This is a genomic window from Neomesorhizobium albiziae, from assembly GCF_900114255.1.
In the GTDB taxonomy this organism is placed as follows: Bacteria; Pseudomonadota; Alphaproteobacteria; order Rhizobiales; family Rhizobiaceae; genus Neomesorhizobium; species Neomesorhizobium albiziae.
Map to the genome: position 1 here is coordinate 446,920 of NZ_FOSL01000002.1, position 54,756 is coordinate 501,675.

58 protein-coding genes and 1 tRNA gene (2 of these 59 cut by a window edge) are annotated in these 54,756 nt (G+C 63.4%); 19 read left to right on the forward strand and 40 right to left on the reverse strand.

Features of this window, described 5'->3' with window-relative positions; translation table 11 throughout:
- The 3 genes from F3H98_RS05765 to F3H98_RS05775 form a co-directional block, all read right to left on the reverse strand.
- Nucleotides 1-111 carry the 5' portion of a fasciclin domain-containing protein gene (locus F3H98_RS05765; protein WP_149759151.1) on the reverse strand. 447 nt of this gene lie to the left of the window's left edge, so only the first 111 of its 558 coding nucleotides appear in the window; the start codon lies at nt 109-111; its stop codon lies beyond the left edge, outside the window.
- A 196-nt stretch (nt 112-307) separates the two neighbouring features.
- A complete protein-coding gene (locus tag F3H98_RS05770; protein ID WP_149759152.1) occupies nt 308-1,033 on the reverse strand; it encodes an anti-sigma factor in 726 nt (241 codons plus the stop codon).
- Nucleotides 1,030-1,569, reverse strand: coding sequence for a sigma-70 family RNA polymerase sigma factor (locus tag F3H98_RS05775; protein ID WP_149759153.1), 540 nt, complete (start codon nt 1,567-1,569; stop codon nt 1,030-1,032). Before F3H98_RS05775 ends, F3H98_RS05770 begins: the two co-directional genes overlap by 4 nt.
- A 129-nt stretch (nt 1,570-1,698) precedes the next feature.
- Between F3H98_RS05775 and F3H98_RS05780 the strand changes: the two genes are divergently transcribed.
- Nucleotides 1,699-3,195: an amidase gene (locus F3H98_RS05780; RefSeq protein WP_149759154.1), complete on the forward strand. Its 1,497-nt coding sequence runs from the start codon at nt 1,699-1,701 to the stop codon at nt 3,193-3,195.
- A gap of 74 nt (nt 3,196-3,269) precedes the next feature.
- The gene (gene argB / locus F3H98_RS05785) at nt 3,270-4,166 is read left to right on the forward strand and encodes an acetylglutamate kinase (protein ID WP_149759155.1); all 897 of its coding nucleotides are present in this window, start codon (nt 3,270-3,272) and stop codon (nt 4,164-4,166) included.
- A gap of 62 nt (nt 4,167-4,228) precedes the next feature.
- Here argB and F3H98_RS05790 read toward each other — a convergent pair whose 3' ends face one another.
- The 3 genes from F3H98_RS05790 to F3H98_RS05800 all read right to left on the reverse strand — a co-directional run bounded on the left by F3H98_RS05790 (nt 4,229) and on the right by F3H98_RS05800 (nt 7,386).
- Nucleotides 4,229-5,125 (reverse strand): DMT family transporter, encoded by an 897-nt coding sequence (locus F3H98_RS05790; protein WP_149759156.1) that lies wholly within the window; start codon nt 5,123-5,125, stop codon nt 4,229-4,231.
- A 218-nt stretch (nt 5,126-5,343) separates the two neighbouring features.
- A complete protein-coding gene (locus F3H98_RS05795; RefSeq protein WP_149759157.1) occupies nt 5,344-6,294 on the reverse strand; it encodes an MBL fold metallo-hydrolase in 951 nt (316 codons plus the stop codon).
- Nucleotides 6,295-6,327: 33 nt separating this feature from the next.
- Nucleotides 6,328-7,386: an alpha-hydroxy-acid oxidizing protein gene (locus tag F3H98_RS05800; protein ID WP_210249660.1), complete on the reverse strand. Its 1,059-nt coding sequence runs from the start codon at nt 7,384-7,386 to the stop codon at nt 6,328-6,330.
- Between the two features lie 228 nt (nt 7,387-7,614).
- Between F3H98_RS05800 and F3H98_RS05805 the strand changes: the two genes are divergently transcribed.
- Nucleotides 7,615-8,517, forward strand: a complete 903-nt coding sequence (locus tag F3H98_RS05805; RefSeq protein WP_149759159.1) for a LysR family transcriptional regulator — start codon at nt 7,615-7,617, stop codon at nt 8,515-8,517.
- Nucleotides 8,518-8,611: 94 nt separating this feature from the next.
- Here F3H98_RS05805 and F3H98_RS05810 read toward each other — a convergent pair whose 3' ends face one another.
- Nucleotides 8,612-9,352 carry a GGDEF domain-containing protein gene (locus F3H98_RS05810; protein ID WP_149759160.1) on the reverse strand — a complete coding sequence of 247 codons (741 nt, stop codon included), beginning with the start codon at nt 9,350-9,352 and terminating at the stop codon, nt 8,612-8,614.
- 151 nt (nt 9,353-9,503) lie between these two features.
- Here F3H98_RS05810 and F3H98_RS05815 point away from each other — a divergent pair, with 151 nt between their 5' ends.
- Nucleotides 9,504-10,214 (forward strand): pyrimidine 5'-nucleotidase, encoded by a 711-nt coding sequence (locus F3H98_RS05815; protein ID WP_149759161.1) that lies wholly within the window; start codon nt 9,504-9,506, stop codon nt 10,212-10,214.
- 51 nt (nt 10,215-10,265) lie between these two features.
- Here F3H98_RS05815 and F3H98_RS05820 read toward each other — a convergent pair whose 3' ends face one another.
- From F3H98_RS05820 to F3H98_RS05830, 3 genes are all read right to left on the reverse strand, one after another.
- On the reverse strand, nt 10,266-11,240 hold the full coding sequence (locus F3H98_RS05820) for a DUF1775 domain-containing protein (RefSeq protein ID WP_149759162.1): 975 nt from the start codon (nt 11,238-11,240) through the stop codon (nt 10,266-10,268).
- Between the two features lie 60 nt (nt 11,241-11,300).
- The gene (locus F3H98_RS05825) at nt 11,301-11,714 is read right to left on the reverse strand and encodes a hypothetical protein (RefSeq protein ID WP_149759163.1); all 414 of its coding nucleotides are present in this window, start codon (nt 11,712-11,714) and stop codon (nt 11,301-11,303) included.
- Between the two features lie 76 nt (nt 11,715-11,790).
- Nucleotides 11,791-12,630, reverse strand: a complete 840-nt coding sequence (locus tag F3H98_RS05830; protein ID WP_149759164.1) for an LOG family protein — start codon at nt 12,628-12,630, stop codon at nt 11,791-11,793.
- A 149-nt stretch (nt 12,631-12,779) separates the two neighbouring features.
- Between F3H98_RS05830 and dapD the strand changes: the two genes are divergently transcribed.
- Nucleotides 12,780-13,634 (forward strand): 2,3,4,5-tetrahydropyridine-2,6-dicarboxylate N-succinyltransferase, encoded by an 855-nt coding sequence (gene dapD, locus F3H98_RS05835; RefSeq protein ID WP_149759165.1) that lies wholly within the window; start codon nt 12,780-12,782, stop codon nt 13,632-13,634.
- A gap of 84 nt (nt 13,635-13,718) precedes the next feature.
- Nucleotides 13,719-14,141 carry a DUF805 domain-containing protein gene (locus F3H98_RS05840; protein WP_149759166.1) on the forward strand — a complete coding sequence of 141 codons (423 nt, stop codon included), beginning with the start codon at nt 13,719-13,721 and terminating at the stop codon, nt 14,139-14,141.
- Nucleotides 14,142-14,274: 133 nt separating this feature from the next.
- On the opposite strand, the gene F3H98_RS05845 is transcribed toward F3H98_RS05840, so the two are convergent.
- From F3H98_RS05845 to F3H98_RS05855, 3 genes are all read right to left on the reverse strand, one after another.
- Nucleotides 14,275-15,264 carry a BMP family lipoprotein gene (locus tag F3H98_RS05845; RefSeq protein ID WP_149759167.1) on the reverse strand — a complete coding sequence of 330 codons (990 nt, stop codon included), beginning with the start codon at nt 15,262-15,264 and terminating at the stop codon, nt 14,275-14,277.
- Nucleotides 15,265-15,461: 197 nt separating this feature from the next.
- Complete coding sequence (msrA, locus tag F3H98_RS05850; RefSeq protein WP_149759168.1) at nt 15,462-16,127, reverse strand: peptide-methionine (S)-S-oxide reductase MsrA; 666 nt, start codon at nt 16,125-16,127, stop codon at nt 15,462-15,464.
- Between the two features lie 75 nt (nt 16,128-16,202).
- A complete protein-coding gene (locus F3H98_RS05855) occupies nt 16,203-16,577 on the reverse strand; it encodes a hypothetical protein (protein ID WP_425294813.1) in 375 nt (124 codons plus the stop codon).
- A gap of 265 nt (nt 16,578-16,842) precedes the next feature.
- Between F3H98_RS05855 and F3H98_RS05860 the strand changes: the two genes are divergently transcribed.
- The 9 genes from F3H98_RS05860 to phnN all read left to right on the forward strand — a co-directional run bounded on the left by F3H98_RS05860 (nt 16,843) and on the right by phnN (nt 25,293).
- A tRNA-Ser gene (locus F3H98_RS05860) sits at nt 16,843-16,932 on the forward strand.
- A gap of 755 nt (nt 16,933-17,687) precedes the next feature.
- Entirely contained in the window at nt 17,688-18,008 is a 321-nt protein-coding gene (locus F3H98_RS05865; protein WP_149759169.1) for a YMGG-like glycine zipper-containing protein, read from the forward strand.
- A gap of 447 nt (nt 18,009-18,455) precedes the next feature.
- The gene (gene phnC, locus F3H98_RS05870) at nt 18,456-19,298 is read left to right on the forward strand and encodes a phosphonate ABC transporter ATP-binding protein (RefSeq protein ID WP_149759170.1); all 843 of its coding nucleotides are present in this window, start codon (nt 18,456-18,458) and stop codon (nt 19,296-19,298) included.
- Between the two features lie 86 nt (nt 19,299-19,384).
- Nucleotides 19,385-20,296 (forward strand): phosphonate ABC transporter substrate-binding protein, encoded by a 912-nt coding sequence (gene phnD / locus F3H98_RS05875; RefSeq protein WP_149759171.1) that lies wholly within the window; start codon nt 19,385-19,387, stop codon nt 20,294-20,296.
- 69 nt (nt 20,297-20,365) lie between these two features.
- Entirely contained in the window at nt 20,366-21,334 is a 969-nt protein-coding gene (gene phnE, locus F3H98_RS05880; RefSeq protein WP_149759172.1) for a phosphonate ABC transporter, permease protein PhnE, read from the forward strand.
- Nucleotides 21,335-21,338: 4 nt separating this feature from the next.
- Nucleotides 21,339-22,721, forward strand: coding sequence for a phosphonate ABC transporter, permease protein PhnE (gene phnE, locus F3H98_RS05885; protein ID WP_149759173.1), 1,383 nt, complete (start codon nt 21,339-21,341; stop codon nt 22,719-22,721).
- Nucleotides 22,722-22,818: 97 nt separating this feature from the next.
- The gene (locus F3H98_RS05890) at nt 22,819-23,526 is read left to right on the forward strand and encodes a DUF1045 domain-containing protein (protein ID WP_149759174.1); all 708 of its coding nucleotides are present in this window, start codon (nt 22,819-22,821) and stop codon (nt 23,524-23,526) included.
- Nucleotide 23,527: 1 nt separating this feature from the next.
- Nucleotides 23,528-24,664 carry an alpha-D-ribose 1-methylphosphonate 5-triphosphate diphosphatase gene (locus F3H98_RS05895; protein WP_149759175.1) on the forward strand — a complete coding sequence of 379 codons (1,137 nt, stop codon included), beginning with the start codon at nt 23,528-23,530 and terminating at the stop codon, nt 24,662-24,664.
- A complete protein-coding gene (phnN, locus tag F3H98_RS05900; RefSeq protein WP_149759176.1) occupies nt 24,661-25,293 on the forward strand; it encodes a phosphonate metabolism protein/1,5-bisphosphokinase (PRPP-forming) PhnN in 633 nt (210 codons plus the stop codon). The genes F3H98_RS05895 and phnN overlap by 4 nt, the downstream gene beginning before the upstream one ends.
- A gap of 8 nt (nt 25,294-25,301) precedes the next feature.
- On the opposite strand, the gene F3H98_RS05905 is transcribed toward phnN, so the two are convergent.
- The 14 genes from F3H98_RS05905 to F3H98_RS05965 all read right to left on the reverse strand — a co-directional run bounded on the left by F3H98_RS05905 (nt 25,302) and on the right by F3H98_RS05965 (nt 38,578).
- A complete protein-coding gene (locus F3H98_RS05905) occupies nt 25,302-26,393 on the reverse strand; it encodes a DUF1513 domain-containing protein (RefSeq protein WP_425294814.1) in 1,092 nt (363 codons plus the stop codon).
- Between the two features lie 4 nt (nt 26,394-26,397).
- The gene (locus F3H98_RS05910; RefSeq protein WP_149759178.1) at nt 26,398-27,477 is read right to left on the reverse strand and encodes an imelysin family protein; all 1,080 of its coding nucleotides are present in this window, start codon (nt 27,475-27,477) and stop codon (nt 26,398-26,400) included.
- Entirely contained in the window at nt 27,477-28,970 is a 1,494-nt protein-coding gene (locus F3H98_RS05915) for a di-heme oxidoreductase family protein (protein ID WP_425294816.1), read from the reverse strand. The genes F3H98_RS05910 and F3H98_RS05915 overlap by 1 nt, the downstream gene beginning before the upstream one ends.
- A 129-nt stretch (nt 28,971-29,099) precedes the next feature.
- A complete protein-coding gene (gene bfr, locus F3H98_RS05920) occupies nt 29,100-29,591 on the reverse strand; it encodes a bacterioferritin (RefSeq protein ID WP_149759180.1) in 492 nt (163 codons plus the stop codon).
- On the reverse strand, nt 29,557-29,868 hold the full coding sequence (locus F3H98_RS05925; protein ID WP_149759181.1) for a bacterioferritin-associated ferredoxin: 312 nt from the start codon (nt 29,866-29,868) through the stop codon (nt 29,557-29,559). The genes bfr and F3H98_RS05925 overlap by 35 nt, the downstream gene beginning before the upstream one ends.
- A gap of 63 nt (nt 29,869-29,931) precedes the next feature.
- A complete protein-coding gene (locus F3H98_RS05930) occupies nt 29,932-31,233 on the reverse strand; it encodes an imelysin family protein (RefSeq protein WP_149759182.1) in 1,302 nt (433 codons plus the stop codon).
- Between the two features lie 10 nt (nt 31,234-31,243).
- Complete coding sequence (locus F3H98_RS05935; protein WP_188130338.1) at nt 31,244-31,750, reverse strand: hypothetical protein; 507 nt, start codon at nt 31,748-31,750, stop codon at nt 31,244-31,246.
- Complete coding sequence (locus tag F3H98_RS30990) at nt 31,747-31,896, reverse strand: hypothetical protein (RefSeq protein ID WP_188130339.1); 150 nt, start codon at nt 31,894-31,896, stop codon at nt 31,747-31,749. Before F3H98_RS30990 ends, F3H98_RS05935 begins: the two co-directional genes overlap by 4 nt.
- Nucleotides 31,897-32,109: 213 nt before the next feature.
- Nucleotides 32,110-32,562 (reverse strand): Ros/MucR family transcriptional regulator, encoded by a 453-nt coding sequence (locus F3H98_RS05940; RefSeq protein WP_149759183.1) that lies wholly within the window; start codon nt 32,560-32,562, stop codon nt 32,110-32,112.
- 347 nt (nt 32,563-32,909) lie between these two features.
- Complete coding sequence (locus F3H98_RS05945; RefSeq protein ID WP_149759184.1) at nt 32,910-33,944, reverse strand: ABC transporter substrate-binding protein; 1,035 nt, start codon at nt 33,942-33,944, stop codon at nt 32,910-32,912.
- Nucleotides 33,945-33,961: 17 nt separating this feature from the next.
- A complete protein-coding gene (locus F3H98_RS05950; RefSeq protein ID WP_149759185.1) occupies nt 33,962-34,762 on the reverse strand; it encodes an ABC transporter permease in 801 nt (266 codons plus the stop codon).
- Nucleotides 34,755-35,675, reverse strand: a complete 921-nt coding sequence (locus F3H98_RS05955; protein ID WP_149759186.1) for an ABC transporter permease — start codon at nt 35,673-35,675, stop codon at nt 34,755-34,757. Before F3H98_RS05955 ends, F3H98_RS05950 begins: the two co-directional genes overlap by 8 nt.
- 3 nt (nt 35,676-35,678) lie before the next feature.
- Entirely contained in the window at nt 35,679-36,782 is a 1,104-nt protein-coding gene (locus F3H98_RS05960; RefSeq protein ID WP_149759313.1) for an ABC transporter ATP-binding protein, read from the reverse strand.
- A gap of 125 nt (nt 36,783-36,907) precedes the next feature.
- Nucleotides 36,908-38,578 (reverse strand): amidohydrolase, encoded by a 1,671-nt coding sequence (locus tag F3H98_RS05965; protein ID WP_188130340.1) that lies wholly within the window; start codon nt 38,576-38,578, stop codon nt 36,908-36,910.
- Nucleotides 38,579-38,860: 282 nt separating this feature from the next.
- On the opposite strand from F3H98_RS05965, the gene F3H98_RS05970 reads away from it, so the two are divergent.
- Nucleotides 38,861-39,859 (forward strand): Tim44 domain-containing protein, encoded by a 999-nt coding sequence (locus tag F3H98_RS05970; RefSeq protein ID WP_149759188.1) that lies wholly within the window; start codon nt 38,861-38,863, stop codon nt 39,857-39,859.
- A 66-nt stretch (nt 39,860-39,925) separates the two neighbouring features.
- Here the strand turns inward: F3H98_RS05970 and F3H98_RS05975 are convergent, their stop codons facing one another.
- The 7 genes from F3H98_RS05975 to phnG are packed head-to-tail and all read right to left on the reverse strand — an operon-like array spanning nt 39,926 to nt 45,141.
- A complete protein-coding gene (locus tag F3H98_RS05975; RefSeq protein WP_149759189.1) occupies nt 39,926-40,546 on the reverse strand; it encodes a DapH/DapD/GlmU-related protein in 621 nt (206 codons plus the stop codon).
- Nucleotides 40,543-41,250 carry a phosphonate C-P lyase system protein PhnL gene (gene phnL / locus F3H98_RS05980; RefSeq protein ID WP_149759314.1) on the reverse strand — a complete coding sequence of 236 codons (708 nt, stop codon included), beginning with the start codon at nt 41,248-41,250 and terminating at the stop codon, nt 40,543-40,545. Before phnL ends, F3H98_RS05975 begins: the two co-directional genes overlap by 4 nt.
- A 2-nt stretch (nt 41,251-41,252) precedes the next feature.
- Nucleotides 41,253-42,029, reverse strand: coding sequence for a phosphonate C-P lyase system protein PhnK (phnK, locus tag F3H98_RS05985; RefSeq protein WP_149759315.1), 777 nt, complete (start codon nt 42,027-42,029; stop codon nt 41,253-41,255).
- The gene (locus F3H98_RS05990; RefSeq protein WP_149759190.1) at nt 42,029-42,955 is read right to left on the reverse strand and encodes an alpha-D-ribose 1-methylphosphonate 5-phosphate C-P-lyase PhnJ; all 927 of its coding nucleotides are present in this window, start codon (nt 42,953-42,955) and stop codon (nt 42,029-42,031) included. The genes phnK and F3H98_RS05990 overlap by 1 nt, the downstream gene beginning before the upstream one ends.
- Nucleotides 42,952-44,061 carry a carbon-phosphorus lyase complex subunit gene (locus tag F3H98_RS05995; RefSeq protein ID WP_149759191.1) on the reverse strand — a complete coding sequence of 370 codons (1,110 nt, stop codon included), beginning with the start codon at nt 44,059-44,061 and terminating at the stop codon, nt 42,952-42,954. Before F3H98_RS05995 ends, F3H98_RS05990 begins: the two co-directional genes overlap by 4 nt.
- Before the next feature lies 1 nt (nt 44,062).
- On the reverse strand, nt 44,063-44,671 hold the full coding sequence (gene phnH / locus F3H98_RS06000; protein WP_149759192.1) for a phosphonate C-P lyase system protein PhnH: 609 nt from the start codon (nt 44,669-44,671) through the stop codon (nt 44,063-44,065).
- Nucleotides 44,671-45,141 (reverse strand): phosphonate C-P lyase system protein PhnG, encoded by a 471-nt coding sequence (gene phnG, locus F3H98_RS06005; protein WP_149759193.1) that lies wholly within the window; start codon nt 45,139-45,141, stop codon nt 44,671-44,673. Before phnG ends, phnH begins: the two co-directional genes overlap by 1 nt.
- A 107-nt stretch (nt 45,142-45,248) precedes the next feature.
- On the opposite strand from phnG, the gene phnF reads away from it, so the two are divergent.
- Nucleotides 45,249-46,001: a phosphonate metabolism transcriptional regulator PhnF gene (gene phnF / locus F3H98_RS06010; protein ID WP_149759194.1), complete on the forward strand. Its 753-nt coding sequence runs from the start codon at nt 45,249-45,251 to the stop codon at nt 45,999-46,001.
- Nucleotides 46,002-46,004: 3 nt separating this feature from the next.
- On the opposite strand, the gene iolB is transcribed toward phnF, so the two are convergent.
- The 5 genes from iolB to F3H98_RS06035 all read right to left on the reverse strand — a co-directional run bounded on the left by iolB (nt 46,005) and on the right by F3H98_RS06035 (nt 51,906).
- Complete coding sequence (gene iolB / locus F3H98_RS06015; RefSeq protein ID WP_149759195.1) at nt 46,005-46,817, reverse strand: 5-deoxy-glucuronate isomerase; 813 nt, start codon at nt 46,815-46,817, stop codon at nt 46,005-46,007.
- A gap of 4 nt (nt 46,818-46,821) precedes the next feature.
- On the reverse strand, nt 46,822-47,040 hold the full coding sequence (locus F3H98_RS06020) for a DUF3329 domain-containing protein (RefSeq protein WP_149759196.1): 219 nt from the start codon (nt 47,038-47,040) through the stop codon (nt 46,822-46,824).
- Nucleotides 47,037-47,948, reverse strand: a complete 912-nt coding sequence (gene iolE, locus F3H98_RS06025) for a myo-inosose-2 dehydratase (protein WP_149759197.1) — start codon at nt 47,946-47,948, stop codon at nt 47,037-47,039. Before iolE ends, F3H98_RS06020 begins: the two co-directional genes overlap by 4 nt.
- Nucleotides 47,949-48,109: 161 nt before the next feature.
- Complete coding sequence (gene iolD, locus F3H98_RS06030) at nt 48,110-49,960, reverse strand: 3D-(3,5/4)-trihydroxycyclohexane-1,2-dione acylhydrolase (decyclizing) (RefSeq protein ID WP_149759198.1); 1,851 nt, start codon at nt 49,958-49,960, stop codon at nt 48,110-48,112.
- Nucleotides 49,961-49,980: 20 nt separating this feature from the next.
- Nucleotides 49,981-51,906 carry a bifunctional 5-dehydro-2-deoxygluconokinase/5-dehydro-2-deoxyphosphogluconate aldolase gene (locus F3H98_RS06035; protein ID WP_149759199.1) on the reverse strand — a complete coding sequence of 642 codons (1,926 nt, stop codon included), beginning with the start codon at nt 51,904-51,906 and terminating at the stop codon, nt 49,981-49,983.
- A gap of 157 nt (nt 51,907-52,063) precedes the next feature.
- On the opposite strand from F3H98_RS06035, the gene iolG reads away from it, so the two are divergent.
- Together iolG and F3H98_RS06045 are read left to right on the forward strand one after the other, a co-directional pair.
- Nucleotides 52,064-53,053 (forward strand): inositol 2-dehydrogenase, encoded by a 990-nt coding sequence (iolG, locus tag F3H98_RS06040; protein WP_149759200.1) that lies wholly within the window; start codon nt 52,064-52,066, stop codon nt 53,051-53,053.
- Between the two features lie 22 nt (nt 53,054-53,075).
- Nucleotides 53,076-53,903, forward strand: a complete 828-nt coding sequence (locus F3H98_RS06045) for an SDR family oxidoreductase (protein WP_149759201.1) — start codon at nt 53,076-53,078, stop codon at nt 53,901-53,903.
- 133 nt (nt 53,904-54,036) lie between these two features.
- Here F3H98_RS06045 and F3H98_RS06050 read toward each other — a convergent pair whose 3' ends face one another.
- Nucleotides 54,037-54,756 carry the 3' portion of a MurR/RpiR family transcriptional regulator gene (locus F3H98_RS06050; protein ID WP_149759202.1) on the reverse strand. Its footprint extends 114 nt past the window's final position, so 720 of the gene's 834 nt are visible here — the last part of the coding sequence; its start codon lies beyond the right edge, outside the window; the stop codon is at nt 54,037-54,039.

Sequence of the window (54,756 nt, forward strand, 5' to 3'; positions counted from 1 at the left end):
GTCGGCCGGCATTGGCGCACCGCCAACCATCGGGTTTGCCGCGTAGGCAACGGTGGCAAATGCGGAAAGCGCGAGAGCGCCGCCAAGAATGGAAGAAGTGAATTTACGCATAGATCAAACTCCCTTTTGTTTCCCCTTGCGGGACATCGGGAAATACGGATGGGTTTGATCTGAGTTTCTCTCCTCACAGAAAAGTTATCTGTTTCAAAGATTTACTTTAATATTCTGCCTCTAATGCCAACCCGTCACAAGATAAGCTCTATCTCGTGACTTCATACTTCGTATATTTTTCGAAACTTCTCTTTTATCAGAGATTCTTCAAATCACCGGCGGCGACCACCGGCCCGGTGGGTTGTCCGGTCGGCGAACCGCCGACAGGCTCGAGGCTGATCGCCAGCACGGCACCGGAAGCCAGCTTCTCCCGGATCTCGGGCGTGATGACGATATGCGCGGTCGCGCCGGCGGGAATGAGACCCATCGAAACCGGTGGATTCTGGCCCTCGATCATCCACAGTTCGAAGTCGCGGTCGGTCGCGCGTTCGCCTGAAACATGCGACAGCGACACCCGACTGTCGGCGGCGTCGTACATGGCCAGATATTTGACGTCGCTGCCGTCGCCGGCGAGCGAGGCGATCAGGCGCATCTCCGGCTGCTGGACGGGCGGGTTGATGAACGGAATGGCTGCGTAGACGGCAAATGCGGCGATTGCTGCCGCGGCAAGGCCTCGCCAGAAGGCAAGGCTCGCCCACAATCCGCCACCGGCCGCTGCCGAACCGGCGCCAGCCGGGCCCGAGAACAGCTGCCTGTCGATCGCCGGCTTCACTGTCTCCGGCGGCTCGACCGGCTGATAGGCAGCCGCCATCGGCGCCAGATGAACCTCCCACTGGTCGACAAGGCGCGCGAACGCCGCCTCGTTCTCGATCCTGCGGTTCGCGGCCTGTCGCTCGTCAAGGGGCAACACACCGACAACGTACTCGGCGGCGAGAATCTCGTCGCCTCCACGCTCCGGTCCGTTGTCTTCCGCCAGGCTCATCGCTCCAGGCATTCCTTCAACTTCATCAGGCTGCGGCGCAACCAGGTACGCATCGTGTTGAGCGGTACGCTATGGCGCTCCGCCAGTTCCGCGTAGCTCTCGCCTTTGAGGTAGGCGCCGCGCACCGCGGCGGCGCGATCCTGCTCCAGTTCGTCAAGGCAGTTGTAGATTCTTTCGTTCTCGCTACCTGCCACAGCCAATGCTTCAGGGCCGGGCGCCGGGTCAGCTACGTCCAGCGCCGCGTCAATATGGGCAACAGGCTGCCGGCGTGCGCGAACACGATCGATCGCGTGATTGCGTGCAATGGCCACCAGCCAGGAGATCGGACTCAGCTCGGAAACTGCAAACCGGTCGGCCTTCGTCCAAACTTTGACGAAGACCTCTTGCAGTGCTTCTTCAGCTTCTGCCCTGTCATTCAAGACACGAAGGCAGACGCCAAAGAGTTTCGCGCTGGTCTGCCGGTAAAGCAGATCGAAGGCGCCCCGATCTTTCATCGAGACCCGTACGATCAGCTTGGTGATGTCCTGCGGCGTCATTGCGGGCAGACTAGGGCGCTTCGCCACCAATTTGCAACTGGCGAATGGCAATGGCCGGCGTTGCCTGCCTGCGTTGCACGTGCGCGCGGCGCCGGTTAGCCTGCCAAGCACCAGATGGAGGGGAAACGCATGTCGGTCGAAAAGATTTTGTGGCAGGAGGATGCCACCGGTCTCGCCGCTCTGGTGAACAAGGGCGACATCTCGCCTGTCGAACTCGTCGATGCCGCCATCTCGCGTGCGGCAAAGACAGCACACGACATCAACGCCATCGCCGAAAAGCTCTTCGACCAGGCACGCGGCCGCGCCGCCGCAGTCGACCGCAGACTGCCGCTGGCCGGCGTGCCTTTTGCAATCAAGGACCTCGGCATCGCCATGAAGGGCGTGCCCATCCATTCCGGCAGCAAGGTGCCGGTTTCCGTTGCCGATTTCGATTCGGTGCTGACGGATCGCTATCTCGCCGCCGGCCTAGTCCCGATCGCCACCAGCACGACGCCCGAACACGGGCTGCGGCTGGTTACCGAATCCGCCGCCTTCGGCATCACCCGCAACCCGTGGAACACCGGGCATGTCACCGGCGGTTCGTCCGGCGGTGCGGCGGCGCTGGTCGCCGCCGGCGTGGTGCCAGTGGCGCACGCCTCCGACGGCGGCGGCTCGATCCGAGTGCCGGCCGCCTGCAACGGGCTCGTTGGGCTTAAAACCTCGCGCGGGCGCATTCCCATGTCGCCGCTCGCCTCCGAAGGATGGTACGGCTTCGTCGTCAACCATGCGGTGACACGCTCGGTGCGCGATTCGGCCCTGCTGCTCGACCTCACCTATGGCCCTGACAACCTGGCGCCATACGCGGCTCGTCCGCCGCATGGCAGCTTCGCCGCCGCCGCTGCGCGCGATCCAGGCAAACTCAAGCTCGCAGTTTACCGCAAGTCTCCGCTTGGCCTCGACATCTCTGCCGAAACGCTGAAGGCGCTCGACGCCGCGGTCGCCCTGGCGCGTGATGGCGGCCATTCGGTCGAGGAGATCGACCTGCCGTTCATCGGCCGCGGCTTCATGATGGATTTCGTCACGTGTGTAGCCTCGGCTGTCGCCGGCGCGCTGCGTTCCGAGTCCGAGCGTGTCGGGCGTCCGGTCGGCGGCGAGATTGAACGCGCCACGCGCGTTGTCGGACGCTTCGGCGAACTGGTCTCGGGCGGCGCCGTCTACGCCGCACTGGAGCGGCTCTCCGCCACATCGCGCCAGCTCATGACCCATACCGCGGCCTACGATGCGGTGCTGATGCCTGTCCTTGCCCACCCACCGCTGAAGTGCGGCGCCATGGACCCGACCGGCGCCGACGATTTCCTCGAGAACATGCTGGACAAGCTTCACCTCACACCGCTGCTCAAGGTGAAGGCGCTGCTTGGCCAGCTGATGGACAAGAGCCTGTGGTTCACCCACTGGCCGGCTATCCAGAATGTTTCGGGCCAACCTTCCATCGCGCTGCCGGTTCACATCACCGCCGACGGCCTGCCGCTTGGCATTCAGGCAGCCGGCCGCCATGGCGACGAGGAGACGCTGCTCTCGCTCGCCGCCCAGATGGAAAAGCTGTCGGGATGGCGCGAGCGTCGGGCGCCGCTGCAAGTGCCGGCCTGACGGTGCATATCATTTGCCCGTCACACTCTTTGCCGCTAAGTAACCGCCGATTCTTGCCCCTAAAGAGGTCTTCGATGACGACGGACATCGCCGCCACCGCCGAAATGCAGGCCGCCCTGCTCTCCAGGGCGCTGCCCTACATGCAGCGCTACGAGAACAAGACCGTCGTCGTGAAATATGGCGGCCATGCCATGGGCGACGCAGCGCTCGGCCAGGCCTTCGCGCGCGACATCGCGCTACTCAAGCAATCCGGCGTCAACCCCATCGTCGTGCATGGAGGCGGCCCGCAGATCGCCGCGATGCTCGCGAAAATGGGCATCGAATCGCGCTTCGAGGGAGGCCTCAGGGTCACCGACGAGAAGACCGTAGAGATTGTCGAAATGGTGCTCGCGGGTTCCATCAACAAGGAGATCGTCGCGCTGATCAACGCCGAGGGCGAATGGGCCATCGGCCTGTGCGGCAAGGACGGCAACATGGTTTTTGCCGAGAAGGCGCACAAGACCGTCAAGGACCCGGATTCCAACATCGAGCGGGTGCTCGATCTCGGTTTCGTCGGCGAGCCGGTAGAGGTCGACCGGACCCTGCTCGACCTCCTGGCGCGCTCGGAAATGATCCCGGTGCTGGCGCCGGTGGCGCCCGGCCGCGACGGCCACACCTACAACATCAACGCCGACACCTTTGCCGGCGCTATCGCCGGCGCGGTGCAGGCCAAGCGCCTGCTTTTCCTGACCGACGTTCCCGGCGTGCTTGACAAGAACAAGAAGCTGATCGACGAGCTGACGGTCGCCGAAGCCAAGGCGCTGATCGCCGACGGTACGGTTTCGGGAGGCATGATTCCCAAGGTCGAGACCTGCATCGAGGCGATCGAGCGCGGCGTCGAAGGCGTCGTCATTCTCAACGGCAAGACGCCGCACGCGGTGTTGCTCGAGCTGTTCACCGAACACGGCGCCGGCACGCTGATCGTGCCGTAACCTGCCCTGAAATCTCGGCTGCAGGCCTCCGGGCCGTCAGCGATGATTCCTGTTGCCAACCGTCAGTTGACGATCAGCAGGATCAGGATGCCGCCGACAATCAGAATGCAGCCGATGGTTTCCAGCCAGTTGATGCGTTCGCGGAAGAAAAACACCGACGAGGCGAAGGTGAAGATCATCTCGATCTGCGCCAGCGACTTGACGATCGCCGCCTGCTGCAGGGTCATCGCCATGAACCAGCCAAACGAAGCGCAAGCGCCGGCGAAGCCAACCAGCAGCGACGGTTTCCATGCACTGGCGATACGGCCGAACTCGGTACGGTCCTTCCACAGCATCCAGGCACCCATCAAAACGGTCTGGAACACGATGACGAAGGCCAGGGTGACGGCTGCCTGCATCATGAAGTTCGGCCCTCCCAGCGCCAGCGACGCGGCCCTGTAGGCGACGGCCGAGACGCCGAACAATGTGCCGGAAGCAAGCCCGATCAGGGCGGTGCGGGTGCCGACCGAGGTGACCAGCGCACGCCAGCTGAATTCGGTGCGCGCGACCGAGATCAGCATGACGCCGAACATCGAGACGGCGATCGCCGCGATGACGCCGAACGTTACCGTCTCGCCAAGGAACATCAGGCCGAAGAGCGCCGCCTGGGCTGGCTCGGTGCGCGAATAAGCGGTTCCGACCGCGAAGTTGCGGAACGAAAAAAGATGCACCAGAAGGAAGGTCGCCGCGATCTGGCCGACGCCGCCGACAACCGCCCAGACGAAGAACCCGGCATTGAACGACGGCATGCCGTAGCCCACCACCCGGTTGAGGATCCAGACGAAAACCAGCGCCAAGGGAAAGCCGAAACCGAAGCGCACGAAGGTGGCGCCCGTCACTCCCTTGAGATGCTTCTGCATCGCCGACCGCACGTTCTGCAAAAACGCCGCGGCGATGGTGATCGGGATCCAGAGTTCCATGATGATGTCGATGTCCGGCTGAAGCGCCGCGAGCGATGGCGGCGCCGGCCTGGCTTTAAGCCGACCCAACCGGGAAAGGCAATCGTCCGGCCCGAGCTGCCGGCGACAAAAGGAGTGGAATGCCCGGTTTCAACCCGAATGCATTCCGCTCCAAGTGCGATTGAGGCCTATGGGAGGCAGGCCTGTAACCGCGTCTTAGGCAACAGTGGGCATTGAGATCACCAGACGCCGCGGCGATGGTTGCTTACCCAGCGATACATACCCTCGATGTTGGCAAAGCGCATCGCGTCATATCCGAACCACTTCTTCTGCTCGTCGGTGAACTTTACCTTTCGCCACAGTTGATCCCAGCTGTTGCCCGCGCGGACGAGCGCCAGTATCTGGTCGTGCAGGCTGACAAGGTAGTCGCGCAGCGCCTGTTGGTCGGCCTTGGTTGCCGGCTTGTAATGGCCGACGTCAATGTATTCGACGTCTTGCTTCTGCACCCAGTCAAGGGTCTTGACCCAGCCGTCATAGTAGAAGTCGAGGAAGTCCATATAGGGCAGCGTGCCGGATTGGCAGATGTCGGTGCACTGCAGTGCCTTGTACTTCGGAAACAGCACCACGGTCATGCTGTTCGAATGGCTGGGTGCGACGTGGTACAATTCAACTGTTTCGCCGCCGAGCGTGATGGTCATCTTGTCGTCGAACACCTTGTCGGGCACGGCTACGGGAAGCTTTTCGCCGACGATGTCTTCGACCGCGTTGCGCTGCGCCACGACGGTTGCGCCCTCGTCCTGGAGCAGTTGCGAGCCGACGATGTGGTCGAAGTGAGCGTGAGTGTAGACGACATACTTGATGCCGACGTTGAAGCGCGACTTGATCTCGTCGCGCAGCCATCCCGTGGTGCAGGTCATAGCCGGATCGATGACCAGTGCGCCCTCGCTGGTGATGAGCACCAGGCCACTATGCAAGGCGGGAAGTGCGGCGTTGGTATGGCGGTAGAGATTGCCGCTGACCTGGGTCAGTGTGCGCGGCATGTCGGGACAGGCTGCCGCAGTCGGATCGGGCAGAATTTCCCGGTTGGCGTATTGTTCGCGCTGCACGGCTTCTCCGGTGTCGCTTGCTGCGAACGCCATCGATCCTGTGGTGCAAAGCAGCAACCCCGCCAACAATGCTCTGGTACTCATAATTTTTTCCTTTGTTTTCCTTGTTTCAGAGTTTCAGACAAACTGACGCATCACGATATTGCCGCGGCCTATCGCATCCACCTTTTCAACGCCGGCAAGCAGCATGGCAGTCTTCAGTTCCGTGTTGAAAAAATCGAGCACGCTCCTGACCCCGCGCGCACCGCCGACGCCGAGCCCGTAGAGAACGGGGCGGCCGATGGCAACCGCGTCGGCACCGAGCGCCAGAGCGCGGAAAACATCGATTCCGCGGCGGACGCCGCCGTCGACGATGATCGGCACCTTACCGCCCAGCGCATCGGCAACGCCGGGCAGGACGCTGATGCTGGACGGCACGCCATCCATCTGGCGTCCGCCATGGTTCGAAACCTGCACTGCCGCGGCCCCGGCCTTTACAGCTTGTACGGCGTCCTCGGCGCGCAATATGCCCTTCACGACAACCGGAAGCCCGGAGGCTTCCTGGCAAAAGGCTATGTCATCCCAGGTAAGGTTTTCCTTCTGGTTGCGGAAGTCACCCGATCCTCCGAAGCGCGGATCGTGGTTGCCGAAAACGAATTTTGGACGTGGGACGGACGTCCCCAGGCGCCGAACACGATCGCTGCCTCCGGGGCCGAGTGCGTCAACCGTGAGCACGATGGCCGAGTATTTGGCGGCCGCCGCACGCTGCAGCAACGAACGCGTAACGCCGATATCGTTGTTGAAATAGAGTTGAAACCATTTCGGACCGTTGGTGGTCTCCGCAATCTGCTCCAGTGGCTTGGTGGACGCGCCGGAACTTTGATAGAGCACCCCGGCCGCCCCGGCTCCTGCCGAAGTCGCCAGCTCGGCTTGTTCGCTCACGACGCCATGGACGCCCATCGGCGCCACCATGATCGGTGAAGGCAGCACCATGCCCATTAATGCCGTACGCGTGTCGATCGACTCCTTCTTGATGCCCGTAAGCCGGCTCGTCATAATGGGGAAGTCTTGGAATGCCCGGCGATTTTCTCGCATTGTCCATTCATCGCCGGCCGCGCCGGAAACGAATGCATAAGCGAACGCGGTCAACTTCTTTTGAGCCTGCTCTTCCAAGAGGTCGATATTGATGATCGTCAAATCCTCACCACCCACGTTGGCTGACGCAGCAGGTTGATCGCTGTTCTTGGCGTTGGCGGCAGCTTGCGCTAGCGTTAGCGCTCCTATGCCCGCTGCCCCTTGGAAAAAGTGGCGTCTGGAGAGTCCCATTCCTGCAATCTCGTTCTGGTTGTGAAGGCGAGATATTGCACGGTACTTTCCTCAGAAATAGCGATATAAATCTGATCAACTCCATCGACTTATAAGATAGTGCTAGACCCCCTCACTCTCGATCAGCTTCGTGTTTTTGTGGCGATTGCCGAGCAGGGCAGCTTCTCGGCCGCCGCGCGGCATCTGCGTCGCGCTCAGTCGGCGATCAGCAACGCCATCGCCAATCTGGAAGGCTCGCTCGGCGTCCCGTTGTTCGACCGAAGCGATTGGCGACCGCAACTTACGGTGCATGGCCGAGCGCTTTTAAAGGATGCCGAGGCTGTTCTGGTCCGCACGGATCATATGAAGACCCGCGCCAAAGGGTTGGCGGGAGGTCTGGAAGCGGAATTGTCGATCGTCTTCGACATCTTTTTTCCCGTCTCCAGGCTGGTGGATCTGGCGACGCGATTCTACGAAGAGTTTCCGGAAGTGGATCTTCGAATACATACCGAGGTCCTTGGCGGCGTGCCCGAAATGGTGCTTGAGCATGGGTACAGCCTCGGTGTGCAGGGGTCGTTTCCTGATATCACGCCAGGCCTGGTCAGCCATGAGATGTTGGAAATAGCGCTGGAGCCGGTTGCCGCACCGCAGAATCCGCTTGCGCAGATGCGGTCGATATCACCGGATGTCCTGCGCGAGCATCCGCAGATCATCCTGACCGACCGCAGCGGCCGCACAAAAGGCCGCACTTACTCTGTATATTCCGAACAGCGTATCCTGACAGGAGATCTCGGATCGAAACACGCCATGCTGCGAGCTGGACTGGGTTGGGGGTTCATGCCGTACAGCGTCGTTGAGGAAGATTTGGCGAGCCGGCGTCTGATTGCGCTGGACCTTGCGGAACGGCCGGCGCGCACCCTTCGCCTGCCGCTCTACCTGGTCTATCGTAGCGGCCACGCGCTCGGCCCGGCGGGCAAATGGGTCATGAGGGAACTCCTGCGAACCGATTCCGGAAGCGCTTAGTGGAGCGTTTCGAAGGATCACGCTTGGCGAACGACATTAAGGTTGCCACGCCGCCGCGGCGTCTCTCCACCCGCTACGGCGCGATGCCTGCGCGTCAGGCGGCCGCCTGGAACGGCTCGAGCACCGCGCGGTTGCGGCCACGCCGCTTGGCTTCGTAGAGGCGCCGGTCCGCCACCCGCATCAGGTCCGAAACGCTCGCTCCAGGCGTGCAGTCGATGCCGCCGATGCTGACGGTCAGCGGCACGGTGCGCTCGTCCGGGCGGAAACGGATCTGTTCCACCTCCCGGCGAATGCGCTCGGCGACCTGCAGCGCCTCCTCGTCAGTCGCACCGGACAGGAGCGCTGCGAATTCCTCGCCGCCGATGCGTCCGAGCGTATCGCCGGCGCGCACCCCGCGGCGGATCGCGGCTGAAATCTCCAGCAGTGCGCTATCGCCGGTCAGGTGGCCATGACTGTCGTTGATCATCTTGAAATGATCGGCATCGATGATCAGGAGAGCGCCGCGCTTTTCCTGCGGGCGCGTGCTTTCCAGTACGTCAAAAAAGCTTTCGCGGTTGAGCATGCCCGTCATGTCGTCGCGGCGTGCTTTTTCGGCCAGCCGGCGGTGCGTGACGGCAAGCTCGGCGTGGGTGGCTTTCAATTCGGCCAGCGCCTTGGCCAGCTTTTCCTTCTGCCAGAAGGTATAGGCACTGCACGGCAAGGACACGGCAAGGATCAGCCAGGCGTTGCCGTCGAGCACGCCGCCGAACGCCGGCACGACGGTCGCGGCGATCGTCAGGTAGGCGACGATGGAAACCAGGGCGACGAAAGCGGATTTCAGAATTATGCGAATCATTATGCTGCTCCCATGCCCCGCGCGGAACATGGTGGAGACCACTGAACGTCTTCTTTCCGCGTCTGCTAAAATTTGAACTGTCCCGCGAATTTTATCAGCGCGAGACGGCATCATGTGGTTCACATGCCATCATTCCATGCGATAAGAGCGCATGACCACGAACGTCGATCCCGCCCGCTTCTCCCACGTCACCGACTGGGTGTTCGATCTCGACAACACGCTCTATCCGCACCACTCGAACCTGTTCTCGCAGATCGACGTGAAGATGACGGCCTATGTGTCGGAGCTGCTGCAGTTGCCGCGCGAGGAGGCGCGCAAGCTGCAGAAGGAGCTCTATCTCGAATATGGCACGACGCTGAACGGGCTGATGGAGCGCCACAATATCGACCCCGACGATTTTCTCGAGAAGGTCCATGACATCGATTATTCGTGGCTGGTGCCCGATCCGGTCCTCGGGGTGGCGATCCGCCAGTTGCCCGGCCGCAAATTCATCTTCACAAATGGCGACCGGGGACACGCCGAGCGCACCGCCCGGCAGCTCGGCATCCTCGATCATTTCGACGACATCTTCGACATCGTGGCGGCTGGCCTGACGCCGAAACCGGCACGCCAGACCTACGAGAAATTCGCCGCGCTGCACGCCATCACCGGGCCGAACACCGTGATGTTCGAAGACCTGGCGCGCAACCTCAGCGTACCGAAAGCGCTTGGCATGACGACCGTGCTCATCGTGCCGCGCAACTTCGAGCCGACCTTCTCGGAAATCTGGGAACGCGACCCGAAATTCGAGGACGATGTCGATTTCGTCACCGACGACCTCGCCTCATTCCTGACCGCCATCCGGCAAAGCCAGACTGCCTAAGGGTGCCTGTGCGGAGCCGGCGGCGACGAACGCGCCGCCGGCCCGCATGGTTTAGTGCTGCGAGTGCTCGTCGGCTCCCGCCTTGGCCTGTACCGGCAATGTTACGTCGACCTTGCCGGCCTTCTCGAATTCAAGCGTGACCGGAACCGTGCCGCCTGCCTTGAACGGCTCCTTGACCTGCATGAACATCACATGCAGGCCGCCGGGCTTCAGCTCCACGGTGGCACCTGCCGGAATCTCCACACCGCCCTCGACCGGCCGCATCACCATCACGTCATTGACGACTTCCATCGTGTGGACTTCGACCTTGCCGGCGCTTGGCGACGACACCGCAACGAGCTTGTCGGCTGACTTGCCCTTGTTGGTGACGGTCAGGTAGCCGCCACCAGCCGGCTGGCCGGGAAGCATGGCGCGCGCCCAACCACCAGCGATGGTGAGGTCGCCCGCCGTCACGGCGTCCGCCGGCGTCGACATCGTCATGTTATGACCGGCGTGCTCATCGCCGCCGCCGGCCGCCACAACAGTCAGCGACGGTGCCGGATGTTCGAGCGAATGCGCGTTCTGCCCTTCCGCCGGTTCCTCGTTCCAGGCCACCTCGGCGCCTTCGCATTGCTGCAGCGCCTTGAAATAAAGGGTCTGGCCCGCCTCGACACCAGCCAGCGTGCCGGAAAGCACGAATTCGTCATAGAATTCGTCCGCCAGGAAGCCACCGCTCCAGGTGACGGAGGTGACGCCCGAGGTCACTTCCTTGCCGTACAGGTCGTATTTCTTGGCGTAGTCGCCCTTCTTGGTTTCCAGCGTCCAGCCGGCCTTCGGCATCGGCTTCACGCCGATATAGCCTTCCGGAATGTCGATGCGCACAAGGTTGGTGGCCTTGCCGTCGCAGCCGTGCGGGACCTTCAACACGGCCTTGTAGGAGCCTGGCGCCGCCTCATCCTTTTCGAGGGAAGCGTGGGCGTGGGCGGTAACGATGGAAGCAGCCGTCAGCAGCAATGCCGCGGCAAACTGGATTTCAAGTCGGCGCATTTTTCTCTCCGCGTCCGAAACAGAATTCTGGCTTCGCGCAATGGCGCGCGCCGGTTCGGTTCAGGCAGCGGTGGATGGCGGGGCGCGAATGGCGGGCGGCGGCTCGTTCAGCCGGCCGGAGGGAATGTCTTCATGGAAGGAAACGACGGCATGACGAAAGGCCACGGGTGCCGGAAACGCCATGTAGGCCACGGCCGGCAGCCTTTGCTTGGCGGCGATGCCGCCGCAGGCGCCGATGCATTGCGGGCAATCGTCGGCCGCTCCGGCAGGGGGCAGTTTCTTGCCGTCCGGCGAGCCCATCTGCATGCCGAAGGTGGTGCAGATCACCCAGGCGTTGGCGGTGTTTGCGGCGCGCGCCTCGGCCCATGGCTGAAAGATATGACTGAGCAGCACCAGCGTGCCGGCGATCGCAAACAGCACGCGGTCGCGGCGCAGCGCCGCAAACCATCCCCAGGCTGTTTGCCGATTTTTCATGCGCGAGCGTTAGCCCAAACGGCCAGGCTTTTCCAGCGCGCGCAGGTGCGGCATCCGCGCCCGCATCGATGCCGGCTCAGAGCTCGTAGAAGCGGCTGATGATGCCCCAGGCCTCGTCCGCCGTCTCGGCATATTCGATGATGTCCTGGTCGCCCGGCGATATGGTGCCCTGGTCGGCAAGGAAATCGAGGTCGATCGCACGCTCCCAGAACGTCTTGCCGAACAGGATGATCGGGACCCGCTCCATGCGGCCGGTCTGGATCAGCGTCAGCGTCTCGAAGAACTCGTCCATGGTGCCGAAGCCGCCGGGGAACACCGCCACCGCCTTGGCGCGCATGACGAAATGCATCTTGCGGATGGCGAAATAGTGGAAGTTGAAGCACAGGTCCGGCGTCACATAGGGGTTCGGCGCCTGTTCGTGCGGCAGCACGATGTTGAGGCCGATCGACGGCGCGCCGACATCGCTCGCACCGCGGTTGCCCGCCTCCATGACGCCCGGCCCGCCGCCGGTCACCACCACATATTCGCGGTAGTAAGACGCCGCCGACTGCTGCGAGCAGAGCCGGGCAAACTGCCGCGCCTCCTCGTAATATTTGCTGTTTTCCTCAAGGTTCTTCTTCTGCCGCTCGTCCTTCGCGGCCCAGGCTTCGCCGCCGGGTTCCGGAATGCGGGCGCCGCCGAACATAACCACCGTCGAGCGGATGCCGCGTTCAGCCAGGATCATCTCGGGCTTCAAGAGTTCGAGCTGCAGCCGCACGGCGCGCAATTCGCGCCGGGTCATGAACTCTTCGTCGGTCCAGGCCAGCCGGTAGGTCGGCGCCCGCGTCTGCGGCGTATCCGGAGCCTTCCTTGCCCGTTCCAGATCCTCGTCCGAATGTGGCAGCGGGGACCACCCCGCCTTCTCCATGGGATTCATCTGCAGTCCCGTCCGATCCTTGCTCTCATGCGCCGTCCCGCGACGCATGGCGCGATTGACCCCTACCAAGCCTTGACATAGGGTCCGCGCGATTTTCCAGCAGCCTAAGGCCTCGCGCCTTAACAGCACGTGTAACGGAGCCCTTTGCCATGCCCAAGACCGATCTGGCCAGCCTTGAAAAGACGGTAGACAAGGCATTCGAGGAACGCGAGGGCATTTCTCCCGCCACGCGCGGCGAGGTTCGCGAGGCGATCGAGACCGCGCTCCACCTGCTCGACCGCGGCCAGGCGCGCGTGGCCGAACGCCAGGCCGACGGCAAGTGGCATGTGAACCAGTGGCTCAAGAAGGCCGTGCTGCTTTCCTTCCGTCTCAACCAGATGGAGATAATCAAGGGCGGCCCAGGCGACGCTGTCTGGTGGGACAAGGTAGCGTCGAAGTTCGATGGCTGGAGCGCCAACGAATTCGAAAAGGCCGGTTTTCGCGCCGTGCCGTCGTCGGTGGTGCGTCGTTCCGCCTTCATCGCGCCGGGCGCGGTGCTGATGCCGTCCTTCGTCAACGTCGGCGCCTATGTCGATTCAGGCACCATGGTCGACACATGGGCTTCCGTCGGTTCCTGCGCCCAGATCGGCAAGAACGTGCATCTGTCCGGCGGCGTCGGCATCGGCGGCGTACTGGAGCCAATGCAGGCCGGCCCGACCATCATCGAGGACAATTGTTTCATCGGCGCGCGCTCGGAAGTCGTCGAAGGGTGCATCGTACGCGAGGGCTCTGTGCTGGGCATGGGCGTCTTCATCGGCCAGTCGACCAAGATCGTCGACCGCGCCACCGGCGAGGTGTTTTACGGCGAGGTGCCGCCGCATTCCGTCGTTGTGGCCGGCTCCATGCCCGGCAAGCCGCTGCCCAACGGCGAAGCAGGACCGAGCCTCTACTGCGCCGTCATCGTGAAGCGCGTCGACGAAAAGACACGTTCCAAGACTTCAATCAATGAACTCCTGCGCGATTGATGTTCGCCCGCGCAATCGACATCTATCTGATGGCTGACCTCGGCCCGAATTGCCCCGGCTGACCATCAACGACTGGACCCAACTTTGCCCGACAGACCGGACTATCTCTGGCTTTTCTTCAAAACCTCCGGCCGCCTCAGCCGGGCGGCCTACCTTCTCTCGTTCATGTTCATGGTGGTGGTGGTTTCGTTTCCGCTCTACCAGTATATGCGGGTGATGCCGCTGGACATGACCGAGATGGCGGAGATGGCCGAGGCGCCGCTCAGCGGCGCCGCGCAGATGTGGTCGACAGTGTTCCTGGTGACGATGCTGGTGTTCTTGTGGGCCCACATCGCAACCAGCATCAAGCGTGTGCATGACGTTGGCAAGCCGGGGATCCTGGTGGTCTTGCTGTTCATTCCGGTCGTCTCGATCGTGGCATTCCTCTTTTTGTGCATCTTCCGCGGCGACCCTGGCCCCAACCCGTATGGCGTCAGGACCAACGCTCCGGCGAATGCGCGAGACTGACCCACGCACTTGCAGCGCGTCAGTTTTTTTGAAGGCGAGCGAAAGCGCGGCTCCACGGCATCAACAAAAAGGCCGCCGGGTTTTCACCTGGCGGCCTTTCGTCAAATCTGCCTTGCCGGCCGGCGCGAGCCGATCAATACGGGCAGGCGTTGTCCGACATGTAGTCATGTACGGTTATGGTGCCGGCGATGATGTCGGCCTTGGCCTTTTCGGCGGCAGCCTGCATTTCGGCCGTCACCAGGGCCTTGTTGTTGTCGTCCATGGCGTAGCCGACGCCGTCTTCCTTCAGGCCAAGGTTGTTGATGCCCGGCGTGAACTTGCCGTCTTTGGCGTCAGTGAAAGCGTTGTAGACGGCAACGTCGACGCGCTTGACCATCGAGGTCAGGATCTTGCCCGGCTGCAGGCCGTTCTGGTTGGAATCGACGCCAATGCCAAGCTTGCCGGCGTCAGCCGCCGCTTGCAGAACACCGACGCCGGTGCCACCGGCAGCCGCGTACAAGACGTCGGCGCCCTGGTCCATCTGCGACTTGGCGATTTCGCCGCCCTTGGTCGGATCGTTCCATGCGGCGGGCGTGTCGCCGGTCATGTTCTGGATGACCTCGGTCGCACCTGCAGCCTTGGCGCCGCCCACATAACCGCAGCCGAACTTGCGGATCAGCGGGATGTCCATGCCGCCGACGAAGCCGACCTTCTTGGACTTGGAGGCCATCGCGGCGAGCAGGCCGACGATATAGGAACCTTCCTGCTCCTTATAGACGACCGAGCGCACGTTTGGCTTGTCGACAACCATGTCGATGATGGCGAACTGCAGGTCCGGGAAGTCGGCTGAGACCTTTTCAAGCGCCGCAGCCCAGGAGAAGCCCGCCATGACGATCGGGTTATTGCCGTCTTCGGCAAATTTGCGCAGCGCCTGCTCGCGCTGGGCATCGTTCTGGATCTCGAAATCGCGATATTCGATGCCGGTTTCGGTCTTGAACTTCTCGGCGCCGTTGTAGGCTGCCTCGTTGAAGGATTTGTCGAACTTGCCGCCGAGATCGTAGATGATCGCCGGCTTGATGTCCGCGGCCAAGGCCGAGGCGGACATTGCAGTGGCGGCCAGAAGGCCGAGAACAATACGCTTCATGTGATCCACACCCTGTTGGTTATTTTTCCAATGGATGCCGCCGCAACCACGTTCCCCGGCTGCTCGGCGGCACATGGCGGGAGTATCCCTCCCGCTCATTGGACCAATCTGGCACGGCCACAAAGAAAATTCACGTGGAATTTTGACCTTTTGGAAAACCACGCCGCTGTTCCGGGCGGCGCGGTTAACGGCGTTTCTCAGGCCGATGCCGCCGCCGGAATCGCGCAGGCGACGCCGGTGCCCTTGAGACCGCAATAGCCGTAGGGATTTTTGGCCAGATATTGCTGGTGCTCGGCTTCCGCGAAGTAGAACTCGGGCGCCGCTTCGATTTCGGTGGTGATCTTGCCGCGACCGGCCTTCTTCAGTTCAGCCTCATAGGCATCGCGTGAGGCAATCGCTGCCTGATGCTGCGCGTCGCCATAGGTGTAGATCGTCGAGCGATATGTGGTGCCGACATCGTTGCCCTGGCGCATGCCTTGCGTGGGATCGTGCGCCTCCCAGAAAATCTTCAGGAGGTCGCTGTAGGAGACGATCTTCGGGTCGTAGACCACCAGCACCACTTCGGCGTGGCCGGTGAGACCGGTGCAGGTCTCCTGGTAGGTCGGGTTCGGCGTATGGCCGCCCGCATACCCAACCGCTGTGACCCAGACACCTTCGGTCTGCCAGAACAGGCGCTCAGCGCCCCAGAAGCAGCCAAGGCCGAACATCGCCACCTCCATGCCCTCCGGGTGGGGACCCTTCAGCGGACGTTTGGATACATGATGTTTGCTTGCGGTGGGGATCGGGCTGGCGCGACCGGGCAGCGCTTCCTCGCGCTTCGGCAGATGGAGCTTCTTGTTCAGCATGTCGCTAAGGAAAAACATGCAATTCTCCCTTCGAGTTTTCGAGATCCAGGAGCGGATCAAACATCCGCCAATTTCCGGCAATTTTCCGCCAATTCAGGCTTCGATCGCGAAACGTCCTTGGCGGCGCCGGGACTTGTGCCCGATCGCGTAGAAAACCAGCGCCAAGAAACCGAAGACGACAAAGCCAGGCAGGCCGAGGATAAAAAGCGCAACCGGATCCCAGGCCAGGGCATGAATATAGTGACGCACACTTTGTTCTGCGAGGGCGAGCATATCCGGCCAGGTTTCCGCCCAGCTTTCACCGAGCGGGGTGACAACCAGCGCCGACGCGGCGATGCTGCGCGTCGCGTCGACCACCGCCATTATGGTCGCTACCGACAGCGCCACAATGGCCAGAAGACGGAACATGAAACGCATCATGCCAGCACCTAAGTTTCCGGATTCGCCCGGTTTTTCGGCCCAAGACATAGGACCGCCAACCCATCCGCGCAATTGTCACACGCGAATTTGACCGCTTGGTGACCGGCATCAAGCCAGCTGCATACGCCCGCGACCGACGCGCCAGAAGACGAAGGAACCGCCCGGCGGAACCGATGTCAAGCGGCAGACATCTCTGCTTTTCCATCGCGCGGACGCGTTTGCTGGCAAAAGATACGCATGCCACGGCTTGGCATTTGGCGAACTATCGACTAGATGAGCCCCGGCGCACCGTCAGCGATGATGCTGCGCCCACGGAGAGGTGGCCGAGTGGTTGAAGGCGCACGCCTGGAAAGTGTGTTTACGGGAGACCGTAACGCGGGTTCGAATCCCGCTCTCTCCGCCAGATTTTTTCTCTTTATAGCCTGATAGGACTGCAGCGTCGTTGGCCAAGCGGGTGCGAACCCGCAATTGACCGCGCTCGCCTCCAGACTTCCCCATGACCGCATCAGGCTTTGTCCTGCGACAATCCTGCACAACGGATGCGCAGTTCAGTTGGTTGCCGAATCAATGGGCAAGGTTTAAATTGAAAATGCGATCCACCTCCTCCCGGATCGCGCGTAAATAGCCCGCCGAACCTCCTCCCTCGGCGGGCTTTTTCTTTTATTCCGAACAATAGTGGCCTGCCGACCAGGCCGCGCAGGCGCCGCCGCTCAGACGGCGCCCGGGGTGTCGCGTGAAAGCACGACGTGATGACGCGGTTTCGCGGTCAGGGGCGCCCCAAAGCGTTCAAGGTGGTTCCGTAGCTGGGGGCGGTGCACAATCCGGCATCTTGGGCCGATTGCGAGCATTGGCCGCTGTATTGCATGGGAGAGGTCTGGCAACCGGCCAGGGCGGAAAACACAAAAAGAGAGGCAAGCACCAAATATTTGCGCATTTAATTCCCTCGTCTGTCCAATCCCCGCTATCCCATCGCGATGCTATCACACGACCTGTGCCCCTTCCATTCCACCAAAGATGGCAGTCCGGCGCGGCCACGCGCGACCGCTGCCTCGACGGGCTGTGACAGGGCGAAACAAATCATGAATATGGAACCTATTGGCTATCCGGCGCGTAATTGTGCGATAGGACCCAAAGGGGGCGTTGAATGGAGAGTGAAAAATGAGATTTCGTAACGCTACGATCGCCGCTGCGGCGCTGATGGCCATGGCGCTTGCCGGCTGCGCTGCGACAGAGCAGCAGCAACGCGCCGGCACCGGTGCGCTGATTGGCGCGGGAGCCGGCGCCTTGGCGGGCCAGGCGATCGGCGGCGACACAAGGAGCACCGTCATCGGGGCCGCCGGTGGCGCGCTCCTGGGTGCAGCAGTCGGAACGGCGACCACGCCGCAGCGTCGCGGCGGCGAAATGTGCCGCTATCGCGGCTCGGATGGCCGCGTTTACGTCGCCGAGTGCGACGAACGCTATTATAGCGGCAACTATTAAGACCCGGACCAACCGCAGCATGTCCCTGGTGGGAGGGCTGCGGCCATTGGTTCCATGCGCATGCATGGAGGACAGAGATGCCCGCGAAGCGGGATAATCTGTCCTGCGACATTCTGCGCGCCGAAGCACCCGGCGAAACGATTGTCGGACCGTCATAGCGTTCCCATATGAGCCTTGCGGTCATCCCCTCCCAGACCGCACCCAGATAGCCCGCCGAACCTCCTCCTTCGGCGGGCTTTCTTTTTCGTGGGCATTCCGGGTCTGGCCGGGACCTGCCTCGTCGCCGCCAACATATCGCCGCGCTACGCCCTCGTCCGTCCTGCCGTTCGGGCGGTTCCAGTCTGTGCATCGTAACAAAACTGACATTGAACCGACATCGCGCCTTCATGCCGCTGGTCTAGGCCATCCCGGGAAACGCGGAAAACCGCGACGGACAGGGAAGTCGTCATGCTCGAAATTCGCGACGTAACGCGCCGCTTCGGCAAGAACATTGCCGTCAACGGCGTCGCGCTGGAAATCCCGCAAGGCCAGATGGTCGGCATCATCGGCCGTTCCGGCGCCGGCAAGTCGACCCTTCTCAGAATGATCAACCGTCTCATCGATCCCAGCCAGGGGTCGATTTTTTTTGACGGCTCGGAAGTGTCCGCGTTGCGCGGTTCGACGCTGCGACGCTGGCAACGCGATTGCGCCATGATCTTCCAGCAGTTCAATCTGGTGCCGCGCCTCGATGTGCTGACCAATGTGCTGCTCGGCCGCCTCAATCATCGCTCGACCGCGCTTAACCTGCTCAGCATCTTTTCCCGCGAGGAACGCGCGCAAGCGATCGCGGCGCTGGAGCGGCTCGACATCGCCCGCACCGCGCTGCAGGCAGCCGGCACGCTGTCGGGCGGCCAGCAGCAACGCGTGGCGATCGCGCGCGCCCTGATGCAGCAGCCGCGGATGATCCTGGCCGACGAACCGATCGCGTCGCTCGACCCGCTCAACGCCAAAGTGGTGATGGACGCGCTGCAGGACATCAACCTGCGCGAAGGCATCACCGTCATCACCAACCTCCATACGCTGGATACGGCGCGTGCCTATTGCAGCCGCATCATCGGCATGGCCGGCGGCAAGGTGGTGTTCGACGGCGCTCCGGAAGAGCTCACCCGCGACGCCGTCCGCATGGTCTACGGCGCCGACGGCGATGGTTCGGAGATTTCCGAGGCGATCACCTCGACCAGCATTCGCGTGCACAAGCCGAAACTGCCAGCATCCGCCGGACCCTTGCAGCCCGCCCTCGAGCGGCTCTGAGCCTCCGGGATCGTCTCGCCCGCGTCACGGGCTGTCTCAACGCATGAACAGGGCCGGCATCAGCCGGCGTCAACAGGAGAAACATCATGTTCAGGAAAGCACTTCTCGGCGCCGTATCGCTCGCCGTGCTCGCCATCGGCTCGGCCCAGGCCGCCGACCTCAAGGAATTCCGCATCGGCCTGATCGGCGGCGAGAACGAAGCCGATCGCCTGCGCAACTTCCAGTGCCTCGTCGACCAGCTTCCGGCCGCGCTCGGCGTCGAGAAGGTTTCACTGTTCCCGGCCGCCGATTATGACGGCACCATCCAGGGCCTGCTCGGCGGCACGCTGGACTATGCCGAGCTCGGCGCCTCGGGTTACGCCAAGATCTACCTTGAGAACAAGGACGCCGTGGAGCCTATCCTGACCACGGTGCAGACCGACGGCGCCACCGGCTATTATACGATCATGGTCGCCAAGAAGGATTCCGGCATCACCAAGCTGGAGGACATCAAGGGCAAGAAGCTTGGCTTCGCCGACCCGGATTCGACCTCGGGCTACCTGATTCCGGTCACCGCGCTGCCGAAGGATCTCGGTGGCGTCGCCGTCAAGGATTATGTCGCCGAGACCGGCTTCGGCGGCGGCCACGAAAACCTCGTGCTGGAAGTGCTGAAAGGCACCTTCGACGTCGGCACCACCTTCGGCTCGGGCGTCGGCGAGTTCAAGGACGGCTACACCTCCGGCAATCTGAAGAAGATGGTCGACAAGGGCATCCTCGACATGGACGATCTCGTCGAGATCTGGAAGTCGCCGCTGATCCCGAACGGCCCGATCGTCGTGCGCACCTCGCTCGACGCCGACATCAAGGCCAAGTTCAAGGACTATATGATGAAGCTGCCGGAAACCGACGCGGCCTGCTTCTCCGCCATCCAGGGCGGCGACTTCAAGGGCTTCACCGAGGTGACCCCGGAATTCTACCAGCCGATCATCGACGCCCGCAAAGCCCAGATCGGCTCGTAAGGCATCAGGCAGTAAAGACGCGTCGCGCAGCCATCAGGCTCCGCGGCGCGTCACTTTATGAAGATGGCCATGTCAACCACAATCACCAGCCCCACCCTCTCGGAAGCCGGCCTTGCAGTCGAGCGCCACTGGCGGGAGTTGGCGACGCGCCGCCGCCTCTACACGCTTGGCGGCCTGCTCTTCATGATCGTGGCGATGTCGGGCTCGTTGTGGTTTGCCAATGAGAGCAACGCCGGCAAGTTCTGGGATCGGCTGCCGCATCTCTTCGACTTCATCGACCAGATGATCCCGCGTGACGGCTGGGAAGTCTGGCGCGCGCTGTTCGACCTGCCGTCGCCCTATGCCGACGGCAGCCTGAAGTACGATTATCCGGAAGGCCGGATGTACATCACCAGTACACTCTACGTGCCGGAATATGTCTACAAGATGCTGGAAACCATCAACATCGCGCTGGTCTCCACGCTGATCGGCTTCGGCTTCGGCTTCGTGCTCTGCTTCCTTGCCGCTTCCAACATCGTCACCCAGCGCTGGCTGCGTTTCTTCGTGCGGCGTTTCCTCGAAATCCTGCGCGCCTTTCCGGAGATCGTGATTGCCGGCTTCTTCCTGGCGATCCTGTCGATCGGTCCCATCCCGGCGATCATTGCGGTGTCGATCCACACCGTCGGTGCGCTCGGCAAGATGTTCTTCGAAGTCGTGGAGAATGCCGACATGCGGCCCGACGAAGGCCTGCGCGCCGCCGGCGGCAACTGGGTCGAGCGGGTGTGGTTCGGCATCGTGCCGCAGGTGATGCCCAATTTCCTGAGCTATGCGCTTCTGCGGCTGGAGATCAATGTGCGGGCCTCAACCATCATAGGCGCGGTGGGCGGAGGCGGCATCGGCGAAGTGCTGCGCCTGTCGATCAGTCGCACACATGAGGCCAAGACGCTGGCGATCATCTTGCTCCTCCTGCTCACCATCATCGGCGTCGACCAGTTTTCCGCCTGGCTGCGCAAAAAGCTGGTCGGCCAACAAGCCTTCGCCTTCGGCCGTGGGGATTGACACCATGACAACCCTGACCGCCGAACAGATCGACGACATTTCAAAACGCCATCCGGAAGTGTTTGCCGGCTCGCAGCGCAAGCGGCTCACCGCATGGCTGGTCGGCGCCGGCATCGCCGCCTACCTGGTCTTCGCCTGGTGGTTCTTTGCAGTTGGGTCGGTTCTCGCCGGCGGCAATTGGGGCATCGCCGGCGTCTATCTCGCCGACTGGGTTTCCTACGAAATCCGTCCGGAGATCGAGTTCGACGGCGACCGCCTGGAGATCAGCTATCCGCGTTTCTCGTCCTACCGCGCGGACCGCCAGCCGGACTGGATCCGGATCGAGCCCGTGGAGCGCGAAGAGCCAGGCGCCAAGGCTCCGGCAAAACGCGCCATCATCAACATCGGCGGCGCCAACACGATCGACGTAACCCCCGGCCAGGTCGTCGTGACGCGCGGCGCCGAGACGCTGGTCGTCGATGTCATACAAGGCAAAAGCGCCATCGCGCGGACCGCCTTGCCGACATGGGCGACGCAAAGGTCGGCGGGCGACAAGATCACTGTCGATTTCGGCTTCACGGGCAGCGCACAGATCGACGCCGACGATGTGAATATCCGGCACCGCTTCTTCGGCTGGGAAAATTTTGTCTTCGATGGACATTCGCCGTTCTGGGGCAAACCGGCCGGCGAAGTGTTTTGGCTGATTGTCTCCGGCCCGCGCCTCCAGCCCGAAATGTCGAATGCGGCGCTCGCCTGGAACAACATCTGGAACAATTCCGAATGGCAGCACGGCGACGTCTGGACGAAGCTCCTGCAGACCATCGTCATGGCCTTCGTCGGCACGGTCTTCGCATCGCTTCTGGCGTTCCCGCTGGCTTTCGCGGCGGCCCGCAACATCACGCCGAACCGCTTCACCAACCAGCTGTTCAAGCGCTTCTTCGATTTCCTGCGCTCCGTCGACATGCTGATCTGGGCGCTGTTCTTCACCCGCGCCTTCGGACCAGGCCCGCTGGCGGGCATCTCGGCAATCTTCTTCACAGACACCGGCACGTTCGGGAAACTCTATTCCGAGGCGCTCGAAAACATCGACGACAAGCAGCGCGAGGGCATCCGCTCGGTGGGCGCGGCTCCCGCGCTGGTGCAGCGCTACGGCGTGGTGCCGCAGGTGCTGCCGGTGTTCCTCAGCCAGTCGCTCTATTTCTGGGAATCGAACACCCGCTCGGCCACCATCATCGGCGCCGTCGGCGCAGGCGGCATCGGCCTCAAACTCTGGGAAGCCATGCGCACCAATTCCGACTGGGAAAACGTCGCCTACATGGTGCTCCTGATCTTGGTCGTCGTCTTCATCTTCGACAACATCTCGAACGCCTTGCGGCAGCGCCTGATCGGGCGGACGGTAATCGACTGATCGCCGGGCAACACGAGTTGGATCACGGAAAAGCCACGGCTGCTTCGTGATTCTGTCATGCAAATCGCCTATGCCATCGGCCTGGCGAGGAAACGCGATGCGCTACGCAATCTATTTCACCCCGGAACGTGACGACCCGCTGACCCGCGTTGCGGCGAATTGGCTGGGCCGCGATCCGTTTACCGGCGCTGCCGCTCCGGCGCCGGCGATCGGCCGCCTGTCGCCTGCCGAAATCGCTTTCCACACCGCCGCCGCCCGCCGCTACGGCTTCCACGCCACGCTGAAGGCGCCGTTCCGGCTCGCCGCTGGCGAAACCGAGGCGTCGTTGATCGAGGCCATGGACGTCTTCGCCGAAGCGGTGACGCCAGTCGTCATTCCGCGGCTGGTGCCCCGGCAGATCGACAGCTTTTTCGCCCTTGTTCCCGAACAGGCATCGGCGGAACTCAACAGCTTCGCCAACGACGTCGTGACTGCCTTCGAGCGCTTCCGCGCCCCGCTCACCGAGGCCGAGATCGAACGGCGCAGCCCCGATTCACTGAGCCCGCAGCAATTCCGAAACCTCTACCAGTGGGGTTACCCCTATGTGTTCGAAGCGTTCCGCTTCCACATGACGGTGACCGGCCGGGTAAGCGACGCCGAAGCGCCCCGCATCTGCGGCGCCATCGAGGAATTTTTCGGCGCCGTGCTCGACGAGCCTGTCGCCGTGGACGGCATGGCGCTTTTCGTCGAACCGGAACCTGGCGCCCCCTTCCACATACGATCATACCATCCGCTGGGTCCCCGGCGGGAAAGAAAGACCGCCTGAGATGACCGCTGAAACAGTTTTAAAGAATGCACGCATCGTGCTCGCCGACGAGGTGCTGACGGGGTCGATCCTGATCCGGGACGGCAGGATCGCGGACATCTCCGAGGGCGGCATGGCGGGCGAAGACATGGCTGGCGATTATGTCATTCCCGGTCTCGTCGAACTCCACACCGACCACCTCGAAGGCCATTATGCGCCGCGCCCGAAAGTGCGCTGGAACCCCATCGCCGCCGTGCTGGCGCATGATGCGCAGGTGGCGACCGCCGGCATCACCACCGTGTTCGATGCGTTGCGGGTGGGACTTGACGAAGACTCCGACATGACCGCGGCGGAGATGCGCAAGCTCGCCGACGCGATCGAGGACAGCGTCCGCAAGGACCGCGTACGCGCCGACCATTTCATTCATCTGCGCTGCGAAGTCTCGGCGCCCGATTGCCTTGAGGGTTTCGGCTTCTTCGACGGCGACGAACGCGTCAGGCTTGCTTCGCTGATGGACCATGCGCCCGGCCAGCGGCAGTTCGCCAAGCTCGAGGCATACGCGATCTACTATCAGGGCAAGCTGAAAATGTCCGACGAGGCGTTCCGCATCTTCTGCGAGCGGCGTGTCGCCGATTCCGAAGCGAATTCGCCGGCCAATCGCGCCGCGATCGCCGCCGCCTGCCAGGCGCGCGGCATCGTGCTCGCCAGCCACGATGACGCCACGGTTGCGCATGTCGAGGAGGCGGTGCAGCAGGGCATCCGCGTCGCCGAGTTCCCAACCACGGAAGCTGCCGCCCGCGCCTCCAAGCAGGCCGGGCTCGGCGTGCTGATGGGTGCGCCCAATGTCATGCGCGGCGGCTCGCATTCCGGTAACGTTTCGGCCCGCACGCTTGCCGAAGGCGGCATGCTGGATATCCTTTCGTCGGACTACATTCCTTTCAGCCTTATCCAGTCGGCCTTCTTCCTCGGCGAGGTGGTCGACGGCATCTCGCTGCCGCAGGCGGTGGCGATGGTCTCGAAAAACCCTGCTGAAGCGGTCGGCCTCGACGATCGTGGCGTCATCGAGAACGGCCGCCGCGCCGACCTCGTGCGCGTGCGCGTCGACGAGCATGTGCCGGTCGTGCGTACTGTCTGGCGCGAGGGGCGCCGCGTCGCATGATGGTCTCGGCCTTGATCGAACGCGAACTGACCGGCGCTGCCTTCCCGGTGCGCAACGGAGTCTTCATTGCCGTCGTCGGCCCGAGCGGCGCGGGCAAGGACACGATCATGGACTACGCGCGCGAAAAGCTGCGCGACGAGGGCGGCGTCGAGTTCGTACGCCGTGTCATCACGCGGCCGAGCGACGCCTCGTCCGAAGACCACGACACCCTTGCCGACGCCGCCTTCGAGGAAGCGGAAAGCCATGGCGCTTTCGCATTGTCGTGGACCGCGCACGGCTTGAAATACGGTCTGCCGGCGTCGGTCGACAAGACCATCGCCAATGGGCGCGTCGCCATCGCCAATCTGTCTCGCGGAGCCTTGCCGGCGCTGCGGGAGCGCTATGCCACCGTCGCCATCGTGGAGATCACCGCGCGGCACGAAGTGCTGGCGGAGCGGCTTGCGGCGCGCGGTCGGGAATCGCGCGGCGAGGTGCTGGCGAGGCTTGCCCGCACCGCGCCGGTGGAGCGTGGCGCCGACGTCATCACCATCGACAACAGCGGCGCGCGCGAAGACGCCGGCGAGCAGTTCATCACGGTAGTCCGCAAGGCCATCGCCCACGCGGATACGGTGGCGCCGTTTAGTCAGTAAGCAATTGCTTACATTATTCGCAGCAGGTGGTTGTCCCAGACATAGTCCTGCATCTCGGTGGCGCCGCCTTCCGGGTCGACGATTTCGCCGGCGCCGGTCGTCGCCATGAAGGCAGACTGGTCGGGCGCCAGGCCGCAGACTTCCTTCAGCGACAGCGATGAACGCACGGCGCCCGTTGCGGTGTCGATGACCGCCATGCTGTTGCCCTGCGGCGACGACACCGCAACGGTGCCGGCAGCCGGATTGGCGGCGACCGAGCCGACATAGTTGCGCAGCCCGCCGAGCACGTCTTCCGGCATGTCGACCAGCGCCAGGTCGGAGCCGGGTTTCGCCTTGCCGACCAGCAGCGGCCGGTCGCCGGCCGGGCCTTCGTACTGGCAGCCGAACCAGACGGCGCCGGCCGCGTCGATGTCCATGTGGCGGATCGACAGCTGGTGCAGCGCAGGCGGCAAAAGATGCTCTTCGATAAGGCCGCCGCTGGTCCGGTCGACGAACACCAGCGACGGTTTCATGGTCGACAGATTGAGCTTGGCGCGGCCGAAGTCCGGATGCGTCTCGATGCCGCCATTGGCGATCGCCAGCGTCCTGCCGTCCGGCATCAGCAGGAGTTCGTGCGGGTCCATGCCGTGCGTCGGAAACTCTCCGACGCGACGAAAGCTGTCGGTGGCGTCGTAGACGCCGATCATGCCGGCGGCGTTTTCATAATCGTTTTCGGTGGCGTAGAGCAGTCTGCCGTCCGGCGAGAACACGCCGTGGCCGAAGAAGTGTCGGCCTTCGACGCTTGCAATAGTTAGTAGTTGCTTACGTTTTGTGTGATCGAATACGACCGCGAAGGTGCCAGGCCGCCGCGCGAACACCACCGCCCGCTGCGACACCGGATCGAAGGTCACATCGTGGCCGCGGTCGGGCAGGTCGGCCGAAAAGACTATTTTGCGGTCTTCAGACAGCACCGCCACGCCATATGCGCCGTCACGCGTCTGATAGGCGGTGGCGAAAACCGCTTCCGCCGCTTCTACCGCATGCACGGCTTGCGGCGAAAGCGACGCCACAAACCCGGCGCCGGCGGCCTTGAGGAATACGCGGCGGTCGATGAGGCGCATTGCCTTAGTCTCCATCAAGCGAGGAGAAGCCAGCGGTTAGTCCGAGTTCGGTCGCCAGCCGGGTGCCGAAAATCTCCGAAAGGCTCGACGTGACGACGCCGAAATAAGCGAACTTGCCGCGTTTCTCGGGATTGGCCAGCGCGGCATCGACCGGTCCCTTCGCCGCTTCGGCAGCGTTGATAGCATTGCCCAACTCGAAGTTCGCCGACTGGGCGATCCAGCGCGATGGTTCCGGCAGCGCCGGCCCGATGCCGGAGGCATCGAACAGCGCCTTCAAGCCCTCCATATTGCCCTTGAGCGCGTCGGCGGTTTTGCCGGAGCGCCAGAACAGCGCCTGCTTCGGCTTGTCGGCATTTTCCGTGTCGCCGAGGAAGCCGCCGAGCCGCTGGTCGCGGATCAGTTCCAGGCCGTTGACAAAAACTTCCAGCAGCTCGGTAAGCGCCTCGTCCGCGTTGCGATAGAGCGGATTTTGATCTCCGAACCCCTGCCATTTCGCCGAAAAACCCGTCGGACCGGCCCATTCAGCCGCAAGTTCACCAGCCATGTCGTCGAGATTTTTCGAGATCGCCGCGCCATAGGCGCAGCGGAACGCCCCCGCCTGGCCGGACAGTTCCTCGGCGCCCGTCCCGTAGAGGACGAACTCCAGCGCACCCAGCCCTTGCATGGCGACGCTCTTGCCGGCGAGTTCTTTCGCATCGCTGGCGGTCCGGTCTCTCTCTGCCAATGCCGCCTGAACCTGCTTGAGGCCAATGCTCTTGCGGTCCGGCCAAAAGAGAATGCGCTCCAGCCGGTTTTTTTCCGTCACTGGTCCGAAGCGGATGATTTCGATTTGCGACCAGGAGTCGATTGCCGAGGAGAAAGCAGTGCGCGCGGCTTCGAGCGACGCTTCCGACGGAGCCTTGCAGAGGCTGGCGGCGGCCTTGTCCAGCGCGGTAGTCGCGTCGTGAAACCGGACATAGCCGGGCCGCACGAAATCCGCGACGCTGCGCGACACGATTGCCTTGCTGTCGAGGCTGGCCGCGCCTGCCGGGACGGCTGACAGCAGGAGGAGGCCGGTGGCCATGGCCGAAAAGGTCCGCAGCATCAAAGCGACTCCAGGAATTTGACCAGCGCCTCGCGTTCCCTGCCGGCAAGCGCTGCAAAGCTGTCGCGCGCCTTCTGTGCTTCGCCGCCGTGCCAGAGGATCGCTTCGGTCAGGTTGCGGGCGCGGCCGTCATGCAGGAAAAATGTGTGCCCGTTGACACGCTTGGTCAATCCGATGCCCCACAGCGGCGGTGTCCGCCATTCCGTGCCGCTGGCATCGCCCACGGTTTGCCCGTCCGCCAGCCCCTCGCCCAGATCGTGAAGCAGGAAATCGGAATACGGCCAGATCAGCTGGAAGGCCTGCGCCTTGTTGGGAGCGTCGCGCCGGGTGACGAACTTCGGAGTGTGGCAGGAGGCGCAGCCGAGTTCATAAAAGACCTTCTTGCCGGCAAGCACGTCGGCGTTGCCGACGTCGCGCCGCACCGGCACCGCGAGGTTCTGCGAATAGAAGGTAACGAGGTCCATCACCGGCGGCGGGGCCTCGACCGCTCCCAGCCGCTCCTGCACGCCGTTGGGCAGCGCAAGGCACTCCTTCTCGGCCTCGGTGCAATCGCCCCAGTGTTTCGGCACTTCCGGCGTTGAAATACCGATGTCGCCTGCAAACGCATCGGCCGATTGCTGGCGGATCGACGGCGTCTGCGCTTTCCAGCCGAAACGCCCGAGCGTCAGTTCACCGCTGAGTTCGTCGCGCACGATCGACGGCCTGCCGGAAATGCCGTCGCCGTTCCTGTCGTCGGGGTCGGCCTTGGCGAGGATGTCGGCGGGGTGGATCTGCTCGACCAGTCCCAGGCCGATCATCTGCGGCGTCACCCGCGGCGACAAGGTCGTGCCGGCATCCAGCGGGCCACTGGCAAGGTCGGTCAGGCCATAAGCCGGCTTGCGCAGCGACAGGGCCGTTCCGTCTGCGAGCCTGACCGGTATCTCCTCATAGGAGATCGTCATCCGGCCCTCGCCGGCGAGCCCCGGCACGGCAAGGTCCTGCAACTGGCCGCCATAGACCGGGTCGGGGAAGTTGAGAACCTTTCGGTCGGCAAGCGCCTGTTTCTCTTCCTCGGTCTCGGCCTGCCGCGCCAGCCGGAAAAACATGGACGTGGCGTCCGCGTTGCCTTCCGGCGGATGCCCGCGGCCGTCCTTCAGGTGGCAGCTCTGGCAGGCACGCGCGTTGAACAGCGGCCCCAGTCCGTCGGAGGCCTGCGTCGAGGAGGGCGAAGATACCCACAGCTTGCGGAAAAGCCCGTTGCCGAGCTTGAACGTACCCTCTTCCTCGAAGGTCAGGTTGGCAGACGATTGCGAGAAGGCGTCCTGGTTGATGCGCTTGCGCGAGGTTCCGGCGCCGCCCTGCATAGGCTCGAACTGTTCCGGCTTCGAAAAATCCGTCGTCGGCCTGGTGATGGCAGTGACGCGGGCGAGGTCTTCAGCCGACAGATCGGTGCGGGAGGTGGGGAGGTTTGGAAGTTCGGGCGACCCGGCCGTGCCGGGGACAATCGCGAACATCCAGACGAATGCGCCGGTCGACACGACACGCGCCAATCCTGCAGGCCACCTTCTCCCCGGGAACGGGGAGAAGGTACCGTCTCGCCTGCGGCGCAGAATACTCAGGGCGCGCCGCATGCCCGCATGTCCTTAGTGTCCTTCCGCCTCGTCCGCCGAGGCAGCGTTGAGCAGGCCGTATTTCTCCTCGCCTATGGAGGCGAGCAGATCGAGCTGCGTCTCGAGGAAGTCGATGTGGCCTTCCTCGTCGCTCAACAGTTCCTCGAACAGTTGCATGGTCACGTAGTCACCCAGTTCCTGGCAGATCTCGCGCGATTTCTTGTACGAAGTGCGCGCGTCGTATTCACCGGCAAGGTCGGATTCCAGCACTTCCTTGACGTTCTGGCCGATCCGAAGCGGCGCTACCGATTGCAGGTTCGGATGGCCTTCGAGGAAGATGATGCGCGCCACGATCTTGTCGGCGTGGTGCATTTCCTCGATCGATTCGGCACGTTCTTTCTTGGCCAGCTTGATGTAGCCCCAGTCTTCAAGAAGGCGGTAATGCAACCAGTACTGGTTGACGGCGCCGAGCTCCAGAAACAGAGCCTCGTTAAGCCGCTCGATGATCTGCTTTTCGCCTTTCATGGGTAATGCTCCCGTATTGGACCCGCAATCCGCGCACGCGGTCCAGGTGTGAAACGACATCCTCTCCGTTCGCCTCCGAACGCGAGTGGTAGTTCTCGGTAACCCGAATGATCGTTTCGACCACATTTGGGAAGCAGCCGCAACAGCGTCCTCGCTTTTGCAGCGTATGGTAGACTTTGGCGGGCACGATCAGGGTCCAGGGATCCTGATCGAGAAGCTGGACGATCGTCTCTTCGATCTCCTTTTCGGTGATGAGATTGCAGTGGCAGATCAGCATTTCATACTCTGGAGTGGCTGACGGCGCCGGGGCGCCGTTTGGCTGGTGTTGGCGCTCGGAGCCTTACTGGAAGACCTTGTCCGGCGCGTCGAGGCTGTCCGATCCCTCGAAGGCGATCGTATCGAGTTTCAGTGCGGCGACGGCGCGTTCGATCGACTTGGTCTGGTCGACCAGGGCGTCGATTGCCGCCTGCACGGTGGCATTGCCTTCCGCGTTGCCTTCGCCGATCTGCTGGTCGTAGGCCTCGCCGCCGACGGCACGCGCCTGGATGGCTTCCATCTTGGCGACTGTGGCGTCGAGCTTGCCGGCAAGCTCCGTGTCGACTGCCGCGTCGGCTTCCTTGACCATCGCAGAAACCGATGCCCCTTCGACCACGCTGCCGTCGACGCGCTTGTAGCTGCCGCGATAGGCGTCACGGATGCCGACCGCGTCGTACAGATGCGAGATATGGGTATTGTCGGAGAAACAATCATGCTCTTCCTCCGGATCGTGCAGCAACAGGCCGAGCTTCATGCGTTCGCCGGCCAGTTCGCCGTAGGACAACGAGCCCATGCCAGTGAGGATGGTCGAGATGCCGGCCTTGGGATCGCCGTCGAGCAGGTTTTTGCGGGCAGCACCGTCGGCGCCCCAATTGCCGACCATTTCCTGAAGATCGGCGACCAGCAGATCTGAAGCTGCGGCCAGATACTGTGCGCGGCGGTCGCAATTGCCGCCGGTGCAGTTCCTGGTGTCGTAGTCGGTGTAGGGCCGGTTGCCGGCGCCGGCCTTGGTGCCGTTGAGATCCTGGCCCCACAGCAGGAATTCGATCGCATGGTAACCGGTTGCGACATTCGCCTCGATATCGCCGGCTTCCTGCAGCGTGCCGGACAGGAGTTCCGGCGTGATCTTCGAGGCATCAATTTTCTCGCCGTTGATCTCGATCGACGGGTTGGCGATCACATTGGCGGTGTAAAGTGTGTTTTCGTCGGATTCGGTGCCGTAGCTCTTGTCGACATAGTCGATCAGGCCTTCGTCGAGCGGCCAGGCGTTTACCCGGCCTTCCCAGTCGTCGACGATGGCATTGCCGAAGCGGTAGACCTCGGTCTGCTGGTAGGGGATGCGCGCTGCCTTCCAGGCCTCGCGCGCCGCCTTCAGCGTTTCCTCGGACGGCGTCGCGATCAGCGCGTCCACGGCGGTGTCGAGCGCCTTTGCCGTGGTGAGCGCGTCTTCGTATTTCGCCAGCGCGATGTCGGAATAGGTGGTGAGTACGGCTTTCGGATCGGCGCCGGCAGCCTTTGCCGGCAGCACGAAGATCGCCGCGGTCAGCACCGCCGTCGCGGCAACCGCCGCCAGTCTTCCGGAATGTCTGGTCAGGCCGATGCTCATTGTCCTCTCCTCAGTGAACCGTCGCGCGCGGGGCGCGTGACAAAACGTCTTCAATGGCATGCCTTGGGATCGGCAGCAGGATCTGCTGCAGACCGGCCAGCGTATCGGCAAAGCTGCCCGCGGCCTCGCCGATCTCGCGGCTGCGGCCGGGGCAGGACATGTTGCGCAGGCAGGTGAGCGCGGCCGCCTCATCGCCATGCTGCAGGCCGGCGATCAACCCGAGCGTCAGGCATTCGTCGCGGCAGATGTGATGGGCGCCGAACGGGAAGCTGCGCAGCGGGCATGCCGCGCATTGGCGAAGCGTGCGCACGAAATGCGAAAGCTCGGAAAGCGCCCTGCGTCCTTCCGCCGCGCCGAGCATGCCTGTGTAGAGCGAGAAGGTCATTTCCCAGGGCGTCACCGAGCCGGTCTCGAAACCGGCCATCCAGCGGCGATAGCCTTCGAGCACCAGCTTTTCGGGCGGGCGTTCGAAATAGCAGCCTTCATGCGGATCGAAATCGGAAATGCGCACCGTCAATGCTGCTCCCGAAGCTGCATCGCAGGTAGCCGCAAGGCTTGCCGTGCGGTCGAGCGGCCGGTCTTGCCGGCGGGTGCGGACCGGCCGAACAGCCGGTGGGTAGTCGGGGAGGCCGCGCGCAGGCGCGGCTCGCAAAACGGAGACATGACGTCCTCCAATCGAAAGGGTTCAAGGCCCAGACATCAAAGGGATGCGCCTTTTAAGCGCCACGTCATAAAGCGCCTGTCGGCGCCAAAGTCAACATAACTGAAAGAAAATGTACTTTAAATCAATAGGTTAGAATTATTCTAAACTATACAGGTCAACTTTCACGTGTGAGCTGGCGCCGCCATTCGCAGGTGAAGGCGGCGCGCGCTCGGTCATCCAACCTGCTTGGCACGCGGCTTCCGCGTCGGTTTGGGCGGCGGAGGAGCGGCGACCTGGCCGAGCCCGATACCCCGCGCCAGCTCCGATCGGCGAGCCGCGTAGTTCGGCGCCACCATCGGATAATCCGCCGGCAACTCCCATTTCCGGCGGTAGTCGTCAGGGGTCATTTCATAGTGGCTTCTGAGGTGCCGCTTGAGCGATTTGAATTTTTTCCCGTCCTCCAGGCAGATGAGGTAGTCGGGATGGATCGATCGCTTGACCGGAACCGCCGGAACCGGCGGCGCCAAAGTCGGCTGGTGGCCCGTCCGCAAGCCCAGCAGGGCCTGGTGGACGTCGGCGATCAGGCCGGTGAGCATCGGCAACGGAACCGAATTGTGGGAGACGTAAGCCGCCACGATATCAGCGGCGACGGCGACATTTCTGGCAACGGCGGAATGTTGGCTCATGCTTCCAGACTACTCCGATGAAAACGATTGCAACCGATAACACAGGCGGCGACAATCTCATAGATGTCTATGACTATCTTATGAGTAAGCTTTTGTTCACCATGTCGCCCTAACCATTGCGCAGTTAGACGCGATCGAAGGACAAGCAATGAGCTATAACTGGGACGCTCCGCCACCTTCCTGGAGGAAGCGGTCGATGATTGCGCTCGGTTTGCTTGTGGTGGCGGCTGGCGCATTTACCGTACTCGTCGGTTTTGCCGCCTGAATTCTATCCAGCTCAGCCGCCCCAAGCGAATCAACTTGTTGAGCGGACGGCCCCGGCAGCCTCGCACCGGGGCCGTTGCAGGTCATTTCTGCAGTTCGGTCCAGATCCTGGTGTAGAGCTCCTGAACCTCCGGCGGGCAGGTCTGCGACGCAACGCCGAGCGATTTGTACTCCGCCGGCACCTCGACCTCCGGCGCGCCCTTCATGTCGTCAGGCATGAACTTGTCGGAGCCGGCGATGCCGTTGGCGTAGCGGTGGAAGCCCGAATTCATGCCGGCGCTTTCCGGATCCATCATGAAGTTCTGGAACAGCTTGGCGTTCTCGACGTTCTTGGCGTCCTTGAGGACGGCAACGTTGTCGCTCCAGTTGACGAAGCCTTCCTTGGGATAGCCGTAGCGGATGGCTGGATTCTTCAGTCGCTGGCGCAACGCCGAGCCGTTCCAGTCGCTTGACGCGGCGAAGTCGCCCGAGCCCATTTTCTCGATGGTGCCGTATTCCATCGCCACCCAGTTGGGCTTGGCCGCCACCAGCGTATCGCGCACCTTCTTGAGGATTTCCTTGTCGCCGGTGCATTTCGTGCCGCCGTTATAGAGCACCGCGGCGTCGATCACGTCGGTCATCTCGGGGACGACGTTGACCTTGCCCTTCAGTTCGTCGGGGGTGTCGAAGACGATGCCCCAGGTGTTGATGTCGCCCTTGTAGACGTCGGTATTCACCACGACGCCGACGGTGCCCATCGCCCATGGCACCGTATAATGACGGCCGGGGTCGAAATCGGGGTTCTTCCATTCCTCGGCGACGTTCTTGAAATTCTCCATCTGGTCGGGGCGCGTCTCCAGCAGCAGGCCTTCCTCGATCCAGATCGGGATGTAGTTCTGCGACGGCACGACGACATCGAAGCCGTGCCCGCCCTGACGGATCTTGGCCAGCGCGGTGTCGTTGGAATCGTAGTCGGTGATGGTCACCTTCACATTGTTGGCGGCCTCGAACTTCTTGATCATGTCGGGGCTGGTGTAGTTGCCCCAATTGTAGATGTTGAGCACGCCCTCGGCCCCCGCGATGCCGGTCGACGCCAGCAGCGCAAGGCCCATGGCCGTCGCGGTGATCTTCCAGTTCATGTTTCTTGCTCCCATTGTCAGTTCCGTTTTCTGCTGATGAAGAAAAACAGTGTGACGATGCCAACCGATATCAGCAGGAATACGGTCGAGATCGCGTTCATTTCAGGCGTGATGGCGCGCCTCAGCTGCCCGAGCATGTAGGTCGGCAACGTATCCTGGCCGCCGGACTTGACGAAATTTGTGATGACGACGTCGTCCAGCGAGATGACGAAGGTCAGCATCAGCCCGGCCAGGATGCCGGGCCACAACAGCGGCAGGGTGATGCGCCGGAACGTCTGCCACGGCGTGGCGTAGAGATCGGCGGCGGCGCGCTCCAGCGTCAGGTCCATGCTTTCCAGCCGCGCCCGGATCGGCAGATAGGCGAAGGGGATGCAGAAGGCGGTGTGCGCGGCGATCAGGTAGCCGAGGCCGGAATAGCCGGTCGCCACCTTGATGCGGGAGAAGAAGATCAGAAGGGCGACCGCGGTGACGATTTCCGGCACCATCAGCGGTTGGTTGATGAAGGCATATTTGAGGGTAAGGCCGGGATAGGGTGCCGTACGGGTGGTGGCAAGCGCTGCCATGGTCGCGACGATGGTCGCCATCACCGCCGCCGCCGCTGCGATCTGCAGGGAACGGATGGAGACCTCGATCACCTGGCTGTTGTTCCAGGCGGCAACGAACCAGCGCAGCGAAAAGCCCTCCCAGTCGGCGATCGACGTGCCGGCGTTGAAGGCATAGATCACCAGGATGGCGATCGGCGCGTAGAGCGCTGCGAAGCAGATCACCGCGATTGCCGTGAAGCCGGTCTGATGCCGGATGGAAAACGGCCTAGCCATGCCGTACCTCGGAATCGCCTGCGTTGCGGACATAGGCGAGCAGCGCCACCATGACGACCGCCATCAGCGTGATCGACAGTGCCGCGCCCAGCGGCCAGTTGCGGCCCTGCCCGAACTGCAGCTCGATCAGGTTGCCAAGCATCAGGTTCTTGCCGCCGCCGAGGATGCTGGGCGTCACATAAGCGCCGAGCGACGGGATGAAGACCAGGATCGAACCGGCGATGACGCCCGGCTTGACCAGCGGGAAGATGATGCGCCGCAAGACCTTGAAACGCGTGGCGTAAAGGTCGTAGCCGGCCTCGATCAGCCGGAAGTCGAGCTTTTCCATGCTGGCGTAGAGCGGCAGCACCATCAGCGGCAGGTAGACATAGACCATGCCCACCATGATGGCGAAGTCGGTGAACAGCATCTGCACGGGCTGTTCGACCACGCCGGTCGCCAGCAGCACCTTGTTGACCACGCCTTCGTTGCGGATGATCTCGAGCACGGCGAAAGTGCGGATCAGGAGGTTGGTCCAGAACGGAATGGTGATCAGGAACAGCCAGACCTCGCGCATCCGCTCCGGCCGCGTGGCGATGAAATAGGCGGTGGGGAAGCCGAACAGCAGCGTCAGCAAGGTCGTGCCCAGCGCCAGTTTGACCGAACGCCAGAAGATCGACAGATGCGCGTCTGCGATCGAAAGCGTGTCGTCGAAAATATCGCGCTCAAGCAGCACCGACACCCACGCATCCGTTGAAAACTGCCACTTCACGTCGCCATAGGCGCCCGGCGCCAGGAAGGAATAGACAAGCACGATCAGCAGCGGGCCGGTTGCGGCAAGCAGGATGATGAGCAGAGCCGGCGCCGAAAGCAGCCAGCGGTTTCGCACGTCGCGGCGCGCTCGGGTCTTGGCCAGCTCAGCGGCGCTTGCCATCGGTCAATCCTTCAGGATCTGCGCGACATCGCTGCTGATCTCGATGCCGACGTTCTCGCCCTTGTCAAAGCCGCACGGCCCGCTCTTGCTGTTCTGCTGGCGCACGATGAAAGGCGGACCGTCAGCCAGCTTCACGTGGAAATGCGTATCGGTGCCGAGATAGACGATGTTTTCGATGATGCCGCCGAGAACGGGCGCCCGGGCGCCGGCCGGCATGACCTCGGCATGTTCCGGCCTCACCACGATGGTGACCTTGCCGGCAGGCATGGTGCCGGCCGGAAAGGTCGCCTTGATTGCGGAACCCGACGACAGTTTCACCGTGGCGCGGTCGCCGCTCACGGAAACCACTTCGGCATCGAGGAAATTCGTCTCCCCGATGAAGTCGGCGACGAAGCGCACCGCCGGGCGGTCGTAGATATCCCAGGGCGAACCCACCTGAAGGATCTTGCCCGACGACATGACCGCGATGCGGTCCGACATGGCAAGCGCCTCTTCCTGATCGTGGGTGACGAAGATGAAGGTGATGCCCGTCTCATTCTGCAGGCGCTTCAATTCGATTTGCATTTCCTTGCGCAGCTTGTAGTCGAGCGCCGACAGCGGTTCGTCGAGCAACAGCACCTTCGGCTGCGGCGCCAGCGCCCGCGCCAGGGCGACACGCTGCTGCTGGCCGCCCGAGATCTGGCTGGTGCGCCGCTTGGCGAGCTGCTCCATCTTCACCAGCTTCAGCATGGCGGCGACGCGCGCCCCGATCTCGGCCTTCGGCTTGCCCAACATCTCCAGGCCGAAACCGATATTCTCCGCCACCGTCATATGCGGAAACAGCGCGTAGGACTGGAACACCGTGTTCACCGGCCGCTTGAACGGCGGCAGCGGCGCGATATCGTCGCCATAGAGCAGGATTTCGCCTTCACTGGGAAAGTCGAATCCGGCGATCAGCCTGAGCAGCGTCGTCTTTCCGCAACCGGAAGGGCCCAGAAGCGTGAAAAACTCGTTTTCGCGGATCGAAACAGAAACCGAGTCGAGCGCAGCGATCTGCGCCTCCCCGGCTCCGAAAACCTTGCGAACGCCCCGAACCTCGATCGCATTCTTACCCGGCAAGTCCGGCACGCAGACGCCCCACAGTTTGGCCGCTTTCCCCCGCGGCAAGATTGTTTTCTCGGATTGTCACCACATGCGGTGCGGCTTGGCAACCCGCCTGAATCAGGATTCAGAAAGTTCGCACCATGCCGTCGTCACGCCTGGTAGCTTATCCTGCCACCGCAGATTGTGGTCACAGGATGGAGTTCGTGCAGTCGCTCCGGCGGCGTCGCCTCGATATCCCCCGACAGCACCACGAGATCGGCGAGATAGCCGGGTTTCAGCCGGCCCTTTCGATCTTCGGCAAACTCCGCATAGGCGCCCTCGACCGTATAGGTGGCAATCGCCTCGTGCAGGGAGAAACTCTGGTCGGGATCGCCTTCGGCCCACGGTTTGCGCAGCACTGCCGCCTGGATGCCCAGGATGGGATCGATCGGCGACACCGGCCAGTCGGACGCGAAAACCACATGTGCGCCCGCTTCTTTCAGCGTGCGCCACGCATAGCTCCACGGCCAGCGAGCGCGCCCGATCATCGATATGGTGGGTTCGAGCGGAAAGCCCATCGCGCCCGGAGGATGCGGCGGCTGCATCGAGGCGATCACGCCAAGTTCGGCGAAGCGCGGCACATCGGCGGCGGTCGTCACCTCGATGTGTTCGATCCTGTGGCGGCTGTCGCGTGCGCCATTGACCTCTTGCGCCGCCTGGTAGCCGTCAAGCACGGCACGGACCGCGCCGTCGCCGATCGCGTGGACGGCGATCTGCAGGCCGCGCCGGTCGGCCTCAATGGCGAGCTCGGCAAATTGTTGCGGCGAAAACAGCGGCTCGCCGCGCCAGTCAGGCCTGTCGGCATAGGGCTCGATCATCACTGCCGTCCAGGAATCCAGGACGCCGTCGTAGAACACCTTGACCATGCCCGACGACAGCCATTCGCCGGTGTAGCGCTCGGCCATCCGCGAGGCCTTTTCCAGCATGTCGAGCGTCATGAAGTTCTTGTAGTGGAAGGGAATCTGGGTACGACAGATCAGCCCGCCTTCGGCCTCGATCTCCGACAGAAGTTCGAGCTGGTAGAAATTGCCGTCCATGTTCTGGATCGAGGTAATGCCGTGGCGGGAGCACCAGGCGAGTCCGCGCCGCATGATGGCGCGGTCAGCTTCGCGCTCGGCGGCGGACGGCATCGGGTTGGGCTCGCCGCCGGTCGAGAGGCCGAGCCGCACGCGCTCTTCTCCGGCGAGCGCGAGCACGGGACCGAACGCCTCGCCCTCGCGCAACTCGCCCTCGGCCAACCCGTCCGCGCCCATGACGATCTCGTTGCCGGGCCCGAGCATCCTCCCGTTGAGGATGCCGGCGGTTTCCAGCGCCCTGGTGTTCGCCCAGGCGGTGTGATGATCGGGCGCCGCCATCAGGAAGGGGCGGTCCGGAAGAATGCTGTCGAGATGGTGGCGCGTCACCCGCACGCCCTTGCCAAGCACCGAGTAGTCGACGCCTTGTCCGACCAGCATGGTCGCGTCCGGACGCGATGCCGCATAGGCGCGGATGGCATCGCGCAGGGCGTCGAACCCGGCAACGCCCGCGAGTTGCAGATGCGCGAGTTCGGCTGCACCGGAGAAAAGATGCATATGCGCTTCGATGAAGCCGGGCAGCACCGAGCCGCCCGCGGCATCGACGATTTTGGTGCCGGCGCCTTTCCATCCGGCGATCTCCGCGGCGCTGCCTGCCGCGGCGACCAGCCCGTCCTTGATCGCAATCGCCTCGGCCGCAGGTCGATCGTCATCCATGGTGATGATGCGGGCGTTGGTGACGATCAGGTCGGCGACTTGCAAATTCATGATTACCATGGGGCTGGATGAAAGTAGCTCAGGCTAGTCGAAGGCCGGCCCGGTCAGCAAGGCTTCGTCGCTTGGCCCAGCCAAGCAGCTGTTCAAGCAGCCGCAAAAGCTCCCCAAACAAGCGAGAACGACCCGAGATGCAACTAAAACCGTTTCGATTCAATGCGTTGATGCTTTCCAGAAAGATTTTTCCAAAAACCCGGCGACTAACCCTGACACTACGGTTGTTAGTCATTATATGAGGGCGGACATTTACCGCCATACGAGGAAGCGCCTGTGACGATGTCTCGAACGACCCGAATTGCCACGCTTTTTGCGGGGCTTTTCCTTGCATTTTCGATGGTTGCAGTCGACCAGGCGGAGGCGCGCCGGGGCGGCAGCTTCGGCAGCCGCGGCACGCGCACCTTCCAGTCGGCCCCGCCGACCAGGACGGCGCCGCAGCCGGCCGCACCCGTCGAGCGCTCGATGACCCCCAACACCGGCCCCACCAACGCGGCGCGCCAGCCCCAGGCCAGCCCGCAGCGTCCCGGCTTCATGAACGGCTTCGGCGGCTCGATGCTGCGCGGCCTGATGCTGGGCGGCCTGATCGGCCTGCTGCTCGGCCAGGGTTTCGGCGGCCTCGCCGGCATGTTCGGCCTGCTGCTGCAGGGCCTTCTGATCGGTGGCGTCATCTGGCTTGTCATCCGGCTGTTCCGCTCGCAGCAGGCGCGCTCGCAGCAACCGGCGATGGCCGGCGCGCCGGCTGGCGGCGGTAACTTCTCCTATCGCGATGCTGCTCCGGCAGATGCCGGCAGGACCGGCGGCAACCGCTCCTTCAGCATTCCCAACATCGGCGGCGGTCGCACTGAAGCTGCCCCGCAGCAGCCCGTGAGCAAGGAAATCTCGGTCGCGCAGGACGATCTCGACACCTTCCAGCGCATGCTGACCGAGGTGCAGGAAGCCTTCGGGCGCGAGGACCACAAGGCGCTGCGCCAGCTGGTGACCCCCGAGATGGTTTCGTACCTGTCAGAGGAACTGGCGGACAATGCCCAGAACGGCGTGCGCAACGACGTGACCGACGTGCAGCTGCTGCAGGCGGACATTGCCGAAGCCTGGAGCGAAGGCGACCGCGACTACGCCACGGCCGCCATGAACTACTCTTCGATCGACGTGACCCGGAACCGGGCGACCGGCGAGGTCGTGGACGGCGACGAAAACGAGCCGACGGAAACCACAGAACTGTGGACGTTTACCCGCCAGAATGGCGGCAACTGGCAGCTCTCGGCGATCCAGGAAGCCTAAGCCGCAGTCAAACGACAAAAAGGCCGCGCTGCAGAGCGCGGCCTTTTTGCTTCCATCGCGACGGCCCTACCCGCCGTGCTTTTCCAGGAATTCTTCAGCGTTGAGCGTACGGAAGTCTTCCAGCGCACCGCGCAACCGCGCGTGATCCCAATCCCACCAGGCGAGCGCCTGGTAACGCTCAGCCGTCTTGCGGTCGAAACGCTCGCGGATCGGTCTGGCCGGCACGCCGCCTACAATCGTGTAGGGCGCGACGTCCTTCGACACGACCGCACCCGCCCCGACCGCCGCGCCATCGCCAATGGTGACGCCGGGGAGCACAGTCGAGCCATGGCCCAGCCATGTGTCATGGCCGATCGTCACCTTGTTCGAGCGACGCCAGTCGAAGAACTCGGTTTCGTGCTCGGCATCGTCCCAATAGTCCGACGCGCGGTAGGTGAAATGGTGCAGCGTCGGCCGCCAGGTCGGGTGATTAGTGGCGTTGATGCGCACGCTGGCCGCGATGTTGGCGAACTTTCCGATCTCGACGCACCAGACGCCGCAATCCTGCATCATGTAGGAATAGTCGCCGAGCACCGTTTCGTGGACGCGGCAGCGGTCGGCGATCTCGGTGTAACGTCCGAGCGTCGACCCGCTCACCTCGGCTGTGGAATGGACGAAAGGCTGTTCCGACAGTCTTCTGGCGCTCATGCGGCAAGCTTTCCGGCTGCGAAATCGGTGACATCGATGATGCGGTCGGCCACCGCCTCGCGGACATCGGCATCGTGGAAGATGCCGAGCAGCGCGACGCCTGCCTTCTTCTTTTCGCCGATCAGCCCGATCACCACCTCGCGATTCCGCGCGTCGAGCGAGGCGGTCGGTTCGTCGAGCAGCAGCACCGGATGATCGGTGATAAAGCCGCGCGCGATATTGACGCGCTGCTGCTCGCCACCGGAGAACGTCGCGGGCGGCAGTGACCACAGCCGCTCCGGCAGATTGAGCCGGCTCAGCAGATCGCTGGCGCGTTCGCGGGCGATCTCGCGCTTCTCGCCGCGCGCCACCAGCGGTTCCCCGACCACGTCGAGGGCGGAGACGCGCGGCACGGTGCGGAGAAACTGGCTGACATAACCGATGGTGTCGCGGCGGATCTGCAACACGGTGCGCGGGCTGGCACTGGCGAGATCGATGAGCTGGTCGCCATGCTTGACGATGATCTGGCCCTGGTCGACGGCATAGTTGCCGTAGACCATTTTGAGGATCGAGCTTTTGCCGGCACCCGATGGTCCGCCGAGCACCGCGCATTCGCCTGCCTTGATGGAAAAAGACACGTCGGCCACCACCGGCAGCCTGATGCCGTCGCGCAGATGCATGGTGAAACTTTTGGCGACTTCCGAAACGACGAGGGGCGTAGCCATCATCACACCTGCAGGATCGAAGAAACGAGGAGTTGCGTGTAGGGCGCGCGCGGATCGTCGAGCACGCGGTCAGTAAGGCCGGTTTCGACGACACGGCCGTCCTTCATCACCATCATGCGCTGCGACAGAAGCCGCGCCACCGCGAGATCGTGGGTGACGACAATCGCCGCCAGCCCGAGATCGGTGACCAGTCCGCGCAAGAGGTCGAGCAGACGGGCCTGCACCGAGACATCGAGTCCGCCCGTCGGCTCGTCCATGAAGACGAGGCGCGGGCTGGTGACGAGGTTGCGGGCAATCTGCAAGCGCTGGCGCATGCCGCCGGAGAAGGCGCGCGGCTCATCGTCGATACGGTCCTCGCCGATCTCGACGCGGCCGAGCCAGTCGACCGCCGAAGCGCGGATGTTGCCGTAGTGGCGGTCACCGACCGCCATCAGACGTTCACCGACATTGGCGCCGGCCGACACCGTCATGCGCAGTCCGTCGGCCGGGTTCTGGTGGACGAAACCCCAGTCGGTGCGCATCAGGAAGCGGCGCTCGGCCTCGCTCATGCGGTAGAGGTCGCGCCAGGTCTCGTCGCGCATGCGGTAGGACGCGGTGCCGGAGGTCGGCAGGAGCCTGGTCGACAGGCAGTTGAGCAGCGTGGTCTTGCCCGAGCCGGATTCGCCGACCACCGCCAGCACTTCGCCCGGCCACAGCTCGAACGAGACGTCCTCGCAGCCGATGCGGGAGCCATAGAATTTCGACAGCGCACTGACGCGCAGGAGGGGTTCGTCGGTCATCATTCTTTCTTCCCGCTATCGCCTGGCACGTTGTGCTGCAACGCGGCAAAGGCATCACCCGCCAAATGCCCGGCATGCCCCTCCTCCCGCCGCTTCTCGCAATGGTCGGTGTCGGAGCAGACGAACATGTGGCCGCCATGGTCGTCGAGGATGACTTCGTCGAGATAGACCTGGTGTGCGCCGCACAGCGCGCAAGGCTGGTCGAAGCTCTGCACCTCGAACGGATGATCCTCGAAGTCGAGGCTGACCACCTCTGTGAAGGGCGGCACTGCGTAGATGCGCTTTTCGCGGCCCGCCCCGAACAGCTGCAGTGCCGGAGACATGTGCATTTTCGGATTGTCGAATTTCGGTGTCGGCGATGGGTCCATGACATAGCGCCCCTCCACCTTGACCGGGTAGGCGTAGGTCGTGGCGATGCGGCCGTGGCGGGCGATGTCCTCGTAGAGCTTCACATGCATGAGGCCGTATTCCTCCAGCGCATGCATCTTGCGCGTCTCCGTCTCGCGCGGCTCAAGGAAGCGCAGCGGCTCGGGGATCGGCACCTGATAGACCAGCGTCTGGCCGGCAGTCAGCGGATGCTCCGGAATGCGGTGGCGGGTTTGGATGATGGTCGCCTTGGCCGTCTCGGTCGTCACCGCCACATCCGCGACCTTCTTGAAGAAGGCGCGGATGGAGACGGCGTTGGTGGTGTCGTCGGCGCCCTGGTCGATCACCTTCAGCACGTCGCCCGGCCCGATGATCGACGCCGTGACCTGAACGCCGCCTGTGCCCCAACCGTAAGGCATCGGCATTTCGCGCGACGCGAACGGCACCTGGTAGCCGGGAATGGCAATGCCCTTCAGGATCGCCCGGCGGATCATGCGCTTGGTCTGCTCGTCGAGGTAGGCGAAGTTGTAGGTGGCTATGTCTGTCGCTTGCATGGTCATTCCGCCGCCTCTCGCGTTTCGGCAACGCCCGCGTCCTCACGCGCGTCGTGTTCGGCGCGCATGCGGCGCACCAGGTCGAGTTCGGCCTGGAAATCGACATAGTGCGGCAGCTTCAAATGCTCGACGAAGCCGGTCGCCTGGACATTGTCGGAGTGCGAAATGACGAACTCCTCGTCCTGTGCCGCGGCGGTGATATCCTCCCCCATCTCGCGGGCGCGCAACGCCCGGTCGCAGAGAGACATCGCCATCGCCTTGCGTTCCGACTGGCCGAAGACCAGCCCGTAGCCGCGGGTGAACTGCGGCGGCGCCTTCGCCGACCCCTTGAACTGGTTGACCATCTGGCATTCGGTGACGCGGATGCGGCCGAGCGGCACGGCGAACGGCAGTTCCGGCACATCGAGTTCCAGTTCCACCTCGCCGATCCTCACTTCGCCGACAAAGGGATGGCTGCGGCCGTAGCCGCGCTGCGTGGAATAGCCAAGCGCCAGCAGAAAACCCTCGTCGCCGCGCGACAGCGCCTGCAGGCGGATGTCGCGCTCCATCGGAAATTCCAGCGGCTCGCGGGTGATGTCGCCGGTGACGTGGTCGTCCGGCAATTCGCCGTCGGCCTCGATCAGCCCTTCCTGCGCCAGAATTTCGGAAACCCGCGACATGCGCTCAGGCTGCGCGTCCCGCTGTGCCGGTTCTTCGGCCTCGCCGCCGTTCGCCAGTTCCGGGTCGAGCAGGCGATGCGTGTAGTCGAAGGTCGGGCCGAGCAATTGGCCTCCCGGCAGATCCTTGTAGGTCGCGGAGACGCGGCGCTCGACCTGCATGGCCGCAGTATCGACCGGCCTTGTGTAGCCGAAGCGCGGCAGTGTCGTGCGATAGGCGCGAACGAGGAATATCGCCTCGATCAGGTCGCCGCGCGACTGCACGATGGCCAGCGCTGCCAGTTCCCTGTCGTAGAGCGAGCCCTCGGCCATGACGCGGTCGACGCCGAGCGCCAGCTGTTCAACGATCTGGTCGAGCCTGAGCGCCGGAACGCCGCGGTCGCCGCGGCGACGGTCGGCCAGCAGCCGGTGGGCGTTCTGGATGGCGGCCTCGCCGCCTTTGACGGCCACATACATGTCAGGCCTCCATCGTCTTGATGCGGGTGGTGCGCGGCAGGCAGGCGACGCCTTCGGGCGCCGCAAGGATCACATCGACGCCACGCGGAAAGCGGCTGCGGTTCTGCTTCCACTGCTCGACGAAATGACGCGGCAGCGGCGTTGGCGCGGCCATCGCCATCTTCTCGATGCCGGGGCCTTCGAGCAGGAGGTCGGCGCCCGAAGCCAGGCTGTCCAGTTGCAGGATCAGCGTTGTCGAACGGTCGGGATACTCCTGCGTGCCTTGCGCGAAATTCTCAAGCGCAATCAACTCCGCCGGCTTGGAGACCAATGCGAAATGCGCGTCGGAAGGGGTGCCTGCCAGTGGTGCGCCGGTGTGGAAACCCAGCCAGGATTTTGCGGCGGGCGATGCCTGTAGCGAGGGATCGAGCCACAGCGGCGTGTCGTTGTCGCATAAGGTCAGAGCGACAGCAGCCGCAACCGGCGAAAGCGGCGCAGGGGGCCTGGCGAGCATGGCGACCGGCTGCACCGTGCCCGGTCGCGCCATGGCGTCCATGACGGCGCGAAACACCGACTGCGCGTCGAAAACGGGGTTGGCGAAACCGCCGTCGATCGTCTCTGCCTCGACCATCAGTCTTCTCCGCGCACCATGGTGAAGAAGTCGACCTTCGTCGCCGCCGTTTCGGCGCGACGTTTTTCGTCGGCTTCCGACTGGGCCGCGCGCAGCGGCCCGAGAATTTTTTCTTCGATCGCAGCGCGGCGGGAAGGATCCTGCCACAGCGCGTCGGCAATCGCCGAAAGCCGGGCCTTTTCCTTGTCACGGCCGAGGGCGTAGGAATGGCCGACCTCGCCGGTCGCCAGCCTGACGGTCGCGCGTGTCACCGTCGCCTCGCCGAAATTGAAGGGCGCTCCACCGCCGCCGATGCGTCCGCGCACCGTGACCAGCCCGGTTTCGGGGCCTCGCAGCATCTGCGCGTCGCCCGGCAGCCCGGCCTCCTGACAAAGCCGTTTCAGCTCATCGGCAGGCGCCAACGCCAGCGCGGCCATCGCCGCTTTTCGCGCGGCCTCGAGGTCCTTTTCCTGGCGTCTGTCCATCTTCATCCGTTCATCCGCATATCTGTTATATTTGTCTATTGTTCTATACAACTAAACAAATTATACTCGCTTTCTAACGCGTGTCCATGACGCGCCTATGACAGGGGCAAAAAATGATCGAGGCAGGGCTGAAGCCTTCAGTGACCCGCAAAAGCGGCGTCGCCCTGTGGCGGCAGATCGCGGACCAGATGCGTCAGGCGATCGGCAGTGGAGCGCTCGGCGCAGATGGCCGGCTGCCGCCCGAATTCACGCTGTCGCAACGTTTCGGCGTCAATCGGCATACGCTGCGCAGCGCCATCGCAGCACTCGTGCAGGAAGGCGTGCTGCGCGCCGAGCAGGGGCGCGGCACCTTTGTCGAAAGCCGCAAGCGGCTGTCCTATCCGATCTCGGCGCGCACGCGCTTTTCAACGGGCTTGCGCGATCAGACCAGGGATCGCCGCAGCGTGCTGCTCGCCGATGCGGTGGAGCCAGCAGGTGAGCGGGTTGCCGAGGCTTTGGGGCTGGCGGCTGGCAGCAACGTGATCAGGCTGGAAACACTGAGTGAAGCGGATGGACGGCCGGTGTCGCGCGCCACCAGCTGGTTCGATGCGAAACGGTTCGCCGGCTTTGCAAGGCATTACGCCAAGACCGGCTCGATCACCGCCAGCTTCCAGAAATTCGGCATCGACGATTATTTCCGCCACTCGACGCTGGTTTCGGCGCGCCATGCCGATGCCGCCGACCTCACCGACCTCAAGCTGTCGCCGGGCGCCATCGTGCTGGTCGCGATCGCGGTGAATGTCGATCCCAAGGGAAAACCGATCCAGTTCGCCGAGACGCGTTTCGCGGCGGACCGGGTGGAACTGACGGTTTCGACGGAGGCCTGAACCTCACGCCTTCGTCAGCCACTCGTGCTCACTGGCGTTGTGGAATTTCCAGGTGCGCTTCGGACCGGCCATGACGTTGAGATAATAGAGGTCATAGCCGTGGCAGGCAGCGCAGGGGTGATAGCCCCTCGGCACCAGAACCACGTCGCCGTCCTCCACGGCCATCGCCTCGTCGAGCGAGCGGTCGCCATTCTCGTCGGCATCGGTATAGACCCGCTGGAAGGCGAAGCCCTGAGGCGGGTTGAGGCGGTGGTAATAGGTCTCTTCCAGATAGGATTCGGCCGGCAAATTGTCCTGGTCGTGCTTGTGCGGCGGATAGCTCGACGTGTGGCCGCCCGGCGTGATGACCTCGACAACCAGCAGCGAATCCGCCGGCTGCCCCTCCGGCAGGATGTTGGTGACATAGCGCGTGTTAGTGCCCTTGCCGCGCACTTCCTGGCCGAGGCTGTCGGGCCCGATGATGCGCGCCGGCAGGCCGCCGCCCAGCCCCGGCGCCGAGCAGACCGCGAGTTCGAGGCCGGTTTCGGCGGTGACGGACCAGTTCGAACCTTGCGGCACATAGACCGACCATGGCTTGCCCTCGAACGGCGAGGTGCGGCCGCCGAGCGAGCCGAAATCCTCGGATCCGGCGGAAGCCTTGCCCTTGCCGGTGACGAAGACCAGGCACACTTCCCGGTCGCCGGTTTCGGCGGAAACCGTCTCGCCGGGCTTCAGGCGATGCAGGTCGAAGCCGACATAGGCCCAGCCGGCGCTTTGAGGCGTCACGTGGCTGACCCGTCCCGTCTGGCCCTTTGGCTTCACCAGAAGCTTCGACATGGCTTCATTCCTTTTCCGGCTTCGTTTCAGCGTCCCGGTCGGCGGAGGTCTTGTAGTTGATCAGGAACAGCCACGTTCCGTAGGCCGTCATGCCGATGGCAAGGGTGGCCCAGAACGAATCGCCCCAGATCAGCTCGAAGACGGACCAGCAGGTGCAGAACACGACAAGCGCGATGCGGCGCCAGAGCGGGTCAAGGAAGGGCGAATGGGTTTGCGCCATCATGAAAATCCCTGCGTCTCGACGGTGTAGCCTGCCGCGGTCATCACCCGCATCAATTCCTTGTAGCCGACTTCCGCCATCCTGAGCGGCGGATTCGCCCTCGGGTCCTGCTCGGCTTCGACAACGAACCAGCCTTCGTAGCCATAGTCGGCGAATTTCCGCACGATGGCGCCGAAATCCAGCGAACCGTCGCCGGGCACCGTGAAAGCGCCGAGCGCCACTGCATCGAGAAACGACTGCTTCGTGCGGTCGAGACCGTCTATCACCGCCATGCGCACATCCTTCACGTGGACATGGTTGATGCGCTTGTGGTGATTGTCGATGGCGCGCAACACGTCGCCTCCGGCAAACGCCAGATGGCCGGCATCAAGCAGCAAGGGAATGCCCGGTCCGGAATGTTTCATGAAGGCGTCGAGTTCATGCTCGAACTGCACGACCGCCGCCATATGGTGATGATAGGAAAGCGGCATGCCCTGGTCGGCGCACCATTCGCCGAATTCGGTCACCTTGCGCGCATAGGACTTCATCTCGTCATCGGAAAGCACGGCCTTGCCGGCGAGCGGCTTCGAGCGGTCGCCCTGGATGGAGCGGCCAACCTCGCCATAGACGATGCAGGGCGCGTTCACCGCCTTGAACAGGTCGATCATCGGCTGGATTCGGTCCTTGTTCGCCGCAAGATCCTCGTCCACAAGCGTGCCGGAGAACCAGCCGCCGCACAGCGTCACGTCCGCCTTCTTCAGGATCGGCAGCATCACATCCGGATCGTCGGGAAAGCGGCGGCCCTTCTCCATGCCGGTGAAGCCGGCCGACCGCGACTGGCGCAGGCACTCCTCCAGCGACACGTCATCGCTGAGTTCCACAAGATCGTCGTTCCACCACGCTATGGGGGACATGCCCAGTTTGGCTTTCAAGTCTCTGCTCCAGTTTGAGTTTCGTCCTTCTCCCCGTTTACGGGGAGAAGATGCCGGCAGGCAGATGAGGGGCTGCACGAATCTCCGCAATGTGGGCTCCTGCCCCTCATCCGGTCCTGCGGACCACCTTCTCCCCGTAAACGGGGAGAAGGAAAAGCGCTTTAATCTCCGACCCGCTGCAATTTCACCGCGTCCTCATAAGCCTTGCGCGCGGCCTTGACCTCCTTGCGCTGGCTCACTTCCGGCACGGCGACATCCCACCAATGCCCGCCGGCCTCGGTGGAGACAAGGGGATCGGTATCGATGACGATGACGGTGGTGCGTGGCGCTTCCTTGGCGTTGCCCAGAGCCTGCTCCAGATCGGCGATCGACGACACTTTCGCGGAGATCGCGCCGAGGCTCGCCGCATGTGCGGCGAAGTCGATATCCGGCAAGGTCTCGTGGCGCGAGTCCTTGAGGAGATTGTTGAAGTTGGCCCCGCCGGTGCCCATCTGCAGCCGGTTGATGCAGCCATAGCCGCGGTTGTCCAGAAGCACGATTGTCAGCTTCAGCCCGAGCATGACCGAGGTTGCGATCTCGGAATTCAGCATCAGGTAGGAGCCGTCGCCGAGCATGACGACGACTTCCCCGTCCGGCTTCGCCATCTTGACGCCGAGCCCGCCGGCAATCTCGTAGCCCATGCAGGAATAGCCGTATTCGGCGTGATAGGAACCAGGGGCGCCCGCCTGCCAGAGTTTATGCAGTTCACCAGGCAGCCCGCCCGCCGCATGCAGCAAGGTGACGCCGGAACCCATGGTCCGCTGCACGGCGCCGATCACCTGCGCATCGGAAGGCAGCGCGGCATTGGTGGCTGCGGTCACCTCGGCGGCCGCCTTCCGCCATTCGGCCTTGCCCTTGCCGGCATTCGCCGTCCACGCCGCCGGCGCCTTCCAATCGCCGAGCGCGCCTGCCAGTTCCTTCAGTCCTTCGCGCGCATCGGCGACCAAGGTCATGGCGCGGTGCTTGCCGGCGTCGAAAGGCTGGACGTTGAGGCCGATCACCGTCTTGCCGGCATTCTTGAACAGCGCCCACGAGCCGGTGGTGAAATCCTGCAGCCGCGTGCCGACAGCCAGCACCAAATCGGCCTCTTCGGCCAGCCGGTTGGCGGCGGAAGTTCCGGTGACGCCGACCGCGGCCATGTTAAGCACATGGTCGTCAGGCAGCGAGGACTTGCCGCCCTGCGTCTCGCAGACGGGGACACCGGTGGCTTCGGCGAACCTGGTAAGTGCTGCGGAAGCGCCGGAATAGAGCACCCCGCCGCCGGCGATGATCAGCGGTTTTTTTGCTCGTTTCAGCGCATCGGCGGCCTGCTTCAGTTCGGCAAGGTCCGGACGCGGGCGGCGCAGCACCCAGATACGCTCCTCGAAAAAGCTTTCGGGATAGTCGTAGGCTTCTGCCTGCACATCCTGGCAGAGCGCCAGCGTCACCGGTCCGCATTCGGCCGGGTCGGTCAGCACCTGCATGGTGCGGGCAAGTGCGGGGATGATTTGCTCCGGCCTGGTAATGCGGTCGAAATAGCGCGACACCGGGCGAAAAGCGTCATTGGCCGAAACCGTGCCGTCGCCAAACGCTTCGACCTGCTGCAGCACCGGATCAGGAATGCGGTTGGCAAAGACATCGCCCGGCAGCAAGAGCAGCGGCAGCCTGTTGACATGGGCAAGGGCTGCGGCGGTGACCAGATTGGTTGCTCCCGGGCCGATCGACGTGGTGGCGGCCATGGCGCGGCGGCGGAAATGCGCCTTGCCGTAGGCGATCGCCGCATGCGCCATTGCCTGCTCGTTGTGGGCGCGGAAGGTCGGCAATTCGTCGCGCACCTGGTAGAGCGCCTCGCCCATGCCGGCGACATTGCCGTGGCCGAAGATCGCCCAGACGCCGCCGAAGAACGGCAGCTTCTCGCCGTCGATCTCGGTCATCTGCCGCGCCATGAACCGGGTCAGCGCCTGCGCCATGGTCAGGCGGATGGTCTTTGTCATCGTTTCTCTCCCGGCGACCCTTATGCCGCCTTGCGGCCACGCGCGGCAAGCCACGCCTTGGTGAGTTTTTCGAACCGTTCGGCCATATCGGAGACTGCCGCCTCGTCGGAAATTTGGCCGGCAAGCCATTTTTCGGCCGGCTCGGCGAAGATGGTGCGGCCAACGGCGAAACCCTTGACGACCGGCGCATTCGCAGTGGCGGCGAAGGCAGCCTCCAGTTCGTCCTGCGGCGCTTCCAACCCGAGCAGCACGACGCCCCGGCACCATGGGTCGTTCTTGTCGATCACCTTGCCGATGGCATCCCAGGCCGCTGCCGAGGCATGCGGCTCGAGCTTCCACCAGTCCGGCTTGATGCCGAGATCATAAAGCTCCTGCAGCGCGCGCGGCACCGTATCCTCCGAGAGCGTGCCGTGTTTGCCGGCAATGATCTCGACCAGCAGTTCGCGGCCGACCTTGCGGGCCGCCTCGAACAGGGTGCGCAGCTTCGCCTGCTGTTCCTGCTTCAGAGCTTCCGGGTCATCCGGGTGATAGAAACAGAGGCACTTGATGCAATGGTCGACCGGCCACTCGGCAAGCTGGGAACCGATATCCTGCGAGAATTCGAAACGCAGCGGCCGCGATCCCGGCAGCTCCACCGGGCGGCCGAGCCAGGCGAAGGGATGGTGGGCAAATTCGAACATCGCCTCGCGGCCATGTTTTTCGTCGATCAGCATCCCGTAGCCGTCCCGCCCTGCCGCGACTTTCGCCGCCGCCTTGACTGCGAGCACCTTGAAGTCGCGGATGCGCGCTTCGTCGGCGCCGCAACGTGCGGCGATATCTTCCAGTTGCACGCGATGGTCGATGGCAAGCGCCATCAGCGAAGGAATTTCGCGGCGGCGCGTCGTCGCCCAGTGGATGTGGTTGATCGCCGCGTCCTTGCGCAGCGCGCGGTGCGGGCTGCCGTTCTTCAGGAAGAACTGCAGTTCCTCCCAGGTCGGGTATTCCGGCGAGCAGAGCAGCCGCGACACCGCGAAGGCGCCGCACGCATTTGCCCAGGTCGCCGCTGTCTCCAGGCTTTCGCCACCGAGCCAGCCACGCAGCAGGCCCGACATGAAGGCGTCACCAGCGCCAAGCACGTTGAACACCTCGATCGGAAAGCCCTTGCCGACGATGCCATCCTCGAGGTCGTCGTTGATGGCGCCGTCATAGACGATGCAGCCCATGGCGCCGCGCTTCAGAACGATGGTCGCCGGCGACAGGTTGCGGATCGTCTTCAGGGCGCCGAGAACGTCGTCGGCGCCCGAGGCGATCATGATCTCCTCCTCGGTGCCGACGATCAGGTCGCAATTCGGCAGCACGGTCTTCAACTGCCCGGACACCTTGTCCGACTTCACATAACGCTCGAAACCCTCCGCATGGCCGGCGAGGCCCCAGAGGTTCGGCCGGTAGTCGATGTCGAACACCACCTTGCCGCCATTCGCCTTGGCGATGCGGATAGCCTTGCGCTGGGCCGCATCGCTGTTCGGACGCGAAAAATGCGTGCCGGTGACGACGATCGCCCGCGCCGAGGCGATGAAGGCCTCGTCGATGTTGTCTTCCGAAAGCGCCATGTCGGCGCAATCGGACCGGTAGAAGATCATCGGCGAGACGCCCTCCTCCTCGACCGCAAGCAGAACCAGCGCTGTCAGCCGCTCGGGATCGGTGGCGATGCCGGCGGTGGCGACGCCTTCGCGCGCCAGTTGCTCCTTGATGAAGCGCCCCATCTGCTCGTCGCCGACGCGGGTGATCAGCGCCGACTTCAGCCCGAGCCTGGCGGTGCCGATGGCGATGTTGGCGGGGCAGCCGCCCACCGACTTGGCGAAGGAGCCAATGTCCTCCAATCGTGTGCCGATCTGCTGGCCGTAGAGATCGACCGAAGCCCGCCCTATGGTAACGACGTCGAGAGCCTCGGCATTGGCGCGTGGCATGGCCGGGTCCTTCCAAAAACATGCGGCGGGGTTCCAATTTGCTGTGGACTGGCGCCGCCAACCGGACTATGAGATGGCCATATGAAACAGAAATTCCGTTTAATAGTCAATTCGGAATATTTGTTCCGTTTTAAGTTTTCTGACAAGGAGGAATGAAATGCTGCGTTTCGGAGTGCTGGGTGCAGGCAGGATCGGCAATGTGCACGCCAAGGCGCTGCGCGACTCCGGCCGGGCGCAAGTGGCCTTTGTCGCCGACGCGATGCCTGAAGCGGCCGCTGCGTTGGCCGCGAAGGTGGGCGCCAGAACCGGCTCGGTCGACGATGTCATCTCTTCTAGGGAGGTCGACGCGATCCTGATCGCGACGCCGACCGACACGCATGCCGACCTCATCGAGCAGGCGGCGAAGGCCGGCAAGATGATCCTTTGCGAAAAGCCGGTCAGCCTGTCGGTCGAGCGCATCGAAGAATGCCTGAAGGTCGTCGAGAAGGCCGGCGTGCCGCTGATGATCGGTTTCCATCGCCGCTACGATCCCAACTATTCGGTGCTGGAAAGGCGACTGCGCGCCGGCGAGATCGGCGATGTCGAGATCGTCACCATCATCTGCCGCGACCCGACCCCACCGCCGGTTTCCTACATCGAGCGCTCAGGCGGCCTCTATCGGGACATGATGATCCATGATTTCGACATGGCGCGGTTCCTGCTCGGCGAGGATCCGGTCACCGTACATGCGCTCGGTGCTTCGTTGGTGGACCCGGCGATCGGCAAGGCCGGCGACATCGACACCGCCGCCGTCCATATGCAGACGGCGTCCGGCAAGATGTGCGTCATCACCAATTCGCGCCGCGCCACCTACGGCCACGACCAGCGCATCGAGGTGCATGGCTCGAAGGGCATGCTGCGCGCCGGCAACATGCACCTGACCACGCTCGAAAAGGCCAATGACGGCGGCTTCACCAGCGACCTGATCCCGTTCTCCTTCATCGAACGCTACGAGGATGCCTACCGCATCGAGATCAATGCCTTCCTGACCGCGATCGAAAAGGGCGTGGCGCCGACGGCCTCCGGCCATGACGGGCTGATGGCGCAGAAGCTTGCCGAAGCGGCGGCTGAATCGCTGAAGACCGGCCAGGCCGTTGCGGTGCGCTGACCCCAAAAACGGAGGAAATGACATGATCGATCCTGCGTCGCTGAAAAACCTTTCGCTCGAAGGCAAGGTAGCCATTGTCACCGGCTCGACACAGGGGCTCGGCGAGGCCATCGCAACCCTGTTTGCCGAACGCGGCGTGGCCGGGCTGGTCATAGCCGGCCGCAATGCAGCCAACGGCGAGAAGGTAAAAGCCGCTCTCGAAGCCAAAGGCGTCAGGACGGTCTTTGTCGCCGCCGACCTGGCAAAGGTCGAGGACGCGGAAAAGATCGTCACTGCTGCCGACAAGGCTTTCGGCCGTGTCGACATCCTGGTCAATGCGGCGGGCATTACCGACCGCGGCTCGATCTGGGATACCGAGCCGGCGCTTTTCGACGCCATGTTCGCGGTCAACGTCCGGGCGCCGTTCTTCCTGATGCAGCATGCCCTCAAGGTCATGAAACGCCAGAAGATCGAAGGCTCCATCATCAACATCATTTCGATGTCGGGACATGGCGGCCAGAGCTTCATAACCGCCTACAGCGCCTCGAAAGGCGCGCTTGTTACCCTGACCAAGAACGTCGCCTACAGTGTCATGAACCACCGCATCCGCGTCAACGGATTGACCATCGGCTGGATGGACACGCCGGGCGAGGACCGCATCATGAAGACCTATCATGGCGCCGAGGACGGCTGGCTGAAGGAGGCCGAAAAGAACCGGCCATTCGGGCGGCTGCTCAAGGCCGACGAAGTGGCGCGCAGCGTCGCCTTCCTCGCCAGCGCGGAAAGCGGCCTGATGACCGGCTCGATCATCGACTTCGACCAGCAGGTGCTTGGGGCCGGCGACGCACCGGCGACACCGCCGGCGGTTTAGTTCCTTCTCCCCATTCACGGGGAGAAGGTGTCACGAAGTGACGGATGAGGGGCGGCGCTGACTCTGAAAGGCTATCTCCGCCCCTCATCTGCCTGCCGGCATCTTCTCCCCGTAAACGGGGAGAAGAAAGCCTTCATCTCTCCCCTCGTCTCCCAGCCACCGCGACCGTCAACGTCATTGCCAGCGCCATGGTCGCGGCCATCGAGCGGAAACCCTCGAAATTGGCCTCGACGATCTCAAGCAGCACGTCGGCGGAGGGCGCGATCGGCGAAAACACGGAATCGGTGATCGACACGATCTTGGCCTCGCGCGCCTTGGCCGCGTTGGTAAGGTTTACCGTCTCGCTGGCATAGGGCGTGAAACTCGTCGACAGCACCGCATCGCGAGAGGTGATGAAACTCGCCTGCTCGGCGCCCAGTCCGGCCAATGCGTCGATCAGGATGTTGCGAATGCCGAGCTTGCCCATGGCGTAGCTCATGTATGAGGTGATCGGGAAGGAGCGCCGCAGCCCGATCAGGTAGATGGTGTCGGCGGCGGCCAAAACGTCGACGGCGCGCTCGATCGCGTCGTGGTCGACCTTGTCACGCAGATCGGCGACCGACCGTTCCGCCGCGGTCAGGAAACCATCCAGCACAAGACCCGACTTGCTGGTCGCGATCCCGTGCTCGCGCATCTGCGCCAGCCGCTCGTCATAATTCAGCACCCGCTCCCTCAGCCGCGAGCGGAACACTTCCTGCAGTTCGGAAAAACCCTGGTAGCCGAGCGCGCGGGAAAAGCGGACCAGCGCGGAGGGCTGCACCGCCGCGTGGCCGGCAATCGAGGCGACGGTCCCGAAGGCGACCTCGTCGGGATT

Bases quoted from the DNA above. Each gene is read 5' to 3' on its own strand.
- F3H98_RS05890 (WP_149759174.1), top strand. From the start codon at position 22,819: ATGCGCTACGCAATCTATTTCACCCCGGAACGTGACGACCCGCTGACC.
- F3H98_RS06020 (WP_149759196.1), bottom strand. From the start codon at position 47,040: ATGATGGCGCAAACCCATTCGCCCTTCCTTGACCCGCTCTGGCGCCGC.
- F3H98_RS05965 (WP_188130340.1), bottom strand. From the start codon at position 38,578: ATGAATTTGCAAGTCGCCGACCTGATCGTCACCAACGCCCGCATCATC.
- phnH (WP_149759192.1), bottom strand. From the start codon at position 44,671: ATGGTCGAGGCAGAGACGATCGACGGCGGTTTCGCCAACCCCGTTTTC.
- F3H98_RS30990 (WP_188130339.1), bottom strand. From the start codon at position 31,896: ATGTCTCCGTTTTGCGAGCCGCGCCTGCGCGCGGCCTCCCCGACTACC.
- F3H98_RS05945 (WP_149759184.1), bottom strand. From the start codon at position 33,944: ATGAACTGGAAGATCACCGCGACGGCCATGGGCCTTGCGCTGCTGGCG.
- phnE (WP_149759173.1), top strand. From the start codon at position 21,339: ATGACAACCCTGACCGCCGAACAGATCGACGACATTTCAAAACGCCAT.
- F3H98_RS05770 (WP_149759152.1), bottom strand. From the start codon at position 1,033: ATGAGCCTGGCGGAAGACAACGGACCGGAGCGTGGAGGCGACGAGATT.
- phnD (WP_149759171.1), top strand. From the start codon at position 19,385: ATGTTCAGGAAAGCACTTCTCGGCGCCGTATCGCTCGCCGTGCTCGCC.
- F3H98_RS05950 (WP_149759185.1), bottom strand. From the start codon at position 34,762: ATGGCTAGGCCGTTTTCCATCCGGCATCAGACCGGCTTCACGGCAATC.
- F3H98_RS05855 (WP_425294813.1), bottom strand. From the start codon at position 16,577: ATGTCTTGGGCCGAAAAACCGGGCGAATCCGGAAACTTAGGTGCTGGC.
- F3H98_RS05795 (WP_149759157.1), bottom strand. From the start codon at position 6,294: ATGAGTACCAGAGCATTGTTGGCGGGGTTGCTGCTTTGCACCACAGGA.
- F3H98_RS05970 (WP_149759188.1), top strand. From the start codon at position 38,861: ATGTCTCGAACGACCCGAATTGCCACGCTTTTTGCGGGGCTTTTCCTT.
- msrA (WP_149759168.1), bottom strand. From the start codon at position 16,127: ATGTTTTTCCTTAGCGACATGCTGAACAAGAAGCTCCATCTGCCGAAG.
- phnN (WP_149759176.1), top strand. From the start codon at position 24,661: ATGATGGTCTCGGCCTTGATCGAACGCGAACTGACCGGCGCTGCCTTC.
- F3H98_RS05975 (WP_149759189.1), bottom strand. From the start codon at position 40,546: ATGAGCGCCAGAAGACTGTCGGAACAGCCTTTCGTCCATTCCACAGCC.
- F3H98_RS05845 (WP_149759167.1), bottom strand. From the start codon at position 15,264: ATGAAGCGTATTGTTCTCGGCCTTCTGGCCGCCACTGCAATGTCCGCC.
- phnC (WP_149759170.1), top strand. From the start codon at position 18,456: ATGCTCGAAATTCGCGACGTAACGCGCCGCTTCGGCAAGAACATTGCC.
- F3H98_RS05930 (WP_149759182.1), bottom strand. From the start codon at position 31,233: ATGAGCATCGGCCTGACCAGACATTCCGGAAGACTGGCGGCGGTTGCC.
- F3H98_RS05910 (WP_149759178.1), bottom strand. From the start codon at position 27,477: ATGCTGCGGACCTTTTCGGCCATGGCCACCGGCCTCCTCCTGCTGTCA.
- F3H98_RS05895 (WP_149759175.1), top strand. From the start codon at position 23,528: ATGACCGCTGAAACAGTTTTAAAGAATGCACGCATCGTGCTCGCCGAC.
- F3H98_RS05790 (WP_149759156.1), bottom strand. From the start codon at position 5,125: ATGGAACTCTGGATCCCGATCACCATCGCCGCGGCGTTTTTGCAGAAC.
- F3H98_RS05925 (WP_149759181.1), bottom strand. From the start codon at position 29,868: ATGCTGATCTGCCACTGCAATCTCATCACCGAAAAGGAGATCGAAGAG.
- iolD (WP_149759198.1), bottom strand. From the start codon at position 49,960: ATGACAAAGACCATCCGCCTGACCATGGCGCAGGCGCTGACCCGGTTC.
- F3H98_RS05915 (WP_425294816.1), bottom strand. From the start codon at position 28,970: ATGTTCGCGATTGTCCCCGGCACGGCCGGGTCGCCCGAACTTCCAAAC.
- iolG (WP_149759200.1), top strand. From the start codon at position 52,064: ATGCTGCGTTTCGGAGTGCTGGGTGCAGGCAGGATCGGCAATGTGCAC.
- F3H98_RS05775 (WP_149759153.1), bottom strand. From the start codon at position 1,569: ATGACGCCGCAGGACATCACCAAGCTGATCGTACGGGTCTCGATGAAA.
- phnF (WP_149759194.1), top strand. From the start codon at position 45,249: ATGATCGAGGCAGGGCTGAAGCCTTCAGTGACCCGCAAAAGCGGCGTC.
- F3H98_RS05990 (WP_149759190.1), bottom strand. From the start codon at position 42,955: ATGACCATGCAAGCGACAGACATAGCCACCTACAACTTCGCCTACCTC.
- F3H98_RS06045 (WP_149759201.1), top strand. From the start codon at position 53,076: ATGATCGATCCTGCGTCGCTGAAAAACCTTTCGCTCGAAGGCAAGGTA.
- argB (WP_149759155.1), top strand. From the start codon at position 3,270: ATGACGACGGACATCGCCGCCACCGCCGAAATGCAGGCCGCCCTGCTC.
- F3H98_RS05815 (WP_149759161.1), top strand. From the start codon at position 9,504: ATGACCACGAACGTCGATCCCGCCCGCTTCTCCCACGTCACCGACTGG.
- F3H98_RS06035 (WP_149759199.1), bottom strand. From the start codon at position 51,906: ATGCCACGCGCCAATGCCGAGGCTCTCGACGTCGTTACCATAGGGCGG.
- bfr (WP_149759180.1), bottom strand. From the start codon at position 29,591: ATGAAAGGCGAAAAGCAGATCATCGAGCGGCTTAACGAGGCTCTGTTT.
- F3H98_RS05940 (WP_149759183.1), bottom strand. From the start codon at position 32,562: ATGAGCCAACATTCCGCCGTTGCCAGAAATGTCGCCGTCGCCGCTGAT.
- F3H98_RS05810 (WP_149759160.1), bottom strand. From the start codon at position 9,352: ATGATTCGCATAATTCTGAAATCCGCTTTCGTCGCCCTGGTTTCCATC.
- phnG (WP_149759193.1), bottom strand. From the start codon at position 45,141: ATGAAGATGGACAGACGCCAGGAAAAGGACCTCGAGGCCGCGCGAAAA.
- F3H98_RS05995 (WP_149759191.1), bottom strand. From the start codon at position 44,061: ATGTATGTGGCCGTCAAAGGCGGCGAGGCCGCCATCCAGAACGCCCAC.
- F3H98_RS05955 (WP_149759186.1), bottom strand. From the start codon at position 35,675: ATGGCAAGCGCCGCTGAGCTGGCCAAGACCCGAGCGCGCCGCGACGTG.
- phnL (WP_149759314.1), bottom strand. From the start codon at position 41,250: ATGGCTACGCCCCTCGTCGTTTCGGAAGTCGCCAAAAGTTTCACCATG.
- phnE (WP_149759172.1), top strand. From the start codon at position 20,366: ATGTCAACCACAATCACCAGCCCCACCCTCTCGGAAGCCGGCCTTGCA.
- F3H98_RS05825 (WP_149759163.1), bottom strand. From the start codon at position 11,714: ATGAAAAATCGGCAAACAGCCTGGGGATGGTTTGCGGCGCTGCGCCGC.
- F3H98_RS05830 (WP_149759164.1), bottom strand. From the start codon at position 12,630: ATGAATCCCATGGAGAAGGCGGGGTGGTCCCCGCTGCCACATTCGGAC.
- F3H98_RS05780 (WP_149759154.1), top strand. From the start codon at position 1,699: ATGTCGGTCGAAAAGATTTTGTGGCAGGAGGATGCCACCGGTCTCGCC.
- F3H98_RS05820 (WP_149759162.1), bottom strand. From the start codon at position 11,240: ATGCGCCGACTTGAAATCCAGTTTGCCGCGGCATTGCTGCTGACGGCT.
- dapD (WP_149759165.1), top strand. From the start codon at position 12,780: ATGCCCAAGACCGATCTGGCCAGCCTTGAAAAGACGGTAGACAAGGCA.
- F3H98_RS05905 (WP_425294814.1), bottom strand. From the start codon at position 26,393: ATGCGCCTCATCGACCGCCGCGTATTCCTCAAGGCCGCCGGCGCCGGG.
- F3H98_RS05865 (WP_149759169.1), top strand. From the start codon at position 17,688: ATGAGATTTCGTAACGCTACGATCGCCGCTGCGGCGCTGATGGCCATG.
- iolB (WP_149759195.1), bottom strand. From the start codon at position 46,817: ATGTCGAAGCTTCTGGTGAAGCCAAAGGGCCAGACGGGACGGGTCAGC.
- phnK (WP_149759315.1), bottom strand. From the start codon at position 42,029: ATGACCGACGAACCCCTCCTGCGCGTCAGTGCGCTGTCGAAATTCTAT.